Origin of the sequence: Nocardioides jensenii JCM 1364 = NBRC 14755, from assembly GCF_001552535.1 — a bacterium.
Lineage (GTDB): Bacteria > Actinomycetota > Actinomycetes > Propionibacteriales > Nocardioidaceae > Nocardioides > Nocardioides jensenii.
On record NZ_BCRJ01000049.1, the window covers coordinates 1 to 42090 of the forward strand.

Annotated in this window: 42 protein-coding genes; 22 read left to right on the forward strand and 20 right to left on the reverse strand. The window is 70.5% G+C overall.

All coding sequences use genetic code 11. The features are described from left to right. From NJ4_RS11505 to NJ4_RS11525, 5 genes are all read left to right on the forward strand, one after another. Window positions 1-1306, forward strand: a 1306-nt coding sequence (locus NJ4_RS11505) for a glycosyltransferase family 4 protein (protein WP_067434723.1), incomplete at its 5' end; no start/stop codon positions are given. Then, window positions 1303-2574: a nucleotide sugar dehydrogenase gene (locus NJ4_RS11510; protein ID WP_067434726.1), complete on the forward strand. Its 1272-nt coding sequence runs from the start codon at window positions 1303-1305 to the stop codon at window positions 2572-2574. The genes NJ4_RS11505 and NJ4_RS11510, both read left to right, overlap by 4 nt. After that, window positions 2571-3431, forward strand: a complete 861-nt coding sequence (locus NJ4_RS11515) for an ABC transporter permease (protein ID WP_067434729.1) — start codon at window positions 2571-2573, stop codon at window positions 3429-3431. Before NJ4_RS11510 ends, NJ4_RS11515 begins: the two co-directional genes overlap by 4 nt. Continuing rightward, window positions 3424-4251, forward strand: coding sequence for an ABC transporter ATP-binding protein (locus NJ4_RS11520; protein ID WP_082748460.1), 828 nt, complete (start codon window positions 3424-3426; stop codon window positions 4249-4251). Before NJ4_RS11515 ends, NJ4_RS11520 begins: the two co-directional genes overlap by 8 nt. Then, entirely contained in the window at window positions 4248-5432 is a 1185-nt protein-coding gene (locus tag NJ4_RS11525) for a glycosyltransferase (protein WP_067434733.1), read from the forward strand. Before NJ4_RS11520 ends, NJ4_RS11525 begins: the two co-directional genes overlap by 4 nt. 92 nt (window positions 5433-5524) lie before the next feature. Here the strand turns inward: NJ4_RS11525 and NJ4_RS11530 are convergent, their stop codons facing one another. Both NJ4_RS11530 and NJ4_RS11535 read right to left on the reverse strand, forming a co-directional pair. After that, window positions 5525-6556 carry a glycosyltransferase family 2 protein gene (locus NJ4_RS11530; protein WP_067434736.1) on the reverse strand — a complete coding sequence of 344 codons (1032 nt, stop codon included), beginning with the start codon at window positions 6554-6556 and terminating at the stop codon, window positions 5525-5527. Between the two features lie 113 nt (window positions 6557-6669). Continuing rightward, a complete protein-coding gene (locus tag NJ4_RS11535) occupies window positions 6670-7980 on the reverse strand; it encodes a UDP-glucose dehydrogenase family protein (protein ID WP_067434739.1) in 1311 nt (436 codons plus the stop codon). 264 nt (window positions 7981-8244) lie between these two features. Here NJ4_RS11535 and NJ4_RS11540 point away from each other — a divergent pair, with 264 nt between their 5' ends. Both NJ4_RS11540 and metX read left to right on the forward strand, forming a co-directional pair. After that, a complete protein-coding gene (locus tag NJ4_RS11540; protein ID WP_067434742.1) occupies window positions 8245-9531 on the forward strand; it encodes an O-acetylhomoserine aminocarboxypropyltransferase/cysteine synthase family protein in 1287 nt (428 codons plus the stop codon). 53 nt (window positions 9532-9584) lie between these two features. Next, the gene (gene metX / locus NJ4_RS11545; protein ID WP_067434745.1) at window positions 9585-10670 is read left to right on the forward strand and encodes a homoserine O-acetyltransferase MetX; all 1086 of its coding nucleotides are present in this window, start codon (window positions 9585-9587) and stop codon (window positions 10668-10670) included. A gap of 31 nt (window positions 10671-10701) precedes the next feature. On the opposite strand, the gene NJ4_RS11550 is transcribed toward metX, so the two are convergent. After that, a complete protein-coding gene (locus NJ4_RS11550) occupies window positions 10702-11076 on the reverse strand; it encodes a hypothetical protein (protein ID WP_067434748.1) in 375 nt (124 codons plus the stop codon). Between the two features lie 191 nt (window positions 11077-11267). Between NJ4_RS11550 and NJ4_RS11555 the strand changes: the two genes are divergently transcribed. Further along, the gene (locus NJ4_RS11555; RefSeq protein ID WP_067434751.1) at window positions 11268-11666 is read left to right on the forward strand and encodes a DUF2237 family protein; all 399 of its coding nucleotides are present in this window, start codon (window positions 11268-11270) and stop codon (window positions 11664-11666) included. On the opposite strand, the gene NJ4_RS11560 is transcribed toward NJ4_RS11555, so the two are convergent. The 5 genes from NJ4_RS11560 to NJ4_RS11580 all read right to left on the reverse strand — a co-directional run bounded on the left by NJ4_RS11560 (window position 11663) and on the right by NJ4_RS11580 (window position 16368). After that, window positions 11663-12568: a methyltransferase domain-containing protein gene (locus tag NJ4_RS11560; RefSeq protein WP_067434754.1), complete on the reverse strand. Its 906-nt coding sequence runs from the start codon at window positions 12566-12568 to the stop codon at window positions 11663-11665. The genes NJ4_RS11555 and NJ4_RS11560 overlap by 4 nt on opposite strands. A gap of 66 nt (window positions 12569-12634) precedes the next feature. Next, window positions 12635-13732 (reverse strand): GNAT family N-acetyltransferase, encoded by a 1098-nt coding sequence (locus NJ4_RS11565; protein ID WP_217996842.1) that lies wholly within the window; start codon window positions 13730-13732, stop codon window positions 12635-12637. 46 nt (window positions 13733-13778) lie between these two features. Further along, window positions 13779-14390, reverse strand: a complete 612-nt coding sequence (locus NJ4_RS11570; RefSeq protein ID WP_067434757.1) for a hypothetical protein — start codon at window positions 14388-14390, stop codon at window positions 13779-13781. A gap of 71 nt (window positions 14391-14461) precedes the next feature. Further along, on the reverse strand, window positions 14462-15862 hold the full coding sequence (locus tag NJ4_RS11575; protein ID WP_067434760.1) for a GntP family permease: 1401 nt from the start codon (window positions 15860-15862) through the stop codon (window positions 14462-14464). Beyond that, a complete protein-coding gene (locus NJ4_RS11580; RefSeq protein ID WP_067434763.1) occupies window positions 15859-16368 on the reverse strand; it encodes a gluconokinase in 510 nt (169 codons plus the stop codon). Before NJ4_RS11580 ends, NJ4_RS11575 begins: the two co-directional genes overlap by 4 nt. A 133-nt stretch (window positions 16369-16501) precedes the next feature. Here NJ4_RS11580 and NJ4_RS11585 point away from each other — a divergent pair, with 133 nt between their 5' ends. Beyond that, complete coding sequence (locus NJ4_RS11585) at window positions 16502-17203, forward strand: FadR/GntR family transcriptional regulator (protein ID WP_067434766.1); 702 nt, start codon at window positions 16502-16504, stop codon at window positions 17201-17203. A 73-nt stretch (window positions 17204-17276) separates the two neighbouring features. Here NJ4_RS11585 and NJ4_RS11590 read toward each other — a convergent pair whose 3' ends face one another. Beyond that, complete coding sequence (locus tag NJ4_RS11590) at window positions 17277-17624, reverse strand: hypothetical protein (RefSeq protein WP_067434768.1); 348 nt, start codon at window positions 17622-17624, stop codon at window positions 17277-17279. A 177-nt stretch (window positions 17625-17801) separates the two neighbouring features. Here NJ4_RS11590 and NJ4_RS11595 point away from each other — a divergent pair, with 177 nt between their 5' ends. After that, entirely contained in the window at window positions 17802-18899 is a 1098-nt protein-coding gene (locus NJ4_RS11595) for a ScyD/ScyE family protein (RefSeq protein ID WP_067434769.1), read from the forward strand. Between the two features lie 72 nt (window positions 18900-18971). Here the strand turns inward: NJ4_RS11595 and NJ4_RS11600 are convergent, their stop codons facing one another. Both NJ4_RS11600 and NJ4_RS11605 read right to left on the reverse strand, forming a co-directional pair. Further along, the gene (locus tag NJ4_RS11600; protein WP_067434772.1) at window positions 18972-19964 is read right to left on the reverse strand and encodes a glycoside hydrolase family 16 protein; all 993 of its coding nucleotides are present in this window, start codon (window positions 19962-19964) and stop codon (window positions 18972-18974) included. A gap of 51 nt (window positions 19965-20015) precedes the next feature. Then, window positions 20016-20723, reverse strand: coding sequence for a winged helix-turn-helix transcriptional regulator (locus NJ4_RS11605; RefSeq protein ID WP_067434775.1), 708 nt, complete (start codon window positions 20721-20723; stop codon window positions 20016-20018). Between the two features lie 156 nt (window positions 20724-20879). On the opposite strand from NJ4_RS11605, the gene NJ4_RS11610 reads away from it, so the two are divergent. Genes NJ4_RS11610 through NJ4_RS11625 form a run of 4 tightly spaced genes read left to right on the forward strand, consistent with a single transcriptional unit; the run spans window position 20880 to window position 24003 of the window. Beyond that, a complete protein-coding gene (locus NJ4_RS11610; protein ID WP_157551091.1) occupies window positions 20880-21698 on the forward strand; it encodes a class I SAM-dependent methyltransferase in 819 nt (272 codons plus the stop codon). A gap of 22 nt (window positions 21699-21720) precedes the next feature. Continuing rightward, entirely contained in the window at window positions 21721-22329 is a 609-nt protein-coding gene (locus NJ4_RS11615) for an HD domain-containing protein (protein ID WP_245644541.1), read from the forward strand. Window positions 22330-22351: 22 nt separating this feature from the next. Beyond that, a complete protein-coding gene (locus tag NJ4_RS11620) occupies window positions 22352-23524 on the forward strand; it encodes a cytochrome P450 (RefSeq protein WP_067434781.1) in 1173 nt (390 codons plus the stop codon). After that, entirely contained in the window at window positions 23521-24003 is a 483-nt protein-coding gene (locus NJ4_RS11625) for a nucleoside deaminase (RefSeq protein WP_067434784.1), read from the forward strand. Before NJ4_RS11620 ends, NJ4_RS11625 begins: the two co-directional genes overlap by 4 nt. Here NJ4_RS11625 and NJ4_RS26675 read toward each other — a convergent pair. Together NJ4_RS26675 and NJ4_RS11635 are read right to left on the reverse strand one after the other, a co-directional pair. Next, a complete protein-coding gene (locus NJ4_RS26675) occupies window positions 24000-24272 on the reverse strand; it encodes a DUF4031 domain-containing protein (RefSeq protein ID WP_067434786.1) in 273 nt (90 codons plus the stop codon). The genes NJ4_RS11625 and NJ4_RS26675 overlap by 4 nt on opposite strands. A 152-nt stretch (window positions 24273-24424) precedes the next feature. Further along, window positions 24425-24970: a hypothetical protein gene (locus tag NJ4_RS11635; RefSeq protein ID WP_067434789.1), complete on the reverse strand. Its 546-nt coding sequence runs from the start codon at window positions 24968-24970 to the stop codon at window positions 24425-24427. Between the two features lie 102 nt (window positions 24971-25072). Here NJ4_RS11635 and NJ4_RS11640 point away from each other — a divergent pair, with 102 nt between their 5' ends. The 4 genes from NJ4_RS11640 to NJ4_RS11655 all read left to right on the forward strand — a co-directional run bounded on the left by NJ4_RS11640 (window position 25073) and on the right by NJ4_RS11655 (window position 30264). Continuing rightward, entirely contained in the window at window positions 25073-26227 is a 1155-nt protein-coding gene (locus NJ4_RS11640; RefSeq protein WP_067434791.1) for an acyl-CoA dehydrogenase family protein, read from the forward strand. A 9-nt stretch (window positions 26228-26236) separates the two neighbouring features. Further along, window positions 26237-27349, forward strand: coding sequence for an acyl-CoA dehydrogenase family protein (locus NJ4_RS11645; RefSeq protein ID WP_067434794.1), 1113 nt, complete (start codon window positions 26237-26239; stop codon window positions 27347-27349). Between the two features lie 118 nt (window positions 27350-27467). Then, window positions 27468-28580, forward strand: coding sequence for a flavin-containing monooxygenase (locus NJ4_RS11650; protein WP_067434797.1), 1113 nt, complete (start codon window positions 27468-27470; stop codon window positions 28578-28580). A 58-nt stretch (window positions 28581-28638) separates the two neighbouring features. Further along, a complete protein-coding gene (locus tag NJ4_RS11655) occupies window positions 28639-30264 on the forward strand; it encodes a LuxR family transcriptional regulator (RefSeq protein ID WP_067434800.1) in 1626 nt (541 codons plus the stop codon). 1 nt (window position 30265) lies between these two features. Here NJ4_RS11655 and NJ4_RS11660 read toward each other — a convergent pair whose 3' ends face one another. The 4 genes from NJ4_RS11660 to NJ4_RS11675 form a co-directional block, all read right to left on the reverse strand. After that, window positions 30266-30871, reverse strand: a complete 606-nt coding sequence (locus NJ4_RS11660) for a DUF6318 family protein (RefSeq protein WP_067434803.1) — start codon at window positions 30869-30871, stop codon at window positions 30266-30268. An 84-nt stretch (window positions 30872-30955) separates the two neighbouring features. After that, on the reverse strand, window positions 30956-31300 hold the full coding sequence (locus NJ4_RS11665) for a hypothetical protein (protein ID WP_067434806.1): 345 nt from the start codon (window positions 31298-31300) through the stop codon (window positions 30956-30958). 49 nt (window positions 31301-31349) lie between these two features. After that, a complete protein-coding gene (mctP, locus tag NJ4_RS11670; RefSeq protein WP_281178304.1) occupies window positions 31350-33056 on the reverse strand; it encodes a monocarboxylate uptake permease MctP in 1707 nt (568 codons plus the stop codon). Further along, window positions 33053-33319: a DUF3311 domain-containing protein gene (locus tag NJ4_RS11675; protein WP_067434809.1), complete on the reverse strand. Its 267-nt coding sequence runs from the start codon at window positions 33317-33319 to the stop codon at window positions 33053-33055. The genes mctP and NJ4_RS11675 overlap by 4 nt, the downstream gene beginning before the upstream one ends. A gap of 116 nt (window positions 33320-33435) precedes the next feature. On the opposite strand from NJ4_RS11675, the gene pta reads away from it, so the two are divergent. Further along, window positions 33436-35574, forward strand: a complete 2139-nt coding sequence (pta, locus tag NJ4_RS11680) for a phosphate acetyltransferase (RefSeq protein WP_067434812.1) — start codon at window positions 33436-33438, stop codon at window positions 35572-35574. Next, the gene (locus tag NJ4_RS11685; RefSeq protein ID WP_067434815.1) at window positions 35571-36779 is read left to right on the forward strand and encodes an acetate/propionate family kinase; all 1209 of its coding nucleotides are present in this window, start codon (window positions 35571-35573) and stop codon (window positions 36777-36779) included. Before pta ends, NJ4_RS11685 begins: the two co-directional genes overlap by 4 nt. 42 nt (window positions 36780-36821) lie before the next feature. Here NJ4_RS11685 and NJ4_RS11690 read toward each other — a convergent pair whose 3' ends face one another. Next, window positions 36822-38408, reverse strand: a complete 1587-nt coding sequence (locus tag NJ4_RS11690; RefSeq protein ID WP_067434818.1) for an alkaline phosphatase D family protein — start codon at window positions 38406-38408, stop codon at window positions 36822-36824. A 191-nt stretch (window positions 38409-38599) separates the two neighbouring features. Here NJ4_RS11690 and NJ4_RS11695 point away from each other — a divergent pair, with 191 nt between their 5' ends. Further along, window positions 38600-39106 carry a PGPGW domain-containing protein gene (locus NJ4_RS11695; protein ID WP_067434821.1) on the forward strand — a complete coding sequence of 169 codons (507 nt, stop codon included), beginning with the start codon at window positions 38600-38602 and terminating at the stop codon, window positions 39104-39106. A gap of 160 nt (window positions 39107-39266) precedes the next feature. Here NJ4_RS11695 and NJ4_RS11700 read toward each other — a convergent pair whose 3' ends face one another. Both NJ4_RS11700 and NJ4_RS11705 read right to left on the reverse strand, forming a co-directional pair. Further along, window positions 39267-40919, reverse strand: a complete 1653-nt coding sequence (locus NJ4_RS11700) for a nuclease-related domain-containing DEAD/DEAH box helicase (RefSeq protein ID WP_067434824.1) — start codon at window positions 40917-40919, stop codon at window positions 39267-39269. Window positions 40920-41021: 102 nt separating this feature from the next. After that, window positions 41022-41456, reverse strand: coding sequence for a hypothetical protein (locus tag NJ4_RS11705; RefSeq protein WP_157551093.1), 435 nt, complete (start codon window positions 41454-41456; stop codon window positions 41022-41024). A 93-nt stretch (window positions 41457-41549) separates the two neighbouring features. Between NJ4_RS11705 and NJ4_RS11710 the strand changes: the two genes are divergently transcribed. Further along, a partial coding sequence (locus tag NJ4_RS11710; RefSeq protein ID WP_067434830.1) for a 1-acyl-sn-glycerol-3-phosphate acyltransferase occupies window positions 41550-42090 on the forward strand: 541 nt, incomplete at its 3' end.

Consider the following 42090-nt stretch of genomic DNA (forward strand, 5'->3'; position numbering starts at 1 on the left):
GGACGCACCCCCGGGGTCGGGCCGCCGCCTGACCGTGCTGCACCTGGTCACCAACTCGCTGCCCAACGACGTCGCCGGCTACACGACCCGCACCCACGGCCTGCTCAGCGCCCAGCGTGCCGCGGGCACCGACGCGCACGCCGCCACCCGGATCGGCTACCCGGTGACCCGCGGCCACCTGGCCGTCCAGGCGGTGGAGCACGTCGATGACGTGCCCTACCACCGCGTCCTCGCCACCGTGCCGCTGCGCGCGGACCGTGCGCTGGCCAAGGACGTCGAGCGCACCGCCCGGCTCGTGGAGCGGATCCGACCCGACGTGCTGCACGCTCACAGCAACCACCTCAACGCCCAGGTCGCCCTGGCCCTGCGCGTCCGTCTCGGCCTGCCCGTGGTCTACGAGGTGCGCGGCTTCCTGGAGGAGACCGAGCGTTCACGGCGTGGCGCCGACGCTCTGCCGAACGAGCGACAGCGCCTGACCAGGGCCGTCGAGACACGCTGCATGCGCGCGGCCGACGCGGTGATCACGATCAGCGAGGTGATGCGCGAGGCGATCGTGGCCCGCGGCATCGCGGCATCAAAGGTGCACGTCGTGCCCAACTCCGTCGGCGACCAGTTCCTTGCGCCGGGTCGCCAAGAGGCTCGGGGGTCGAGTGCCGCCGAGGCACGAGGCGGTGTATCGAGACCTCGCTACTCGACCACCGAGCACGGTGGGCCCGTCACCGTCGGCGCGGTCGGCACCCTCAACGACTACGAGGGCCTCGACGTCCTGATCGACGCGATCGCACTGCTGAGCCCCGGCACCGCACAGCTGCTGGTCGTCGGCGACGGCCCGGCCCGCCCGGCCCTCGAGGCCCGGGCCCGCGCCGCCGGCATCGACGCCGAGTTCACCGGGCGAGTGAGTCCCGACCGGGCCGTCGAGCAGCACCAGCGCATCGACCTCCACGCCACGCCCCGCCTCGACCTCCCGGTGACCCGGCTGGTGCCTCCGATCAAGCCGGTCGAGGCGATGGCCCTGGGTCGCGCGGTGGTGGTCAGCGACCTGCCGCCGCTGCGCGAACTGGTCCGCGACAGCCACAACGGCCGCCTGGTCCCCGCGGGTGACGCCCGCGCCCTGGCCGGCGTACTCGCGGAGCTGGCCGCCGCCCCCGACGTACGACGACGGCTCGGCGCGAACGGCCGCGCCGACGTGCTCGCCAACCGCACCTGGGAGCGGGCCGCCCAGACCTGCGCCCGCGTCTACGACGAGATCCGCACCGGCCCGACCCCGGCCGGTCGCACCAGCCTGATCGAAGGAGTCACCTCATGACCCGGACCACTGACCTCGACCTCGTCGTCGTCGGCCTCGGCTACGTCGGGCTGCCGCTGGCGCATGCCGCCACCGCCGCGGGCCTGCGCGTCACCGGATTCGACCTGGACCGCGCCGCCGTCGACGGCCTCAACGCCGGCGTCTCCCACGTCGACGACCTGAGCGACGACGACGTCGCGGCCATGGTGTCCACCGGGTTCCAGGCCACCGACGACCCGGCCGTACTCGCCGACGCCGACGTCACGGTCATCTGCGTGCCCACCCCGCTCAGCCCCGACGGCGGCCCCGATCTCGGCGCGGTCACGTCCGCCGTCCGGGCCGTCGCCGAGCACCTTGTGCCCGGCCGGCTCGTGGTGCTGGAGTCGACCACCTACCCCGGCACCACCGACGAGCTGGTCCGCCCGATCCTCGAGGAGGCCTCCGGCCTGATCGCCGGCGAGGACTTCGCGCTGGCCTTCTCCCCCGAGCGGATCGACCCGGGCAACCCGACGTACGGCCTGGTCAACACGCCCAAGGTCGTCGGCGGCCACACCCCGTCGTGCACCGCGCGAGCCGCGGCTTTCTACGGCAAGTTCGTGCACACGATCGTCGAGACCGCCGGCACCCGCGAGGCCGAGACCGCCAAACTGCTGGAGAACACCTACCGGCACATCAACATCGCGCTGGTCAACGAGATGGCCCGCTTCTGCCATGAGCTGAAGATCGACCTGTGGGACGTCATCCGCGCCGCGTCCACCAAGCCGTTCGGGTTCCAGGCCTTCCACCCCGGCCCGGGCGTCGGCGGGCACTGCATCCCGATCGACCCGAACTACCTCTCCCACAACGTGCGCGCCAAGCTCGGCTACCCGTTCCGGTTCGTGGAGCTGGCCGAGGAGATCAACGCCACCATGCCGTCGTACGTCGCCCACCGCGCGCAGAACCTGCTCAACGACCACGCCAAGGCGATCCACGGCTCCACCGTGCTGCTGCTCGGTGTGACCTACAAGCCCAACATCGCCGACCAGCGGGAGTCCCCGGCGGTGCCGCTGGCCAAGGCGCTCGACACCCTCGGCGCCCGCGTGGTCTACCACGACCCGCGCGTCGAGGAGTGGGACGCCGGCGTGCCGGTCACCCGCGCCGACGACCTGGCCACCGCGATCGCCTTCGCCGACCTGGTGATCCTGGTGCAGGCCCACGACGAGTACGACGTGGCCGCGCTGGCCGCCGACGCGCGACTGTTCTTCGACACCCGTGGGGTGACCACAGGCCCCGAGGTGAACCGGTTGTGACCACGACACCCAGTCCATTGGCCACGCTCGCCGCCGAGCACGGCCTCCGGCAGGTCGGCGTACGCCCTCCTCTGCGGCGCTACCTGGCCACGATGTGGCAGCGACGGCACTTCGCGGTGTCGCTGGCCGGCTCGAAGGCCTACGCGCGCAACCAGGGCAACTACCTCGGCCAGGTCTGGGCGCTGCTCAACCCGGTGCTGTGGGCGCTGGTCTACCTGCTGGTCTTCGGGGTGCTGCTCGACACCAGCCGCGGCGTGGAGAACTTCATCGGCTTCCTGGTGGTGGGCGTCTTCATGTTCCACTTCAGCTCGGCCAGCATCACCACAGGATCGAACGCGATCGTCGGCAACCAGGGCCTGATCACCTCCCTGCAGTTCCCACGGGCGCTGCTGCCGATCGCGTCGGTGCTCGCCGAGCTGGTCACGCTGGTCCCCGCACTGGTCGTGCTGCTGGTGCTCGTGCCACTGACCGGCGAGCCGTTCGCGTGGACCTGGCTGCTGCTCCCCCTCGCCGTCGGGCTGCAGTGGATCTTCGGCACCGGAGTCGCCCTGGTCTGCGCGCGGCTGGTCTCGCAGTGGCGCGACGTGAAGCAGCTGATCCCGTTCGTGCTGCGCGCCCTCATGTACGTCTCCGGGGTCTTCTTCTCCATCGACCACTACGTCGGCAGCGGCACCGCGGCCGCCGTACTCTCCCACCAGCCGGTCGCGGTCTATCTCGAGCTCGTGCGCGGCACGCTGCTCTCCGAGGTCGCACTCACGCCTGCTCTGTGGGGCTGGGCATTCGGGTGGGCACTGCTCACCCTCGTGCTGGGCTTCATCTTCTTCTGGCACGCCGAAGAGAGGTACGGCCGTGGCTGATCGTCCCTCCCTCATCGTCGACGACGTGCACGTCACCTACCGCACGTACGGCGGACGCCGGCTGACCGCACGGCAGCAGAAGACCTGGCACACGATCGGTCGACACGTCGGAGCGGTCGACAAGGTCCGCGCGGTCCGCGGCATCTCCTTCGTCGCCCACCACGGTGAGTCGATCGGCGTGATCGGCCACAACGGCTCAGGCAAGAGCACGCTGCTGCGCGCGATCGCCGGGGTGCTGCCGACCGAGTCGGGCGCGGTGTACGCCGACGGCACGGCCTCGCTGCTCGGGGTCAACGCCGCCCTGATGCGCGACCTGACCGGTGAGCGCAACATCGTGCTCGGCGGGCTCGCCCTCGGCCAGACGCCAACCCAGGTTGAGGATCGCTTCGACGAGGTCGTCGACTTCGCCGGCATCGGCGACTTCATGCAGCTGCCGATGCGGGCCTACTCCTCGGGCATGGGAGCACGTCTGCGCTTCGCGATCTCGTCGGCGGCCCGCCCGGACATCCTGATGATCGACGAGGCGCTCTCGACGGGCGACGCGGAGTTCCGCCGGCGCAGCCGGGACCGCGTCGACCAGATCCGCTCGGAGGCCGGCACGGTGCTGCTGGTCAGCCACTCGATGTCGACGATCCGCTCCATGTGCGACCGGGTGCTCTGGGTCGACGGCGGTGAGCTCCGCCTCGACGGTGCGGTCGACGAGGTGCTCGAGGCCTATGCCGAGGCGACCGGCCGGCCGGTTGCTCGGCGTACACCTCGCCGTCCGAGTGCCGGCCCGCGGACCGCGGCCCGTGCGTCGGAGCAGGCGGTTGCGGGATGACCCTGCCCGCACACGCCCTGGTGGTCACCGTGGTCCACCACCCGGAGGACGCCCGGATCCGGCACCGCCAGATCGCCTCCCTGCTCGAGGCCGGCTGGCAGGTGACCTACGCGGCGCCGTTCTCCGGCTACGGCCTGCCGATTCCTCCGTCGACCGAACAGCTGAGGTCGATCGACGTCCCGCGCGCCGTGGGCACCGCCCGCCTCGCCTCGATGAGGGCGGCGCGCGCCCTGCTCGACCGACGGGGCGACGACCACGACGTGGTGCTGCTCCACGACCCGGAGCTGCTGCTCGCGGTCGGCAGCTTCCACCACCCGCACGTCGTGTGGGACGTGCACGAGGACACCGCCGCGGCGATCTCGCTGAAGCCGTGGCTGCCCGCCGGGCTCGGTCGGCCCGCGGCCTGGGCGGTACGCCGGATCGAGCGTCGCGCCGAGCGCCGGCACCACCTCCTGCTCGCCGAGGACGCCTACCAGTCACGCTTCCGCAAGCGGCATCCCGTCGTGCCGAACACCACACGCGTGCCGGCCTCGCCCCCGCCTCCGGACGACCCGCGGGTGGTCTACGTCGGGCATCTCTCCCGGGCCCGCGGGGTGCACGAGCTGGTCGAGCTCTCGCGGTTGCTCGCGCCCTCCGGCATTGCGGTGCAGGCCATCGGACACGCCGACCAGGCGGCCACTGCGGCCCTGACCGCCCCCTCCTCCCAGGTCGACTGGCTGGGGTTCCTGCCCCACGACGAGGCGATGAAGCACGTCGACGGTGCCCTGGCCGGGCTCTCCCTGCTGCACGACGAGCCGAACTACCGGCACTCGCAGCCGACCAAGGTCGTCGAATACATGGCGCACGGGGTCCCGGTGATCACCACGCCACTCCCCCGGGCCGAGCACCTGGTCACGTCGGTCGGGTCGGGAGTCGTCGTACCCTTCGGCGCCCCGGCGGTCGGTCGCTCGCGCGCCGGATCACGCGGGCCGGCAGCCGCGTCGTCGGACGGGTCGTGCGCCGCCTCGGAGGTGGCCTCAGCCGTCGCGGACGTCGTACTGGCACTGCAGGCGGATCCCGTCGCCCGCCTGCGGATGGGCACGCTGGGCCATCGCCACGCCGCCGACCACCTCGACTGGGCCCGCCGCTCCGGCGAGTTCGTCAGCCGGCTCGGCGCCATCGCCAACGCCCCGGATCGATAGTCCCTGACGTTTCGCCCCCCCCACGGTGGAGAAGGACCGAAACGTCAGGGAGTATCCCGAGATCAGGACCGAAACGTCAGGGAGTATCGGGATCAGCGGCGGGAGGAGCGAGGGATGGAACGGAGGAAGCCGCTGCCCCACGAGAGGTGCATGGTCGCCACCACGAACGGAAGCAGCACCCGCGCCCGCCAGGCCAGCCTGCGGCGGCGCCCCATCTCGTACGTCGCCCCGAGCACGCCGAAGGCGTAGCCGAGCGGCGCCAGGAAGCCCGCGAGCAGCCAGGGAACCAACCATCCGGCACCCAACCATCCGGCACCGGGCCCGGGCCCGACCGTTCCGGAGACCAGACCGAGCACGAGACCGACCAGTCCCAGCAAGGATCCGAGAGCGATCAGACCCGTGACGATCGGCGCGGCCAGGTAGCGGAACGACGCGGTGTCCGGGTGCTCGTCGACGATCTGGCGACGCCACTGACCGGAGCCGAAGAACTGCCGGCGCAGGGCGTTGAAGTCGCGGCGCGGACGGTAGACCACGGCCAGGTCGGGGGTGAACCAGACCGTCTCGCCGGCCTGCCGCAGCCGGTAGTTGAGCTCCCAGTCCTGCGCGCGCAGGAAGTGCTCGTCGAAGCCGCCGACCTTGACCAGCGCGTCGCGCCGGAACGAGCCGAGGTAGACGGTGCGGGCCGGGCCGGGTTCGCCACCGACGTGGAACTTCGACCCACCGATGCCCAGCGGCGAGGACATCGCCGCGGCGACGGCGTGGCCGAACGACGTGTCGCCCTCGACCCGCATCATGCCGCCGACGTTGGCCGCACCGGTGGACTCCAGCAGGTCGACCACGTCCTCGAGGTAGCCGTCGGGCAGGAAGCCGTGCGCATCGACGCGTACGACGAACGGGTGGCTGGTCTCGGCGATTGCCGCATTCAACGCGTGGGGCGTGAAGCCGGTCGGGTTTCCCACGACGCTGACCTGCGGATCCGTGGCCGCCAACCGGTGCGCGATCTCCGCGGTGCGGTCCTTGCTGGGCCCGACCGCGAGCACGAGCTCGACCTCGCCGTCGTAGGCCTGGTCGAGCACCCGGCGCACGGACTCCTCGAGGTAGCGCTCCTCGTTGAGCACCGGCATCACCACGGAGACCGAGGTCCGGACCCGCGCCCGCGACGAGGTCCCTGGCCGAGCCTGAGGCCGGGGCCGCGACGGAGGAAGCGGAAGCGTCGAGGGACTCGTCACCGCCCCCGTCACGCGACACCGAGTCCGCGGTAGTTCCAGCCGGCCTCGCGCCAGCGACCCCGGTCGAGACAGTTGCGGGCGTCGATGACGTTCAGCCCCCGGACCACCTCGGCCAGCGCGGCCGGGTCGACCGCGCGGAACTCGGGCCACTCGGTCAGGTGCAGGACGACGTCTGCGCCACGGCAGGCCTCGACGGCACTGGGGTCGAAGGAGAGCTGCGGCGCGGCCGCGCGGGCCACGTCGTTGGCCACCGGGTCGTAGACGTGGACGTCGGCGCCGACCAGCGCCAGCGACGTGGCCACGTCGAGGGCCGGCGAGTCGCGTACGTCGTCCGAGTGCGGCTTGAACGACGCGCCGAGCACGGCGATCCGACGACCGCGAACGTCGCCGCCGACCACCTCGTGGGCCAGGCCGACCACCTTGTCGCGCCGGCGCAGGTTGATCTGGTCGACCTCGTCGAGGAACCGGAAGGACGCTCCGGCGCCGAGCTCCTCGGCGCGGGTGCGGAAGGCCCGCACGTCCTTGGGCAGGCAACCACCGCCGAAGCCGAGACCGGCATTGAGGAACCGCCGTCCGATCCGAGCGTCGAGCCCGATCGCGTCGGCCAGGGTCGTGACGTCGGCACCGGTGACGTCACACAGGTCGGAGACCGCGTTGATGAAGGAGATCTTGGTGGCCAGGAACGCGTTGGCACTGGTCTTGACCAGCTCGGCCGTGGCGTAGCCGGTCACGATGACCGGAGTGCCCGACGTGATCGTCTCGGCGTAGACACGTCGCAACGTGGCCTCCGCGTTCGTCGTACGCACCCCGAAGACGAGGCGGTCCGGTCGCAGGGTGTCCTCGACGGCGTAGCCCTCGCGCAGGAACTCGGGATTCCAGGCGAGCTCGACGCCGGGGCCGGCGAGCTCGGTGAGCCTGGCCTGCAGCACGTCGGCGGTGCCCACCGGCACGGTCGACTTGCCGACGACCACCGTGGTGCGCCCGGCCAGCAGCGTGCCGAGGGTCTCGACGGCGGCCTCGAGGTGGCTGAGGTCGGCGGCGGTCGAACCGCTGCGCTGCGGCGTGCCGATGCACAGGAAGTGCGCGTCGGCCTCGCGCACGTCGGCGAAGTCGGTGGAGAAGCGGAGCCGGCCGCTCTCGCCGACGTGCTTGCGCAGCAGCGGCTCGAGGTCGGGCTCGTAGAAGGGCGCGCGGCCCTCCTGGAGCGTGGCGACCCTGCCCTCATCGACGTCGACGCCGATCACGTCGAAGCCCAGCTCGGCCATTCCGGCCGCGTGGACTGCACCGAGATACCCGGTTCCGATCACGGAGACACGCATGTCTACCCCTCGTGGATGCACCCGGTTCGGACGGGGTCTGCGACACCCGTGGTCGAGCCCCATCGGCTCAACTGAAAGTTAGTCTACTAATTTTCTTCACTTAAGTTCAACGTGACATCCTTTGGCGCGTCGACACACCCGAACAGTCACCGCAGTCTCACCTGCTGGCCGACGCGCTTGCGTAAGTCGAGTTGCTTCCTACAGTTATCTCTTGAGTTCCCACCACACCCGCCCGGGTGTGCCCCACCCCGAGAGGAACACCCCGTGAGCCAACGCCCCGAGACCATCGCCGTCCACGCCGGGCAGGAGGAGCCCGACTCCGCCACCAACGCGCGGGCCGTGCCGATCTACCAGACCACGTCCTACGTCTTCAACGACACCGAGCACGCGGCCAACCTGTTCTCGCTGGCCGAGCCGGGCAACATCTACACCCGCATCATGAACCCGACCCAGTCGGTCTTCGAGGAGCGGATCACCCAGCTCGAGGGCGGTGTCGGTGCCCTGGCAACGGCCAGCGGTTCGGCCGCGACGACGTACGCCGTCCTGAACCTCACCTACGCCGGCGACAACATCGTCGCGCTCTCCACGTTGTACGGCGGCACCTACGCACTGTTCGCCCACACACTCCCGCAGTTCGGCATCGAGGTGCGGTTCGTCGACCCGGAGAAGCCGGAGGAGCTGGCCGCAGCGGTCGACGAGAAGACCAAGCTGGTCTTCGCCGAGACCGTCGGCAACCCCAAGATCAACGTCGTCGACCTGCGTGCCTGGGCCGACGCCGCCCACGAGCAGGGCCTGCCGCTGATCGTCGACAACACCGCACCGACCCCGATGCTGGTGCGCCCGTTCGACCTCGGCGCCGACGTCATCGTGCATGCCGCCACCAAGTACATCGGCGGCCACGGCACCTCCATCGGCGGCGTCATCGTCGACTCCGGCAACTTCGACTGGGCCGCCCATGCCGACCGGTTCCCCGGGCTGACCGGCCCCGACGCCGCCTACCACGGCGTGGTCTGGACCGAGGCGGTCGGCAATCTGGCCTACATCATCCGGGCCCGCACCGTGCTGCTGCGCAACACCGGCGCCGCGATCGCGCCGTTGAACTCGTTCCTGTTCATCCAGGGCCTCGAGACGCTGGCCCTGCGCATGGAGCGGCACAGTGAGAACGCGCTGAAGGTCGCCGAGCACCTCTCGGGCCACGACGCCGTCTCGTGGGTGAGCTACCCCGGCCTGCCCGACTCCCCCTACAAGGAGGTCGCCGACCGGACGTTCACCGGTCGCGGCTACGGCGGCCTGGTCAGCTTCGGCCTGAAGTCGGGTCGTGAGGGTGGCAAGAACTTCATCGAGTCCCTCGAGCTGTTCAGCCACCTGGCCAACATCGGTGACACCAAGTCGCTGGCGATCCACAACGCCACCACGACGCACTCCCAGCTCACCCCCGAAGAGCTCGAGGCTGCCGGTGTGCCCGAGGAGGCCGTGCGCCTGTCGATCGGCATCGAGCACATCGACGACATCATCGCCGACCTGGACCAGGCGCTGACCAAGAGTTCCTGACTCCCGGCGCGAACGAACCACGACCGAACCCAGCGACTGATCCCAGAGGCTCCATGCCCCCACGCGTCGGTTCCCAGCAGGTCCTCCTGTTCACCCAGGAGGACCCGCTGGTGCTGTCCAGCGGCGAGCTGCTGCGTGAGGTCGAGGTCTCCTACGAGACCTGGGGCACGCTCGACGACAAGGCGTCCAACGCCGTCTTCGTCTGCCACGCGTTGACTGGCGACGCGCAGGCGGTCGACTGGTGGTCCACGATGGTCGGCCCGGGCCGGCCGGTCGACACCGACCGATTCTTCGTCATCTGCGCAAACCTCCTCGGCGGATGTGCCGGCACCACCGGGCCACGCTCGATCGACCCGGAGACCGGTGAGCGGTACGGCATCGACTTCCCACTCCTCAGCGTGGCCGACCTGGTCGCGGTCCACCGACGCCTCATCCGACACCTCGGCGTGAGCCGCCTGCACACTGCGATCGGCGGATCCCTCGGGGGCATGCAGGCGCTCCAGTGGGCGCTCGACGCACCCCACGAGGTCGACCGGGCGGTGGTGATCGCGGCCAGCAGCAGGCTCAGCGCCCAGAACATCGCGTTCTCCTCGGTCGCCCGCCGCGCCGTGCTCGACGACCCCGCCTTCCTCGACGGTCGCTACGACCAGGGCGGCGGCCCTCGTCACGGGCTGGCGGTGGCCCGCATGATGGCCCACATCACCTACGTCTCGGAGGGTGCCCTCGAGACGAAGTTCGGCCGGGCCCACCAGCAGGGGACCTCAACGCCCGGCCTCGGTGTCGACTTCTCGGTCGAGTCCTACCTCGACCACCAGGGCCGCTCATTCCTGGAGCGCTTCGACGCCACCTCCTATCTCTACCTGAGCCGACTGATGGACTACTTCGACCCGTTCCCCGACCCGGCCGGCCCCGCGAGCGCACCCGACCCGACGCCCTCGGTCGACACCTCCTTCCTGGTCATCTCCTTCGACTCCGACTGGCGCTTCGACACGTCGCACTCACGTCGCATCGTGCAGGAGCTCGAGCGCGCCGGCATCGCGGCGCGGTTCCGGGAGGTGCACGCGCCCCACGGACACGACTCGTTCCTGATGGAGGCCCCCGGCTATCAGTCGACGGTGATCGAGCACCTGGCTGACTGATCCCGGTCAGGGCGGGCCTGACCGGCCCCGGTCACAGCCGCTCCGGCAGATGCTTCTCGAGCAGGTCCTCGAGACGTCTGTCGAGGTCATCGAGCCGCCGGGCGCCCCCGCGTGTCAGGTCGGGCAGGGACGGTGGGCCGCGGTCGTCGACCACCACCTCGGGATGGCCCGAGGCCACGCCGGCCAGGTTGTGCTGGCTGGTCGAGCCATCGTCGAAGCAGGAGCTGTGCCCGTGCCCGCCCGAGGTGCCCCACGTCGAGCTCTCGGCGGTGGAGAGGTGCCGCATGCCGTCGAGGAACGTCGGGTCGCGGCCGAACAGCCCCGAGTCCCCGACCAGGTCACCCGCCGCACTGGCCGACCCCGGCAGTGCCGATGCGATCCCGCGCAGGCCGCGCTGGGGCTCCACCGCCTCGACCTGACGGCCGCGCTCGCCATCGCGTCGCCCGGGTCCCGCAGCGCGGCGGGGCGTACGACGAACCCGACGCTGATCGTCATGAGGACCTCCCGGTGTGACCGTTCGACGAAGGGACCCCAGTCTGGCGCGACGCGAACACACAGCTCGGGGTTCTCCACAGGCACCCGTGGGAGACTCGAGACATGTCCTCCGAGCGCAACGTCAACGGCGGCGAGCTCGAGCCGTGCGGCACCGACCCGGTGACTGGGTTCTACCGCGACGGCACCTGCTCGTGCGGCCCCGAAGACGTCGGCCTGCACGCCGTGTGCGCGGTGATGACCGCGGAGTTCCTCGAGCACCAGCTCGCGGTCGGCAACGACCTCACCACACCCCGTCCGGAGTGGCAGTTCCCCGGGCTGGCGCCCGGTGACCGCTGGTGCGTGGTCGCACCGCGATGGCTCCAGTCCTACGAGGCCGGGGCGGCCGCGCCCGTCGTGCTCGCAGCCACAAACGAGCGCGCGCTCGAGGTCATCCCGCGCAAGCTGCTCGAGCAGCACTCGGTCGACGTACCCGCCGACCCCAGCTCACTCGACCAGGACTAGCGCCACGACTGGTGGCTGCGCTGCGGAATGGGCTGCGGCGGCCGCGCCAACTCGGACGGCGCATAGACCTCGCGGCCGAAATAGTCGGCCACCCTGGTCATCGTCCGCGCCGAGCGGCTCATGATCACGTAGCGCTTGCGCATCGCCTGGCCCACCAGCGGCGAACGGAAGTCGAGGTGCACCCCGGCCCGGTCGGCGATCAACCGCAGCGCCTGCGGCGAGTAGTAGGAGGTGTGGTCGGGATAGAAGATGTAGCGGTCAGCTGCCAGCCTGCCGCCGTCGTGGATGTTGGTGCCGCAGATCAGCAGCCCGTCGCGCCGCACCAGCCCGAGCAGCCTGGCGAAGTCGGCGTGCGGGTCACGGAAGTGCTCGATCACCTCGCTGGCCACGACCACGGAGAACTTCCGCTTCGGCGGGTCGTTGGCGTCGATGAACTCGGCGTCGTCGCGCACCTTCATGATGTCGCTGATCGCGACCCGGCTGACCTCGGGGAGCTTGGCGACGTGGTGGTTGTCCATGCTGCGTCCGGCGCCGAAGATCAGCGCCTCGTGGCCCTTGCCGCCGAGGATGTCCACGCCCATCTTGATCATGTGGAACTCGCGTCCGGGGACCTCGAGGTCGCCGAGCCGTCCGTGCCCGCCGGGCAGCTGCTCGATGTCGGTCTTGGCCGCGTAGCGGCTCTCGATGTGGCCGGGCATGTGCACGAAGCCGCAGTGCTGGCAGACGCGGACGACGCACGTCTTCTCGGGCTCACGCGTGTAGGCGACGGTCCGCTCGACGTGCCTCTTCGACCCGCAGACCAGGCACGTCGGCGTGTCACCCCGCGCGGTCAGGGTGCGCAGGCGGGGACCGAGCCGGGCACGGGCCCGGGCACGGAGCTGGTCGAACGCGGGAGCAGCCATGCCCGGGACGCTAGCACCCGGGCATGACACGCTCAGCGGTCGCCGACCACGTGTGACCCCCGGTCCTCACTCCGTGACGGGAACGTCCTTGTGCCAGGACTCGGTGACGTACTTGGTCTTCCAGCCCATGCCGACGTAGAGCTGGTCGGCACCGGTCGAGGAGTCCGCGTCGACCTCGAGGCCGACGCGGTCGCGATGACGCGCAGCTGCGTCGGCGATGATCGTCTTCAACAGTCCCTTGGCCACGCCACGACCGCGTGCGGACTCCAGCACACCGAGGTAGGACACGTAGGAGCCGTCGGGTCCGTTCGAGCTCTCCGAGACCGTGCCGACCAGGGCTCCGGCCGGTTCCGGCTCGGCTTCGCCGTCGACGATCTCGGCCAGCCACCAGTGGTCCCAGCGGTGCCCGGGATCCTCGCGCAGCCGGTGCACGAACTCCGCGAAGGTCTCCTCGGAGGAGTTGAAGTGGTCGGTGAAGGCGCTCTCGAGGATGTCGTGGACGGCGCGCAGGTCGTCGACGTCGGGCATGCCGCCACCCTCGCGGCGTACCTGCCGGAACACGACGCCCTTGCGCTCCCAGCGCTCCGGGTCCGGGACCAGGTCGGCCTCGTCGGGGGTGACCGGGCGGGTCATCTGCCACCAGGTGCGGACCCGGTTGAAGTTCGCCTCCTCGAGGAGCTTGTGCTGGCGCTCGTCGTCGGCGAAGGCACCGGTGTCGATCTGCTGGGTCTCGAGGCCCCGGGCCGCGCCGACCTCGCGGGCCTGGCCTTCGGCCCAGGTGAGGAGCACCTCGGAGCAGCGCTGCGCGGCGACGGCCGAGAGTGAGCGATCGAGGATGTGGACGTAGAGCATCCGGTTGACCGAGCGGTCGTGCACGCTGGCCCACGCCCGGATCGTGCCGGACTTGTCGCGAATGACCAGGTTCTCGCGCATCCGCAGGCCGGCGATCTCGACGAGTACGTCGTCCTCCGAGGCACCCGCCCAGCCACGGCCGGCGTCCTCGTGGGCCCGCAGCAACTCGGTCAACCGAGCGACGTCGGCCTCGTCCGAGGGGTCGGGAACTCCGGCCTCCCAACCGACCGGAAGACCGGGGTCGTCGGGCAGGACTTCCTCGGGATCGCTCTCAAAACGGTTCTCTTCGGGCATCGTGTAGTCAGGACTCATCGGCACTCATTCTGCCGTATCGCCGTCTCGGCCCCCGAGGAACGCCTCAGCGCAGCGCCGAGGAGTCGACCAGGACCAGGGCCACGGTGGTCACGGGGGCGAAGCACTCGGGCAGCGGCGAGGCCACCTTCTGGGCGGTGATGGTGACCCCGTCCACGGCGGTGACGTTGACGCCGGGAGGCACGTCGCAGCCGATCGAGATCACCGATCCGACCAGCGTCCTGTCCGCGGGGACCTTCGTGGTCGTGACCGTCGCCCGGACCTGCTGGCCGAGGTCACCCCGGGTGAAGGGCGCCACGAAGTCGGCGACCGCAGCCGGTGAGTCGAGCACCACGGGCGTCGTGCTCGACTCACCGCCCGCGCCGGTTGCGTGCAGGATCGCCACCTCGTCGAAGTCGACCGAGCCCGGATCCGTCGAGCCTGGATCCGTCGAGCCTGGATCCGTCGAGCCTGGATCCGTGGAGCCTGAGGGGCCGCTCGAGGACGGCGTACCGGTGCCGGAGGGATCCGTCGTCGGTGTCTGCGACGAGTCCTCGCCACGGGTGTCGGTCTCGTCGCCGTCGGAGTCGGATCCACAGGCCGAGAGCGCCAGCGCGAGGGCGAGCACCAGGGACGGTACGACGCCCGCGAGGCGGACCCGGTGGGCGACAGCCCTCATCAGCTCAGCAGGAGGTGTTTGCATCATGATGATCCGACGATAAGGGCTCCGGGACGGTTCCGTCCCGCTGCTCAGACGAACGCGCCGACGACCAGCACGAAGGCCAACCCGGTCACCGAGAGCACGGTCTCCATCACCGACCACGACTTGATGGTCTGCTTGACCGACATCCCGAAGTACTCCTTCACCAGCCAGAAGCCGGCGTCGTTGACGTGGGAGAAGAACACCGAGCCGGCACCGATCGCGAGCACCATCAGCGACACCTCGGGGCGCGAGAGGTCGTCGGTGAGCTGGACCAGCAGGCCCGAGGCGGTGACCGTGGCGACGGTCGCCGACCCGGTGGCCAGCCGGATCAGCACGGCCACGAACCAGGCCAGCAGGAGCACCGAGACGCCGCTGTCCGCGGCCCAACGGGCCAGCTCGGTGCCGACACCGGTCTCGACCAGCGAGTTCTTGAAGCCACCGCCGGCGGCCACGATCAGCACGATGCCGGCAATGCCGGGCAACGAGCTCTCCACCGACTTCGAGATCTGCTCGCGGCTCATGCCCGCCGCCCGACCCAGGGTGAACATGCCGACGATCACCGCGATCAGCAGCGCCACGATCGGCGTACCGAGTGCATCGAGCACCTTCTGGACGGTGTTGCCCTCGTCGTTGATGATGATCTCGGCCAGGGCCCGCGCCATCATCAGCACCACCGGCAGAAGCACCGAGAAGATGGTCAGGCCGAAGCTCGGGCGATGGTCGGTGATCCCGGCCCCTTCGCCCTCTGTCTCGTCGAGGCGCCCCTCGGGCACGGCGACGTCGCCGACCCAACGGTCGGCGACCTTGGCGAAGACCGGCCCGGCCAGGACGACGGTCGGGATCGCGATGGCGACACCGAAGGCGAGGGTGATGCCGAGGTCGGCGTCGAGGTTGCCGATCGCGGTCAGCGGCCCGGGGTGCGGCGGCACCAGGCCGTGCATCACGGACAGGCCGGCCAGGGCGGGGATCCCCACGGCGATGAGGGAGAGCTGGGCCCGACGGGCGACGAGATAGATCACCGGCATCAACAGCACGAGGCCGATCTCGAAGAACATCGGCAGCCCGATGATCGCGCCGACACCGGCCATCGCCCACGGCAGCATGCGCTGGGAGGCGCCGCCGATGATGGTGTCGACGATCTGGTCGGCACCCCCGGAGTCGGCGAGCAGCTTGCCGAAGATCGCGCCGAGCGCGATCAGCGTGCCGACCGAGGCCGTCGTGTCACCGAAGCCCTTGGTGAACGTCTCGATGCCGGTGGCCAGGGGTACGCCGGCCACGAGGCCGACCGTGAGACCGCCGAAGGTGAGGGAGAGGAACGGGTGCAGCTTGGCCCAGGCGATCAGCACGATGATCACCGCGATGCCCAGTCCGGTGGCGAACAGCAGCTGCCCCGTCCCGGCGACCGGCTCGATGATGTCGTCGGAGGCGAGGGGAAGGATCAGGTTCATCGGAGGCTCCCGGACTGGTCGACGTACTCCTGGACGATGGCGTCGATGCTCTGGTCGACGTCGATGACGAGGCCGTGCTCATCGGGACTGAGCCGTTCCAGGGTCTGCAGCTGAGAGGTCAGCAGCGAGGCCGGCATGAAGTGCCCCGGGCGGCTGGCCTGTCGTCCCGCGATCACCTCGCGCGTGCCGTCGAGGTGCACGAAGTCGACCCGGTCGCTGTGGTGACGCAGCTGGTCGCGGTACTTCCGCTTCAGGGCCGAGCAGGCCACGACACCGCCGTCCGCATGGTCGGTCAGCCATGCACCGATGGTCTCGAGCCACGGATGCCGGTCGTGGTCGTCGAGAGCGTGCCCCGCGGTCATCTTGGCGATGTTGGCCGGCGGGTGCAGGTCGTCGGCGTCCACGAACGGGACCCGTAGGCGCTGGGCCAGTGCCGCACCGACGACCGACTTCCCGGAGCCGGAGATGCCCATCACCACCAGCAACGGCTTCTCGACTGACGTCATCTGCTCGACCCTCTCGTCTGCCCCACGGGCTGTCCGATTGCGGGGGCCGGTTGTGCCCCGCGTCACAGCATGCAACGATTGATCTGCTCTTATCAAGGTCTTGAGCGCATTAAATCTGATCTTTGGGGTGGCGATGAACGCGGCGAACTCTGGCGGACTGCACTCGACCGTGCTCGACGCCCTCGGCACCCGGATCGTCTCCGGTCAGCTCCCCGCCGGGCACGTGCTCACCCTCGACTCCGTCGACGCCGAGTACGCCGTGTCGCGATCGGTCTCACGCGAGGCGGTCCGGGTGCTCCAGTCGATGGGCCTGGTCGTGGCTCGACGCCGGGTCGGCGTGACCGTCCAGCCTCGGGAGCACTGGCAGGTCTTCGACCCGCGGGTGATCCGCTGGCGACTGGCCGGCGACGGGCGCACCGAACAGCTGCTGTCACTCAGCGAGCTGCGCTCCGGCTTCGAGCCCGTGGCCGCCGGCCTGGCCGCCGAACGCGCCACGCCGGAACAGTGCGGCGTACTGTCCGGAGCGGTGATGGAGATGGTGGCCCACCGCCGATCGGGCGACCTGGAGGCCTACCTGGTGGCCGACACCGTCTTCCACCGCACGTTGCTCGAGGCATCGGGCAACGAGATGCTGCGGGCGCTGGGCGACGTCGTCGCCGAGGTGCTGGCCGGTCGCACCCACCATCACCTGATGCCGGCCACCCCGCGCGCCGATGCGGTCGCGCTGCACGAGCGAGTGGCCAACGCGATCCGCACCGGCGACGCCGCCGACGCGCGCGCGGCGATGATCGAGATCATCGAGGAGGCCGCCGCCGCCGTGCGCGACCCGTCGTGAATTCGGGACCTTCGCACGAACTCACGACGGGTCACCGCGAACTGGCGACGGGTCAGCGCGAACTGGCGACGGGTCAGGCGAGGATGAACCAGGCGCCGATCAGCGCCGGGATCGGGCCGAGCAGCAGCCACGGCGTGACCAGCGACCGCTGGTGGATCGCACGGCCCACGGCCACCGAGATGACGCCGAAGATGCCGGCGATCACGAGCAGGCCGATCTGGGCGTCGAGCCGGTCGTCCTCGACCATCGCGGCGGCCAGGACCAGTCCGACCACGAGGTGCAGGATCGTGGTCACGGCCAGCACCGACATGACCCACTTCTGCACGTGGGAGACGTGCATCGCGTCCTTGCGCACGGACGGACGCGGGTTGTTCGGGTCCATCAGGTGCTTGGCGCGCTTGACGGGCTTGATCTCGGACATGGCCCGATTCTCTCACCCGTTCCGGCGCGGGGAGTCACGGCCTCGTCCCGCGGGACGCCGATGTTCCCCAAGTTTGCCGATGACAGCCCGCGGTCCCACTGCTTGTCTGGTCCCGGGGGTCACAGGACCAAGGGCTGGGAGGCCTCAATGCTCCACTCGAGAAGACGAATTGCGGCGGTGGGCCTGGGAGTGGCCGCACTGGTCGCTGCCGGCGTGATGCCGGCCCAGGCCGGCGGCGGGCACCGGCACGACACGATCTCCACCGTGGTCGACCTCTCGGGGCCTCGTGGCGTCGAGTCGATCCGGCCGGGGGTCACCCTGGTGACCGAGGACGACGGCAGCTTCAGCCTCGTCGTCGAGCGCCACCACAAGCCGGCCCGGGTGATCCGGCTCGGCGGGATCGACGAGGCTGCCGGGTTCGCCTCGGACGCGTCGCAGTCGCGCGGCAGGTTCTACTTCCTCACCGGTGGCGGCGGAGCCGCGGAGGAGCTGCCGCCGGGCGCCGCCACGCTCTACAAGCTCCGCCACGGAGAGCTGGCGCCGTTCGCGGACATCAAGGCGCACCAGATCGCGGACCCCGACCCCGATGACCAGGAAGGCGTGCCCACCGACACCAACCCGTACGGCGTGCTGGCCCTCAAGGACGGGACGGTCCTGGTCGCCGACGCCGGCGGCAACGACCTGCTCCGGGTCTGGCCGGACGGCACCGTCAAGACGGTCGCCCGGTTCAAGCCGCGTGTGGTCGAGGTGCCCGAGGGTCTCCCCGACGTGGACATGGAGGGCAACCCCACCGGGCTGCCGCCGGCCGGCACCCCGATCAACTCCGAGGCCGTGCCCACCTCGGTCACGGTCGGCCCCGACGGCTACTGGTACGTCGGTGAGCTGCGCGGCTTCCCGGCCAATCCGGGCACCTCGCAGATCTGGCGGATCAAGCCCGGCTCGCTGGACGCGGTCTGCGACCCGGAGGCGCCGTACAACAGCAAGTGCAAGCGGTACGCCGACGGGCTCACGTCCGTGGTCGACCTGACCGCCGACAGCAGGTCGGTCTACGCGGTCAGCCTGTCGAAGATGAGCTGGCTGGCCATGGAGCTCGGCCTTCCCGGCTCCGAGGTCGGCGGGCTGTTCAAGGTCATCAAGCACGGGAACCACACGCACCTGCGCGAGATCGCCAAGGACAAGCTGATCCTGCCCGGCGGCGCGGACGTGGCGAGGAACGGGACCATCTACGCGACCGGCCCGGTCTTCGGTCCGGGAGCGTTGGTCAAGATCCGCTGACCGGTCACGTGTCCGGTCGCCCCACCACGTGGTGGGGCGGCCGGGCGCTGGCCGCGTGCCGGCGCCTGGGGGTCAGCGCCAGACCCGCACGTAGTCGACGTACGTCGTGGCCGGTAGCGCGGCGTCGGAGGTGAGCGCGTTCGAGCCGTGCCCGAGCGCCTGGGTGAGCACGACCATGAACGGCGCGTTGAACGGCGCGAACGGCACGGTGGTGTTGTCGGCCTGGTAGTTGTCGACCAGGCACACGTCTCCGTTGACGAGGATGGTCAGCCGACCGGGCTCCCACTCCACCGCATAGGTGTTCCACGCCGTCTGGTCGATCCGGCAGTTGTACGACGTCACGATGTTGGTGCTGGTCAACCAGTTCACGGTGGCCGGGTCATAGCTGTAGTGGATCCGGGGGATCACGTGGTCGGGGTACTGGCTGTAGAACTCGGCGAAGTCGATCTCCCCCGAGTCCGGGTGAGCGCCGTACTTCGTCGGGTCGTCCGGCCAGAGCCACAGGGTCTCCTGCAGCCCCGGCTCACGACTCGACGGGATCCGGGCCCGCACCTCGAAGCGGCCGTAGGTCTGGCTGAACCGCCAGTGCGTCGAGACCATGCCGGCCGCGTAGCGGGTCTGGAAGGGCACCTTCGCGTTGCACGTGAACACGCTGGTGGCCTTGAACACCGAGAGCCGCAGTGCGCCGCCGGCCACCCGTACCGCCGAGGGATGGTCGAGGTAGCAGGCCCGGGCGCCGTCGGTCACGCCGGTGGTGAAGTTGCTGGTCGCCGTGCGCTGCACGATCCATTTGTCGGTGTCGAGGCGGCTGGTGCCGAAGTTCTCGACGAACGTGCAGGCCCATGCCTCCCCGCTCGACTTGATCACGGTCGGCCCGCAGTAGGGGGCCGCGGAGGCGGCACGAACAGGGGCTGCCGGAGCAGCCGCGGCAAGGCGAACGGCCGCACGGTCGCTGGAGTGCGCGGCCAGCGCGGGTGCGCCGCCGGAGGACACCGGAGCCCCGATGACCGCCACGGCGAGAACCGCGGCCCCGAGGCCGGCACGTCGGAACAGAACTCTCTTCACGGGACTCCACCTCTGAGGTTTCGGCCCTCCCGAGGGGAAGGATCCCAGATCTCAGCCGACCTGGCCAGAGGGCGACACGATCGGAGTGGGCCGCGGCACCGCCGCCAGCGGCATCTGCCCCAGCCATCGTGGCAGGTCGCGCCGCACCGTGTCCGGCCCCACGACCTCGACCTCGCCGGCACGGAGGGCATCGACCCAGCTCCGGTCGCCCCGCCAGATCTCGGTCATGGTGCGCAGCCCGGTGCGGATCGTGGCGGTCACCTCGAAGCCGGGGTCGTAGTCGCACACGTCCGGCTCCGACCCGGCCACCACGAGCCACCAGTGAGCGACCTTCTGCGGCACGTCGTCGAACGCGAAGGCGAGCACGGTCCGGCTCCGTGGCCACTCATCGACCGGCACCGTACGCCGGATGTCCCACAGCAGCAGGTGCGGATCGAGGTCCTCGGTTCCGAGCTCCCCGATCCAGCGCACACCCCAGGCGCCGAGCGACTCCACGATCGGGCGCAGCTCCTCACCGCACTCGGTCAGTCGGTAGCTCGTGCGGCCCGAGGGGTCCCCGGTTCGTCGTACGACGCCGACCCGCTCGAGGGTGCGCAGCCGTTTGGTGAGCAGGGCCGGCGACATCCTCGGGTTGCCGCGGCGCAGCTCGTTGAAGTGCGTGCTGCCGGCCAGGAGCTCGCGGACGACGAGCAGCGTCCACCGCTCGTCGAGGATCTCCATCGCCTTGGCGACAGGACAGAACTGGCCGTACGCCGTCATCTGGGCTCCCGGTGCTCGAACCCCCTCGACCAGTACACCGCTGATCACCCCCGCGCACCAGTACAGATCGTGAACCTCCGGTGGTTCAGACCTGTGACTGGTCGCGCGGCCCCTCGCGGGCACAGGCTGAAGACTCCCGACAACCTGGAGGAAGCCATGACCGTCCTGCCCGACCTGCCCGACCTGAAGGCCAAGCACCGCGCCATGTGGGCGCTCGGCGACTACCCCTCGGTGGCCACCGACGTGATCGCCGAGCTCGGCGAGGCCCTCGTCTCTGCCACGGAGATCACTGCCCGCGACACCGTGCTCGACATCGCCGCCGGCTCCGGAAACGCGTCACTCCCGGCGGCACGCACCGGGGCCCGCGTGATTGCCAGCGACCTCACGCCCGAGCTGCTCGAGGCCGGGCGCCGCGAGGCGGCAGCCCAGCAGCTCGAGCTGACCTGGCAGGTGGCCGACGCCGAAGACCTGCCCTTCGCGGACGGTGAGTTCGATGCCGCCATCTCGTGTGTCGGCATCATGTTCGCCCCGTTCCACGAACGTGCCGCCGACGAGCTCGTGCGGGTGGTTCGCCCGCGGGGCCGGATCGGGCTGATCGCGTGGACCCCGGAAGGGTTCATCGGCGAGATGTTCGCGGTCATGAAGCCGTTCGCTCCCCCGCCGCCGGCCGGGGCCACCCCGCCACCGCGCTGGGGCGACGAGGCCCATGTGCGTGAGCTGCTCGGCGACCGGGTGCACGACGTCCGCGTCAGCAGGCATCAGCTCGTGGTCGACGCGTTCGCGACCCCCGAGGGGTACCGCGACTTCTTCAAGGAGCGCTACGGACCGACGATCGCGGTCTACACCGCGATCGCCGGCGACCCGGCCCGGGTCGCCGAGCTGGACGAGGCGCTGGCCGAGCTCGGTCGACGGCACCACCGCCCCGACGCGACGATGCAGTGGGAGTACCTCCTGGTCACCGCCCGACGGACGTGATCGCGGGTGCAGGATGGGATCCGTGACCACGGAACTGAACTGGCCGCTGCCCCAGCACACCGACCTGCGCGAGCGTCTGGTCGCCGCCTGGTCCACCGACCGCGGCTACCACGACCTCGTGCACCTGGGTGAGGTGCTCGACCGCCTCGACGACCTGGGCGCCGCCGACAACCTCGAGGTGGTGCTGGCCGCGTGGTTCCACGACGCGGTCTACGACGACGCCGGCGACAACGAGGCGCGCTCCGCCGCGCTCGCCGAGCAGGAGCTGGCCGGGCTGGACCTGGCCGGGCTGCAGCTGCCCGGGTCGCTCGTCGACGTCGCCGAGGTGGCCCGGCTGGTCCGGCTCACCGAGCGCCATCGTCCCGAGCCCGGCGACGTCAACGGCGAGCTGCTCTGCGACGCCGACCTGGCCATCCTGGCCGCACCGCCCGCGCGCTACGCCGACTACGTGGCCGGCGTACGACAGGAGTACGACGCCGTGCCCGAGGCCGACTTCCGCCGGGGCCGGGCCGCCGTACTCCGCGACCTGGCCGCCAAGCCGCACCTGTTCCACACGGCGTACGCCCGCACCCACTGGGAGCCCGCGGCCCGGGCGAACCTGGCCAGCGAGATCGCCTCGCTCGAGTCCTGACCCTGGGTCCTAGGCTGGCCTCGTGAGCTTCGACCTGAGCGACCCGGCCTTCGACACCACCGCCCCCGAGGTGCACGCCGCCCGCGAGCAGGACTGGTTCGTCGAGACGAATCTGGGCTGGGCGGTGCTGCGTCATGAGGAGGCCGGCGCCCTGCTCAAGGACCGCCGGTTCCAGCAGGGCAACGCGAAGTGGCCGGCGCAGAACGGCATCCACTCGGGCCTGTTCTCCGACTGGTGGAAGGAGACCCTGCTCAGCCTCGAGGGCGAGGACCACTCGCGGCTGCGACGCCTGCTGATGCCGGCGTTCCGCAACAAGACCATCGCCGCGATGCGCCCGCGCTTCCAGGCACTGGCCAACGAGCTGATCGACGGCTTCGCGGCGCGTGGCGAGGTCGAGTTCGTCAGTGAGTTCGCCGAGCCGTACAGCGCTCGCATCATCTGCGCGCTGCTCGGCCTCCCGGAGGAGGACTGGGCCCGGGTCGCGCACTGGGCCGACGACCTCGGCGCCAGCTTCGGCATCGACGTGGCCAACCAGGTGCCTCGCATCGAGGCCGCCCTCGACGGGCTGCGTGACCACCTCGACGCGGTGGTCGCCGACCGGCAGGCCACACCGCGCGACGACCTGGTCACGACGTTGCTGCAGGCCCAGGAGACCGATGGCAGGCTGAGCCGCCACGAGCTGAGTGTGTCCCTGGTCTTCCTCGCCTTCGCCGGCATGGAGACCACTCGCAACCAGCTCGGCCTGGCCCTGCAGACCCTGCTCGCCCACCCGGGCCAGTGGCGGCTCCTCGGCGAGCGCCCCGAGCTCGGCAACCAGGCCGTGGAGGAGGTGATGCGGGTCAACCCGACCGTCACCTGGGTGACCCGCGAAGCGATCGAGGACGTCGACTTCGGTGGCCTGCACATCCCGAAGGGCGGCATCGTCCAGATGCTCTCCCACGCCTTGGGCACCGACCCGCGCGCGGTGCCCGACCCTGCCTTCGACATCACCCAGCTGCGTACGCCGCACCTCGGCTTCGGGGCTGGTGTGCACCACTGTCTGGGGCACTTCGTGGCGCGCACCGACATGGCCGTCGCGCTGCCGTTGCTGGCCGCTCGCATGCCCGACGCCGTGCCCGACGGCCCCGGCGAGTGGATGCCGGTCTCGGGCAACACCGGCCCGTTGCGATTCCCGATCCGGTTCACCGCCTCATGACCGCCGAGCTGAGCGCCGCCGACCTGGTCCACCTGCGCCGCTGCGTGGAGCTGGCCGGGCAGGCCCTCGACGCCGGCGAGGAGCCGTTCGGTTCGGTGCTGGTCGGCCCTGACGAAGAGGTCCTCCAGGAGGACATCAACCGCACCTCCGGGGGTGACCAGACCCGGCACCCGGAGTTCGAGCTGGCCCGCTGGGCCGCGGAGAACCTGAGCCCCGAGGACCGCGCCGGTTCAACCGTCTACACCTCCGGCGAGCACTGCCCGATGTGCGCGGCCGCCCACGGCTGGGTCGGCCTGGGCCGCATCGTCTACGCCGTGTCGACGGCCCAGCTGGCCGCGTGGCGGTCGGGCTGGGGTGCCCCTGACTCGCCGGTGACGCCGTTGCCGGTCGGCGACATCGTGCCCGGGGTCGCCGTACAAGGTCCGGCCCCTGAGCTCGAGGAGCAGATGCGCGCGCTGCACCGCCGCTCGATGGGTTAGTCGCGGTCGGCGGACGCCTTCGGACGACGCAGCCCGGCGGCCCGCAACCGGGTGGCGATCTCCCGGCTGCGCACGGGTACGGCGCCCGCGGCGACGGCGTCGTCGTAGTGCTCGGCGGGTACGTCGTAGTGGTCGCGGTCGAAGCCACGCTCCGGAACACCGAGGGCCCTGGCGAACGCGTGGAGCTCGTCGTAGGAGGTGTCGGAGGCCAGGTGCGACCACATGCGTCCGCGCCACGGCACGTTCGGCGGGTCGATCAGCACGGTCACCCCCACAGCATGCCGCACGCTCCGCGCCCTCCCACGTGGGAGGCGCCGGACCGTGGAACAGGTAAGTGCGCCGCTGGCCTCCACTGCTGAGCGTGGGACAACCCTCGGCGTGCCCGACTTGCCTGTCCTACGGTCCGTTTCGCCTGCCAGCCTCAGTGCTCGTGGGCTGCGCGTGTCCCGAGCATGACGCCCCAACCGACGACCGCGACCCCCAGGCACACCTGCGCGGGCACCGCGAGCACCAGCGCGATCCATGCGGAGTCCGCCGAGGTGAGTGCCAGGCCGGCGACCAGTGCGAGGAAGATGCCGGCGACCAAGAGGAAGGTCAGTGTCGACCCGGCCCCACCGCGCTCGGGCAGCGGCAGTCCGCGGGGTGCGACCGACCGCTCCCGGCGTACGACGAGGAAGCCCGCGCGCTCGTCCTGCCCGGCGAACCCGAAGCGGTAGGCCTCACCGCCGGAGCGCAGCACCATCAGGTCGCACTCACCCAGGCACACGGCGTCGTCGAGCGCTGCCCACGGCATGGTCCAGGTGCTGCTCGCGAAGCGCCACACAGCTCCGCCGTCGGTCGCGACCAGCAGTCCGGACTGGCCGTCCATCGTCACCACCCACGCGCGGGCGTCGTCGTCCCAGCCCGACCCGGCGTCGCGCACGACGGCGTCAGGGACGTTGCGGAGGTCGAGGTCGTCGAGGTTCACATCCGCTTCCTTCCCCGCCTCGACGTCACCCAATCCCTCGCGCTGCCTTGACCCAACGGACATGATGGAGCCCGTCAGGGACGCACACGCGAGAGGTGACCGATGCAGCTGAAGTTGTCCGAGGAGGATGCCGCGTTCCGTCAGGAGCTGCGCACCTACTTCACCACCAAGATCCCCCAGGAGATCCGCGACGCCGTGGCTGCGCGCCGCGAGCTCACCAAGGAACAGTTCGTCCAGTCCCAGCAGATCCTGAACGCCGGCGGGTACGCCGTCCCGCACTGGCCGCAGGAGTGGGGTGGGCGTGGGTGGAGCGACCTGCAGCGCCACATCTGGCACGAGGAGCTGCAGCGTGCCTGCGTGCCGGTGCCGCTCGCGTTCAACGCGTCGATGGTGGGCCCGGTGATCGCCGCCTTCGGCTCCCAGGAGCAGAAGGAGAAGTTCCTCCCCAAGACGGCCAACCTCGACATCTGGTGGTCGCAGGGCTTCTCCGAGCCGGACGCCGGCTCCGACCTGGCCTCCCTGCGTACGACGGCCGTGCGCGACGGTGACGACTTCATCGTGAACGGTCAGAAGACGTGGACCACGCTGGGCCAGCACGGCGACTGGATCTTCTGCCTGGTGCGCACCGATCCCGATGCCAAGAAGCAGGCCGGCATCTCGTTCCTGTTGATCGACATGACCACGCCCGGTCTCGAGGTGCGCCCGATCGAGCTGATCGACGGTGGCCACGAGGTCAACGAGGTGTGGTTCACCGACGTACGCGTCCCGGCCGAGAATCTGGTCGGGGAGCTCAACCACGGCTGGGACTACGCCAAGTTCCTGCTCGGCAACGAGCGCGTCGGCGTGGCCCCGGTGGGCGCCACCAAGCGAGTGCTGGCCAACGCCAAGGAGTGGGCTGGTGACCAGCTGTCCGACCCGCTGGTGGCCAGCCGCATCGTCGAGCTGGAGAACGAGCTGCTCGCGCTCGAGCTGACCGCCCTGCGGGTGGCGGCCAACTCGGCCGACGGCAAGCCGCACCCGGCGTCGTCGGTGCTGAAGCTGAAGGGCACCGAGCTGCAGCAGGCGGTCAGTGAGCTCGTCGTCGACCTGGCCGGCCCGGCCTCCCTGGCCTCCGGCGCCCCCGACGACGCCACCGACCTCGACTTCTGGACCCGCCGGGCCACCCCGGCCTACCTCAACCTGCGCAAGGCGTCGATCTACGGCGGATCCAACGAGATCCAGCGGCAGATCATCTCGCGCACGATCCTGGGACTGTGAGGAGCTGACATGGACTTCACCTACGACGACGAACAGCGGGCCCTGCGTGAGGCCGTCCGCGGCCTGGTCGGATCGACCTACGGTGACTTCGAGAACCGCCGCCGCACCGTGGCCGAGGACCCCGGGTTCGACGACACCATGTGGAAGCGGCTCGCCGAGATGGGCGTGCTCGGGCTCCCGTTCGACGAGGAGGACGGCGGCACCGGTGCCGGGCCGATCGAGACCTCGATCGTGGCCCAGGAGCTGGGCCGGGTGCTGGCGCCCGAGCCGTTCCTGACCTCGGTGGTGCTGGCCGGCGGACTGGTCGCGATGGCCGGCTCCGACGAGCAGCGGGCCGAGGTGCTCGGCGCACTGTCGGCCGGCGAGATGGTGCTCGCCTTCGCCCACGACGAGCCCGGCGAGGCCGTCCTCGCCACCCACGCCTCCGACGGCTGGGTGCTGTTCGGCGTCAAGGAACCCGTGCTGCACGGCGCCCGCGCCGATCGGCTCGTGGTCAGCGCGGCACTTCCCGACGGCGGGACCGGACTGTTCCTGGTGGACGGATCCACGGCCACCCGCTCCGGCTACCCGACGCATGACGGGGGCCGGGCCGCGCGCGTCACCTTCGACGCCACCCCCGCAACGGCCCTGGGTGCGGGCGACCAGAGCGCCGTCATCGACCTGGTCCTCGACGGCACCCGGATCATGGCCGGCAACGAGGCGATCGGGGCGATGGAGGTGGCCCTGGAGAGCACCACGGCCTACCTCAAGAGTCGCAAGCAGTTCGGTGTCACGCTGAACACCTTCCAGTCGCTGAACTTCCGCGCCGCCGACATGTACGTCTCGCTCGAGCTGACCCGCAGCATCGTGGCGTGGGCGACGATGGTGCTGGCCGAGGGCACCCCGGAGGAGGTCGCCGAGGCGTCCGCGCGTGCCTCACTGCAGGTCAGCCGGGCCGGACGTCACATCGGGCAGGAGGCGATCCAGCTGCACGGCGGCATCGGCATGACCGCGGAGTACGCCGTGGGCAGCTACACCAGCCGCCTGACCGCGCTGGACCACATGTTCGGCGACGGCAACCACCACCTGCGGTCGCTGGCCGGCAAGGTCGGCGGCTACGACGAGGTCGACCCACTGGCCTGACCCGGCTGCCCGATGGGTGGATGCACCCATCGGGCAGCTGCGCGGATGGGTCATCCGCCCGACGCGCAAGCAGGTCTCGCGTTCCTAGCGTGGAGCTCCCGAACCACTTGGAGGAGCCATGCACACCACGCACATCGAAACCGTCGTCATCGGCGCCGGGCAGGCCGGACTCGCCACCGGCCACCACCTGCAAACCGCCGGCCGGAAGTTCGTGATCCTCGACGCCGCGAGCCGGGTCGGGGACCAGTGGCGCCGGCAGTGGGACACCCTGCGGCTCTACTCCCCCGCGAAGTACGACGGCCTGCCTGGAATGCCCTTCCCGGCCAGGCCGTGGTCGTTCCCGGGCAAGGACGCGGTGGCCGACTACCTCGAGGCCTACGCCGCGAAGTTCTCCCTGCCGATCCGCTTCGACACCCGGGTCACGGGCCTCGACCCACACCCCGGCGGGGGCTACACGGTCACCACGCAACGTGCCACGTTCACCTGCGACAACGTCGTCGTCGCCACCGGCACCTTCGGCCGTACGCCGCGACTTCCCGACTTCGCCGACCAGCTCGACCCGGGGATCCTGCAGCTGCACTCGAGTGAGTACCGCCGCCCGGGCCAGCTGCGCGACGGCCCGGTGCTGGTCGTGGGCGCGTCGCACTCCGGCACCGACATCGCCTACGAGGTCGCGCAGACCCACCCCACCCTGCTGGCCGGGAGGGACTGCGGCCAGATCCCGATCCGCATCGAGAAGCCCGTCGGCCGGATGATGTTCCCGCTGATCGTCTTCGCGTGGCGCCACGTGCTCACCCGGCGTACGCCGATCGGGCGCAAGGTGATGCCCGAGGTCAGGTTCCACGGCGGCCCGATGATCCGGGTCAAGCGGTCCGACCTGGCCGCCCGCGGGGTCGAGCGTGCCACCGACCGGGTGACCGGCGTACGCGGCGGGCTGCCCGTCGTCGGCGACGAGGTCAGGGACGTGGCGAACGTGGTCTGGGCGACCGGCTTCCGGCAGACCCTCGAGTGGATCCACCTGCCGATCCTCGGCGACGACGGCTGGCCCACCGAGATGCGCGGCGTCGTCGAGAAGGCGCCCGGCCTGTTCTTCTGCGGCCTGGCCTTCCAGTTCGCGTTCAGCTCGATGGTGCTTCCCGGGGTGGGCCGCGACGCCGAGTTCCTGGCCCGCCAGATCGTGCGCCGCGCCGCACAGCCGCAGAGGGCACCGCGCCCGGCCCGTGCAGCCTGAGCGAACCGGCGCGCCCGCCCCCGATCCCGCCGTATGCTCGCACCAGGAGGTTCGCGCGATGGGCGTGGTCGACGATCTGGTGCGCGCTCGGGAGACCTTCGAGCGCGGTGACTGGGCGGCCGCGTTCGAGGCCTGGACCACGGTCGCGCCCGACGCGTTGGCACCGGAGGACCTCGCCGAGTTCGCCACGGCAGCGTTCCTGCTGGGCCGGCGCGGAGTCGCCGTACAAGCGCTGCAACGGGCGTTCGGACTGCAGGTCGGCGCCGACGACACGCGCGCGGCCGTGCTCACCGCGTTCCGGCTGTGCATGACCTTCGACACCGGCGGGGAGCACCAGGTGGCCGCCGGGTGGGCGGCCCGCGCGCAACGCCTCGTCGAGGAGGTCGACGGTGAGGCCGTCGAGCGCGGCTACGTCGCCTACCTGCTGATGCACCAACGGATCGCCGGCGCCGACTGGGCCGGTGCCGCCCTGTTGGCGGCGTCGGTGGTCGAGCAGGGACGCCGGCACGGTGACCCGGACCTCACCGCGATCGGGCTGGCTTCGCTGGGCCGGCTGTCGATCTACTCCGGCCGGGTTCCCGAGGGGCTGGCCCTCTTCGACGAGGCGATGGTCGGGGTGGCCTCCGGGGAGGTCGGTCCGATCTTCGCGGGCAACGTCTACTGCGTGATGGTCGAGGGCTGCCAGGAGATCTCGGACCTCGGCCGGGCGTCGGCCTGGACCGCCGCCCTCACCCGCTGGTGTGCGGCGCAGCCGGGGCTCGTCACGTTCACCGGCCAGTGCGCCGTCCACCGAGGCCAGATCATGCGACTGCACGGCGACTTCGCCCGCGCGATCGAGGAGTACGACGCCGCGGTCGAGCGCTACCTGGCGGCGGACACCCCCGAAGCCGCCGGACTGGCGCTGGCCGAGCGCGGTGACGTGCTGCGCATCATGGGCGACCTCGACGCCGCGGAGGCCAGCTATGACCGGGCCGCCGACCGCGGCTTCGAACCCCAGCCCGGGTTGGCGTTGCTGTGGTCGGCCCGCGGCCGGGACGAAGCTGCCTCCGCGGCGATCCGCAGGCTGCTCGCCGAGACGCCGGACCCGGTGCACCGGTCACGGCTGCTCGCGGCCGCCGTCGAGATCCTGCTGGGCACCGACCCGGAGGAAGCACGCGCGCTCGCCGTCGAGCTCGAGCAGGTCGCCGCCGACTTCGGGTGCGAGGGCCTGCAGGCGATGGCGGCCCACTGCCTCGGCCGGGTCGAGCGGGCGGCCGGAGACGCGTCGGGCGCGTTGCCCTACCTGCGCAAGGCCGCCGCCCTGTGGGGCGCGATCAACTGTCCCTACGAGGTGGCGCGGGTCGACGTGCAGGTCGGCCTCGCCCTGCGTCAGCTCGGCGACGTCGAGAGCGCCACCCGCGCGCTCACCCACGCTCGGCGTACGTTCGTCGAGCTCGGTGCTCGTGACGCCGCGGTGTCGACGGCACGACTGCTCGAGCCCGCCGCCCTGCCGGACGGCCTCACCGGCCGGGAGGTCGAGGTGCTGCGCCTGGTCGCCGCAGGTCGCAGCAACGCACAGATCGCTGCCGAGCTCGTGCTCAGCGAGAAGACGGTGGCCCGGCACCTCAGCAACATCTTCACCAAGGTGGCCGTGGCTTCACGCACCGCCGCGGCGGCGTACGCCTTCGAGCACCACCTGGTGTGAGTCAGCGCTGCTGCTCGCGCTTGTCCTTCGGGTCGTCGCGCTTGTCCTTGACCGGCACGAGCTTCAGCGACTGCACGCGCCAGGTGCGCGCGTGCCGCACGAGGGTGAACCTGATCGGCGCCACTCCCGGCTTGATCTCCTCGACCTGTCCCTTGCCCCGCTTGATCTTCACCGGGTAGCGGATCACGAAGAACTTCACCTGCGCGGTCTTCTCGCGCTTGTTCAGTCGCACCTCCATCGGCACACTCTCGATGCCCAGCGAAGTGACCTTCGCCTTGCCCTCGTGTGCGGCCTCCATGGCGTCGGCCAGCGTCGCGCAGGCCACGCAGTCCGGCGTGCTCAGGCCGCGGACGATCTTCGTCTTCCCCGTCCGCAGGCCGTAGTTGTAGGCGTCGATCCAGTAGCCGACGAAGTACTTCGCACCCGACTCGGTCATGCTCATGTTCTTCGGGATGGGCGGCGGTCCGCCGGGCTTGGGTACGTCGACCCGGGAGTCGATCGGTGCGCCGGTCTGCGGCGGGTCCTCCGCGCAGCCACCGAGACCCAGTGCACCCAGGGTCAGCACGCACGCCAACGCTGCGCCGATTCGGCCTCGGCCGAGAACCATGTCCGCCCTCTCGTGGTCTGTTGTGGGGACTCCCGGACCAACGCAGGAGGCGCCGGTTCGTCACGGGTGACGCGTACGACAGCGTCAGACCAGGCGGTCACCGACGGGTACCGGAAGCGTAAACGTCTCGTGGTCGCCACCGATCGCCTGGGCCGCGCCGAGCTCGTCGTCGACCACGGTCACCCACTCGCGAGTCACCTCGACGATGCGCACCCGCCGCTGGTGGCCGCCGTCCACCAGGGTGTGCGGTTCCACGAGCATCGCCAGCCCGCGTGCCTCGAGGGCGTCTTCGGCCTCGACCCACTCCCCCGGGCCGGCGACCGGCCGACCCAGGATGTCCAGGGCCTGCCACAGCTCACCCGCGGCGACGACGTAGCCCACCGTCTCGCCGTCCTCACGCTTGTGGGGGAACCACTCGTCTCCAGACATGGTGGGGAGCCTAGGCGGCTCCCCACCATTCGTCATCCGGATTCGGGCCTCAGACCTCTTCGGCACCCAGCGTCTTCGGGTTCTCCGTCAGGTCCTTGCGCACCCGCGGGTCGTCGGCGTCGGCGTGGTAGTCGTAGGCCGTGGTCTCGTCGGTGCCGTTGTCGACCTTGCCGGCCCGCAGCAGCAGCGTGAGCACGACGGTGACCAGGATGTTGATCACGAACGCGGTCAGCGCGATGTAGCCCAGGTCGCCGATCACCGGCATCACGTCGAGGGATCCGCCGAAGTGCTTGCCGGTGGCCGGGTTGACCACCTGGTAGGCCTGGACGGTGCCGTAGACCATGCCCACCGCCCAGCCGGCCAGCAACGCCCACTTGTGGAACCACCGGGTGTAGAGGCTGAACACCACCGCGGGGAAGGTCTGCAGGATCCAGATGCCGCCCAGGAGCTGGAAGTTGATCGCGTTCTGCTTGTCCATCGTGAAGACGAAGATCAGCGCGAACGCCTTGACCAGCAACGACATCAGCTTGGAGACCTTGGCCTCCTGCTTGTCGGTCGCGTGCGGGTTGATCCACTCCTTGTAGATGTTGCGGGTGAACGTGTTGGCCGCCGCGATCGACATGATCGCCGCCGGCACCAGCGCCCCGATCGCGATCGCCGCGAACGCCACACCGGCGAACCAGGCCGGGAACGCGTCCTCGAACAGCTGCGGGATCACCAGCTGGGCGTTCGGCTCACCGTCGAGACCGACCGGCTTGGTGCCGGCCGCGATCGCCACCCAGCCGAGCAGCGCGAGCAGCCCGAGCACGAAGCTGTACGCCGGCAGGATGGCCGCGTTGCGACGGATCGTGTTGCGACTGCTCGACGAGAGCGACGCGGTGATCGAGTGCGGGTACATGAACAGCGCCAGTGCGGACCCGAGGCCGAGCGTCGCGTAGGCCCACATCTGACCGTCACCGGGCACGAACGAGCCGGTCGGCTTGCCGGTGGTCTCACTGGTGGCGGCCATCTTGTCCTCGGCGGCACCGAAGATGTGCTCCCAGCCGCCGAACTTCGTGGGCAGGTAGATGATCGCCACGATGATCACGAGATAGATCAGCGCGTCCTTGACGAACGCGATCATCGCCGGTGCCCGCAGCCCGGAGGTGTAGGTGTAGGCGGCCAGGATCACGAACGCGACCAGCAGCGGCAGGTCGGCGGCCAGCCAGTTGTCGCCGCCGCCGACGCCGGCCACCTCGAGCACGGCCTGGATGCCGACCAGCTGGAGCGCGATGTAGGGCATGGTGGCCAGGAAGCCGGTCACCGCGATCGCCAGCGACAGCTCACGTGAGCCGTAGCGTCCGCGCACGAAGTCGGCGCTGGTCACGTAGCCGTGGCGGTGGCTGACCGACCAGAGCCTGGCCATGAAGACGAAGATGATCGGGTAGAGCACGATCGTGTAGGGCACCGCGAAGAACCCGGCCACCGAGCCGGTCGCGAACATCGCCGCCGGCACCGCCACGAACGTGTACGCCGTGTAGAGGTCGCCGCCGAGCAGGAACCAGGTGACCCAGGTGCCGAACCGGCGACCGCCCAGGCCCCACTCGTCGAGGGAGTCCAGGTTGTCACCCCTGCGGAACCGGGCGGCGCTGAAGCCGAGCACGGTCACCACGAGGAACAGGATGATCAGCACCGCGAGGGCGACACCGTTCACGCCGGTGTCGGCGGCCATCACACTGATCATCGGGTCCGCCGCCGCCGTCGTCGGGGCGCTCACTTCTGCACCTTCCCACTCTGGTGCCGCGCCGCGAGCACGAGCCGGTGCGCGGAGTAGGTCATCGCGGAGCAGAGGAAGACCCAGACGAACTGGTACCAGAAGAAGAACGGGATGCCCCAGAGCCGGGGATCGACCTTCGCGTAGCTGCCGACCCACATCAGGGCGACGACAGGGATCAACAGCAGTACCCCCGCTGCTGCGAGCATGAACTTGTTGGCGGGTACGACGACAGGCGTCGTCCCGTTCTCCGAGCCTGATGTCATGTGACGGAAACTACTCCGATTGAGGCTCGGGCGTAACACCCCGATTCCCACAGCTCGACCAGCGGTACGACGAACGGGACGAACGGGCGCTCCGGGCGTCGACATAGCCTTGCGCCATGACCAGCAGTGTGTACGTCGCCTCGGCCGAAGGTTTCACCGGCAAGTCGACCGTGGCCCTCGGCGTTCTCGAGCAGCTCTCCCGGGCCGTGGAGCGGGTCGGTGTCTTCCGCCCGATCATCCGCGCGGAGGCCGAGGCCAGCGCTGAGAGTGAGGACGGTCGCGACTACGTGCTCGACCTGCTCACCTCCCACGAGGCCGTCGACCTGACGTACGACGAGTGCGCGGGGGTGACCTACGACGAGGTGCATGCCGACCCCGACGCGGCGATGGACCGCATCGTCGAGCGCTTCCACCAGGTTGCCGACCGGTGTGATGCGGTGGTGGTGATCGGCAGCGACTACACCGACATCGCCACCCCGACCGAGTTCTCCTACAACGCACGCATCGCGGCCAACCTCGGCTCACCTGTGCTGTTGGTGGCCAACGGGTTCGGTCGCACCCGGGCCGACCTGACCACGATCGTCGAGGTGCTGCGCAGCGACCTGAAGGCCAACCACGCCACGTTGTTCTCGATCGTGGTCAACCGTGTCTCCGACGAGAGGGTGCTCGGTGAGATCACCGAGCTGGCCGGCGTGCCGGCGTACGGCATCCCGGAGGAGCCGCTCCTGAACGCGCCCAGCGTCGCGGAGATGATGGCGGCCTGCGAGGGCCGCCTGGTCAGCGGCTCCGAGGAGCTGCTGGCCCGCGAGGTCTCGGGTCTCGTGGTCGCCGCGATGACCCTGCCCAACGTGCTGAACCGGCTCTTCGAGGGCGCCGCGGTGATCACGCCGGGCGACCGCGGCGAGACCGTGCTCGGCGTGCTCGCTGCCCACACCTCGGCCAGCTTCCCGCAGATCTCCGCGGTCTTCCTCAACGGCGGCATCCCGCTGCCCGAGGAGATCACCCGGCTCATCGACGGCCTCGGCGTGACCACCCCGATCGTCGCCACCGACCTCGGCACCCACGCCACCGCGACCGCGCTGACCAGCCGCCGCGGCCGGCTCACCAAGGACTCCCCGCGCAAGATCGCCACCGCGCTGCGGCTCTTCGGTGAGCACGTCGACGGGCCGGGGCTCATCGACCGGCTCGAGGTGGCCCGCACCGACGCGGTCACCCCGCTGATGTTCGAGCACCAGCTGATCGACGACGCGGTGCTGGCCGGCAAGCACATCGTCCTGCCCGAGGGCGAGGAGGACCGCATCCTCAAGGCAGCCGACATCCTGCTGCGCCGCGGCGTCGCCGAGCTGACCCTGGTGGGCGATCCGCTGGCGATCACCGCGAAGGCCGCCCAGCTCGGTGTCGACGTGAGCAAGGCGCACCTGCTCTCGCCGTACGACGAGAAGTTGCGCGAGCAGTTCGCGCAGGAGTACTTCGAACGCCGCAAGCACAAGGGCATCGACCTCGACGAGGCCCGCGAGCAGGTCGTGGACGTGTCCTACTTCGGCACCATGATGGTCGAGCTGGGCCTGGCCGACGGGATGGTCTCGGGGGCGGTGCACACCACGGCGCACACCATCCGCCCGGCGCTCGAGGTCGTGAAGACGGTGCCCGGTGTCTCGGTGGTGAGCTCGGTGTTCTTCATGTGCCTGGCCAACCAGGTGCTGGTCTACGGCGACTGTGCGGTCAACCCCGACCCGACATCCGACCAGCTGGCCGACATCGCGATCTCCTCGGCCGCCACCGCGACGGCGTTCGGTGTCGATCCGTTGATCGCGATGCTCTCCTACTCCACCGGCACGTCCGGGTCGGGCACCGACGTGGAGAAGGTCACCGCGGCCACGGAGCGGGTGCGCGAGCTGGCGCCCGACCTCCTGGTGGAGGGCCCGATCCAGTACGACGCGGCGATCGACGACGCGGTCGCGAAGACCAAGCTGCCCGACTCCCCGGTCGCCGGCGACGCGACCGTGTTCATCTTCCCGGACCTCAACACCGGCAACAACACCTACAAGGCGGTGCAGCGCTCGGCCAACGCGGTCGCGATCGGTCCGGTGCTGCAGGGGCTGCGCAAGCCGGTCAACGATCTCTCCCGCGGGGCGACGGTGCGCGACATCGTGAACACGGTGGCGATCACGGTCGTGCAGGCGGCCCAGTCCCAGGCAGCCCAGTCCCGGGCCGACCAGTCCCAGGCCGACCAGTCCCAGGCCGACCAGTCGTGAGCACGCCCCACGTCCTGGTCGTCAACGCCGGCTCCTCGTCCTTGAAGTACAGCCTGGTCGACGCCGCCACCGGCGCCACGCCCGGGCACGGACTCGTCGAGCGGATCGGCGAGTCCACGGGCACGCTCGTGCACCACGGCCCCGAGGGCGAGACCCGCATCGAGGGCCCGGTCGCCGATCACGAGGCCGCGTTCCAGTTGGCGCGCGACGCCTTCACGGATCACGGTCCGCAGCTGTCGTCGTACGACGTGGTGGCGGTGGGGCACCGCGTGGTGCACGGTGGCGAGCGGTTCTCGCAACCGGTCCTGATCGACGACGACGTGCTGGCGGCGGTGCGCGACCTGGTCCCGTTGGCGCCGTTGCACAACCCGGCCAACCTCGAGGGCATCGCCAGCGCCCGGGCACTGTTCCCGGACCTGCCCCACGTGGCGATCTTCGACACCGCGTTCCACCAGACGCTGCCCGAGCACGCCTACACCTACGCAGTCCCGCGCGACTGGGTCGGCGAGCACGGCATCCGCCGCTACGGCTTCCACGGCACGTCGTTCTCGTTCGTCGCCCAGGCCGCCGCCGACCTGCTCGAGCGGCCGCTGACCGAGCTGAACCTGATCGTGGCCCACCTCGGCAACGGCGCGTCAGTCACCGCGGTGCGCGGTGGCGAGTCCGTCGAGACGTCGATGGGGATGACCCCGCTCGAGGGACTGGTGATGGGCACCCGATCCGGTGACGTGGACCCCGCCCTGCACGCGCACCTGCACCGCGAGCTCGGCTGGTCGCTCGACGAGATCGACCGCATCCTCAACCGCGAGTCCGGGCTCAAGGGCCTGGCCGGTGAGAACGACTTCCGGGAGGTGCTCCGGCTCCGTGACGAGGGCGATGCCGCGGCAGCGTTGGCGTTCGACGTCTACTGCCACCGGCTGCGCAAGTACGTCGGCGCCTACTACGCCGTGCTCGGCACCGTCGACGCGATCGTGTTCACCGGTGGGGTCGGCGAGAACGCGGCACCGGTGCGGGCCGCGACGCTGTCCGGGCTCGAGCGGCTCGGCATCAGCGTCGACGAGCAGCGCAATGCGGAACGCTCGGACCAGGCCAGGTCGATCTCGCCCGATCCCTCGACCGAGGGCGGTACCGACGTGGCCGTGCTCGTCGTACCCACCGACGAGGAGTGGGAGATCGCGCGCCAGTCGGTGGCCGTGTCGGGATGACCGCCGTCGGCGCTGGCGCCAGTGGCAGGCCCGCGGCCGGCGTCAGACCGGCTCGAGCTCCTTGCTCCACAGCACCGCGCCGGTGAGGTCGCGCAGGCTCACGGTCAGCTGCCCGTCACTGTCGATCTCGGCGTGCCCGAAGAACTGGTGGCCCTTGCGCGGCGACTCGTTGGGCGTGTCCGCGTGCGCGGAGAAGACCACCTCCGGGCCGAATGTCGCGTCCATCTCGTTCGGGCCGAACGTGCCGGCCGCGATCGGCCCGGCGACGAACTCCCAGAACGGATCGAAGTCGGTGAAGCCCGCCCGCGCCGGGTCGTAGTGGTGGGCCGCGCAGTAGTGCACGTCGGCGGTGATCCACACGATGTTCTTGACGCCGTGCCGTTTGAAGGCGGAGAGCACCTCGGCGATCTCGAGCTCCTTGCCCAACGGCGCCCCGGGGTCACGGTTGGCCAGGCTCTCCTGGTTCACCTCGCCGTCGGGTACGACGATCCCGAGCGGCAGGTCGGCTGAGATGACCTTCCAGGTGGCCCGCGACCGACGCACCTCCCGGACCAGCCAGTCGACCTGCTCCTCGCCGAGGAGCCGGGTCTTCTCCTTCTCCAGGCCCGGAGTGTTCTCGCCCTTGAACGTGCGCATGTCGAGGCAGAACACGTCGAGGTTCGGCCCCCGCGAGATCTTGCGATAGATCCGCGCCTCACCGAACCCGCTGCCCCGGCGGTGCGCGCGACCGTCGGCGATGGGCATGTTCTCCTGCCAGGCCCGCCGGGCGCGTGCGGCCAGGACGTCGACCCGGCGCTCCTGCGTGTAGCGCGGGTCCTCGAGCACCTCGCCGGGCCACCAGTTGTTGGTGGTCTCGTGGTCGTCCCACTGCGCGATCACCGGCACGTCGGCGTACATCGCCCGCACGTTGTCGTCGAGCAGGTTGTAGCGGTGCCGCCCGCGGAACTCGGTGAGCGTCTCGGCGACCTTGCTGACCTCCTCGGTCACCAGGTTGCGCCAGACCTGGCCGTCGGGCTCGACGACCTCCTCCTCGAGCGGGCCGTCGGCGTAGATCGTGTCGCCGGCGTGGATGAAGCAGTCCGGCCGGGTCGCGTGCATCGCGCGGTAGCCGAGCAGGCCGCCCAGGTCGGGGTTGATCCCCCACCCCTGACCGCAGGTGTCGCCGGTCCACACGAAGCTGGTGCGGGCCGGTTGCACGGAAGCCGTGCTGAACCGGGCGGTCTGCAGCTCACCGACCTGCCCGTGGGTGTCCAGGAAGCCGAGCTCGACGTCGTGGTCGCGGCCCGGTGCCAGCCCGTCGAGGACGAGCTTGGCGGTGAGGTCGGTGTCGGGTGTGGCCCACGGGCCGCGGACCAGGCGGGTACGCCGTCCGCTGCGCACCCGCGCCACGAGGCGACCGGGTCGCGACGCGCGGGCCCACACCACACCGGACTGCGTCGTCACGTCACCGGACTGGACGCCCGAGGTGAGCGTGATCCGGTCACGGATGAGGCTCGGGGCACCGGCGCGCGAGCTGAATGCGGCGCCGCCGAACACCATCGGGCCGGCCGCAGCGCCAAGCACGGCAGCTCCCCCGGTGCCGAGGTGGAGGAGCGTACGTCGATCGAGATGTCTGCCGAGTTCAGTCATGGCCGCAGGCTTGCCGATCGGAGTGACCGGGAGGTGGCCGCCGGATGACAGGTTTGCCGACGGCGCGCACGGGTCAGAAGAGCGGACATGTCCTCAGCAGACACGTGTCGTCGTCCCTCCGCACCGCTGCGGCAGGTGCCGCGCCGGATGCTCTGCCCGGTCTGCTTGTCCGGTCTGACAGGCTTCACCTCGTGAACCGGGGAGCCGCGGCAACCAAACGTATTCTGCTCGAGCTCGTGGGCTGGACCCTCGTGCTGGCCGGCATCGCCGCGCTGATCCTGCCCGGCCCCGGACTGCTGATGATGTTCGGCGGCCTGGTGGTGCTCTCCCAGCAGTACGAATGGGCCGAGCGTCGACTCGAGCCGGTCGAGCGCCGGGCCATGCAGGCCGCCGCCGAGGGGGTGCGCACCTGGCCACGCATCATCGGCTCGGCTCTCGGCGCGACCTGGTTGGTCGGGCTCGGCATCTACTGGATCGTCTCACCGCCGGCGCCCTCGTGGTGGCCGGTCGACGAGAAGTGGTGGCTCTTCGGCGGCCTCGGCACCGGCATCACCCTGATCGCCTCCGGCCTCCTGGCGTTCGGGCTGCTGATCTACAGCTTCCGCCGGTTCCGCGGGCAGGTGCTCTCCGGCGCCACCAACGAGGAAGCCGTCGCCAACACCGATGACGACCCGAGCAACGACCGGGCCGCTGGCTGAGAAGGGCGCTCTGCGCCCGTCGCGAAACCTGCCGGACGTGAACGCGTCCAGTGCCAGGCCGCCTTGCTCACGGACGCCCCGGCACCGCAGAGGTGACGCCCGGCGACGATCCGACAGTCTTCGCCGCACCTCGCCAGGACCAAGCCCGGCACGGTGCTCATCAGATCCCGAGCCGACGCGCCACCGCCTCGCCGCCGATCTCACGGATCACCCTCGGATCTCCCACGACCACCAACGCGTCGGTGGCCCGGGACATCCCGACGTACAACCGTTCGCGGGCGCGCTCGCGCACCTCGGGCTCGTTGACGCAGAGCACCACGGCCATCCGCTCGAGGCCCTTGCACCCGAGGACGTGGCCGTAGAACACCTCGTCGGGGTCCCAGAACGACCTCCAATAGCCGTCCTGGTCGTGGAAGTCGGTGCGCTCGACCTGGATCGGGTGCCGTTTGCCGGTGGTGAGCAGCATGATGTTGGCCGGCTTCCAGCCGGCGTCGATCATCTCGTCGACGACGTCGTCGGCGGTGGCGACGGCGTCCTCCGCACTGCTCGCGACGAAGCGGACGTCCGGCCCGTCGCCACCGCTGGCATACATGCGTGAGGGCGCCAGCGGCCCGAACGAGTCGTGGATCTGCCTGGTGTTGCGCAGGTTGTGGTCGAGCACCAGCGGCACGAGCTGCACCGGCGGCCGACCGAACCGGGCGAAGATCCGCTGGTTCTCGTCGGAGTAGACGTAGAGCCCGCCGACCTCCTCGTCGCGCAGCGCCGTGAGCACCGGGCGCCACCACGAGTCGGCGAAGTCCTGCGCCTCGTCGACGATGATCGCGTCGAACTTCTCCCTGTCGTCGAGCCCCTCGGCCAGGTCGCCCATCAGCTGGGGCAGGTCGACCTCCCAGAAGTCGCTGTTGGTGCGGTCGCCCTCGGGCGCGCCCCACTGCCGACCGAAGTCGTGGAAGGTGCCCACGAACGCCGGCCGCTCCTTGCGGTGCCAGGTGGCCACCTCGCGCTTGAGGTGCTCGGCCAGCCCCAGCGAGTAGCAGAGCACCGCCACCCGTTTCGCCTTGAGATCTCCCCTGCCGCGGGTCAGCTGCTTGGCCTGCTGCAGCGCCAGCACGGTCTTGCCGCTACCCGCGCCGCCGCGCACCTCGACCCGGTGCAGCAGGCGGGTCACGTTGAGGATCGAGGCCTGTTCCTGGGTCAACCGGTCGACCGTGGCCGCGCGGTCCTCGGCGTCGGCATTGACGTCGTACGACGTGGGCAGTCGACCGTTGAGGATGTCGACGATCGCGTCGATGTCGTCGGCGGTCGGTGGGCGTTGGTGGTGCAGCATCTTGGCGGCGTTGGTGCGCACGCGGTCGGCCAGCGTGGCCATCGCGGACTTGCCGTGCAGCGCCCAGTGCGGCAGGTCCGGTGTCTCGGTGCCGGGCGGGAAGTCGGAGTACGGCGTGACCACGCCGTGGGCCCACGCGGTGCGCTGCCGGCTGCCCCACCGCGGGTCACGCTCGGCGTAGGTGCGCAGGGCGAACTTCGCCTCACGGGCCTGGTCGACCGGGAGGATCTCGGTGGCGCGGCCGCGGCGGGTGATCCACCAGGTGTCGCCCTCGCGCCACACGCTGCTGCCCTTGACCTCGAGCACGAGGGCACCGACATCGGGCATCAGCACCAGCAGGTCGATCTCGTGGTCCTTGCGCTCGTCGGTGATGCGCAGGTTGGCGACCAGTACGTCGTCGGGGTCGAGCGTGTCGCGCAACCTCTCCCACACCTGTTGCTCGGACGTGGTGGTGAACACGGGGCTCTCCGGGACGAGGCGGACCATGCTCAGCAGCCTGCCACGACCCACCGGCGTCGCGCCGGGCTTTGGCCCAGCGAGGCGCAGTATCAGGGCCTCGGGCTCATGCTCAGGATCAGGGCCTCGGGCTCAGGCGAAGTCGGAGACCAGGGCGTCGATCTGGTCTCCGGCCTCCGACGCGCCACCGCAGATCATCGCGACGATTCTGGTGTCGAGCTCTCCGGCCCCGTCAACCTCCAGGATGGTGCCGCCGGCACCGACGCAGTCGGACCCGTCGCTGATGTCCTCGAGCTCCTCGGGAAGGTCCGCCACGAACTCCTCCCACTTCGTCGCATCCATCGGCACTGTGTCCGGAGCACCACTGCCCTGTGTGGTCACCACGCCATCGGCCGAGAGCTCCAGGGTCTTGCTCTGCACCGGGTTGTCAGGGATCGACGCCGGGACCCAGTCGACGGTGACCACCACGGTCTTCGGGTCGAGATCGGTGCCGGCGCCGGCGCTCACGTTGTCGTCGCATCCGCTCGTCGCGGTCAGCAGCAGAGCCGCAGCCAGGAGTGAGGTCATGGTTCGCATGGCACTACGACGGACCGGTCGCTGCTTCGGTTCCCTCCACCCGCCCGCACACTCCTGGAGACGAGGACGATCTAGGGTGACGCCATGATCCGCAGCCGATTCGCCAAGGCCTTGTTGAAGCTGACCCGTTGGCGCATCGTCGGCGAGGTGCCTCGCAGCGGCATCTTCGTCGGCGCACCGCACACCTCCAACTGGGACTGGGTGGCGATGCTGTTGCTGCTCTGGTCCGGCGACGTGTCGCCGCGGGTGCTGATCAAGCGCGAGCTGTTCAAGGGCCCGCTGGGCTGGATCCTGAGGGCGACCGGTGGCATCTCGATCGACCGCGACAATGCGACGTCGGTCGTCGCCGACCTCGCCGCGCATGCCGCCCGTGACGAGTCGTTCGTGATCGTGCTGGCCGCCGAGGGCACCCGCGAGAAGGGCGAGTTCTGGAAGTCGGGCTTCTACCGTCTGGCCCAACAGACCGGGCTGCCGTGCTCGTTCGGCTTCATCGACGGCCCCACCCGCACCCTGGGCTTCGGCCCGACCTTCCACATGACCGGCGACGTCAGCGCGGACATGGACCGGATCCGCGAGTTCTTCGCCGACAAGCGCGGCGTGCGGCCCGAGGGCCGCACCGAGCCCC

Excerpts from the sequence above, each read along its gene's own strand:
- NJ4_RS11510 (WP_067434726.1), top strand. The coding sequence starts at position 1,303 with ATGACCCGGACCACTGACCTCGACCTCGTCGTCGTCGGCCTCGGCTAC.
- NJ4_RS11525 (WP_067434733.1), top strand. The coding sequence starts at position 4,248 with ATGACCCTGCCCGCACACGCCCTGGTGGTCACCGTGGTCCACCACCCG.
- NJ4_RS11530 (WP_067434736.1), bottom strand. The coding sequence starts at position 6,556 with ATGCCGGTGCTCAACGAGGAGCGCTACCTCGAGGAGTCCGTGCGCCGG.
- NJ4_RS11535 (WP_067434739.1), bottom strand. The coding sequence starts at position 7,980 with ATGCGTGTCTCCGTGATCGGAACCGGGTATCTCGGTGCAGTCCACGCG.
- metX (WP_067434745.1), top strand. The coding sequence starts at position 9,585 with ATGCCCCCACGCGTCGGTTCCCAGCAGGTCCTCCTGTTCACCCAGGAG.
- NJ4_RS11555 (WP_067434751.1), top strand. The coding sequence starts at position 11,268 with ATGTCCTCCGAGCGCAACGTCAACGGCGGCGAGCTCGAGCCGTGCGGC.
- NJ4_RS11560 (WP_067434754.1), bottom strand. The coding sequence starts at position 12,568 with ATGGCTGCTCCCGCGTTCGACCAGCTCCGTGCCCGGGCCCGTGCCCGG.
- NJ4_RS11565 (WP_217996842.1), bottom strand. The coding sequence starts at position 13,732 with ATGAGTCCTGACTACACGATGCCCGAAGAGAACCGTTTTGAGAGCGAT.
- NJ4_RS11570 (WP_067434757.1), bottom strand. The coding sequence starts at position 14,390 with ATGAGGGCTGTCGCCCACCGGGTCCGCCTCGCGGGCGTCGTACCGTCC.
- NJ4_RS11575 (WP_067434760.1), bottom strand. The coding sequence starts at position 15,862 with ATGAACCTGATCCTTCCCCTCGCCTCCGACGACATCATCGAGCCGGTC.
- NJ4_RS11580 (WP_067434763.1), bottom strand. The coding sequence starts at position 16,368 with ATGACGTCAGTCGAGAAGCCGTTGCTGGTGGTGATGGGCATCTCCGGC.
- NJ4_RS11585 (WP_067434766.1), top strand. The coding sequence starts at position 16,502 with ATGAACGCGGCGAACTCTGGCGGACTGCACTCGACCGTGCTCGACGCC.
- NJ4_RS11590 (WP_067434768.1), bottom strand. The coding sequence starts at position 17,624 with ATGTCCGAGATCAAGCCCGTCAAGCGCGCCAAGCACCTGATGGACCCG.
- NJ4_RS11605 (WP_067434775.1), bottom strand. The coding sequence starts at position 20,723 with ATGACGGCGTACGGCCAGTTCTGTCCTGTCGCCAAGGCGATGGAGATC.
- NJ4_RS11610 (WP_157551091.1), top strand. The coding sequence starts at position 20,880 with ATGACCGTCCTGCCCGACCTGCCCGACCTGAAGGCCAAGCACCGCGCC.
- NJ4_RS11625 (WP_067434784.1), top strand. The coding sequence starts at position 23,521 with ATGACCGCCGAGCTGAGCGCCGCCGACCTGGTCCACCTGCGCCGCTGC.
- NJ4_RS11640 (WP_067434791.1), top strand. The coding sequence starts at position 25,073 with ATGCAGCTGAAGTTGTCCGAGGAGGATGCCGCGTTCCGTCAGGAGCTG.
- NJ4_RS11645 (WP_067434794.1), top strand. The coding sequence starts at position 26,237 with ATGGACTTCACCTACGACGACGAACAGCGGGCCCTGCGTGAGGCCGTC.
- NJ4_RS11650 (WP_067434797.1), top strand. The coding sequence starts at position 27,468 with ATGCACACCACGCACATCGAAACCGTCGTCATCGGCGCCGGGCAGGCC.
- NJ4_RS11655 (WP_067434800.1), top strand. The coding sequence starts at position 28,639 with ATGGGCGTGGTCGACGATCTGGTGCGCGCTCGGGAGACCTTCGAGCGC.
- NJ4_RS11660 (WP_067434803.1), bottom strand. The coding sequence starts at position 30,871 with ATGGTTCTCGGCCGAGGCCGAATCGGCGCAGCGTTGGCGTGCGTGCTG.
- NJ4_RS11665 (WP_067434806.1), bottom strand. The coding sequence starts at position 31,300 with ATGTCTGGAGACGAGTGGTTCCCCCACAAGCGTGAGGACGGCGAGACG.
- NJ4_RS11675 (WP_067434809.1), bottom strand. The coding sequence starts at position 33,319 with ATGACATCAGGCTCGGAGAACGGGACGACGCCTGTCGTCGTACCCGCC.
- pta (WP_067434812.1), top strand. The coding sequence starts at position 33,436 with ATGACCAGCAGTGTGTACGTCGCCTCGGCCGAAGGTTTCACCGGCAAG.
- NJ4_RS11690 (WP_067434818.1), bottom strand. The coding sequence starts at position 38,408 with ATGACTGAACTCGGCAGACATCTCGATCGACGTACGCTCCTCCACCTC.
- NJ4_RS11700 (WP_067434824.1), bottom strand. The coding sequence starts at position 40,919 with ATGGTCCGCCTCGTCCCGGAGAGCCCCGTGTTCACCACCACGTCCGAG.
- NJ4_RS11705 (WP_157551093.1), bottom strand. The coding sequence starts at position 41,456 with ATGACCTCACTCCTGGCTGCGGCTCTGCTGCTGACCGCGACGAGCGGA.